Origin of the sequence: Leisingera aquimarina DSM 24565 (genome assembly GCF_000473165.1) — a bacterium.
Classification (GTDB): Bacteria; Pseudomonadota; Alphaproteobacteria; order Rhodobacterales; family Rhodobacteraceae; genus Leisingera; species Leisingera aquimarina.
The window spans coordinates 2,389,728-2,444,967 of sequence record NZ_KI421504.1 but is presented as its reverse complement, the minus strand read 5'-3'; the positions used below and the strand labels follow the sequence as shown (position 1 = coordinate 2,444,967).

General features: G+C 62.0%; 54 protein-coding genes and 1 pseudogene (1 of these 55 running past the window's edge). 14 read left to right on the top strand and 41 right to left on the bottom strand.

Features of this window, described 5'->3' with window-relative positions; genetic code table 11:
- The 28 genes from nuoN to AQUI_RS0116000 form a co-directional block, all read right to left on the bottom strand.
- Positions 1-1,339, bottom strand: partial view of an NADH-quinone oxidoreductase subunit NuoN gene (gene nuoN / locus AQUI_RS0116140; protein ID WP_027258431.1) — the 5' portion only. It extends 101 nt beyond the left edge of the window; the window shows 1,339 of its 1,440 coding nt (coding positions 1-1,339); it begins with the start codon at positions 1,337-1,339; the stop codon falls past the left edge of the window.
- A 15-nt stretch (positions 1,340-1,354) separates the two neighbouring features.
- A complete protein-coding gene (locus AQUI_RS0116135) occupies positions 1,355-2,902 on the bottom strand; it encodes an NADH-quinone oxidoreductase subunit M (RefSeq protein ID WP_027258430.1) in 1,548 nt (515 codons plus the stop codon).
- On the bottom strand, positions 2,902-4,995 hold the full coding sequence (nuoL, locus tag AQUI_RS0116130; protein WP_027258429.1) for an NADH-quinone oxidoreductase subunit L: 2,094 nt from the start codon (positions 4,993-4,995) through the stop codon (positions 2,902-2,904). The genes AQUI_RS0116135 and nuoL overlap by 1 nt, the downstream gene beginning before the upstream one ends.
- Positions 4,996-5,001: 6 nt before the next feature.
- Positions 5,002-5,307 carry an NADH-quinone oxidoreductase subunit NuoK gene (nuoK, locus tag AQUI_RS0116125; protein WP_008553673.1) on the bottom strand — a complete coding sequence of 102 codons (306 nt, stop codon included), beginning with the start codon at positions 5,305-5,307 and terminating at the stop codon, positions 5,002-5,004.
- Between the two features lie 4 nt (positions 5,308-5,311).
- Entirely contained in the window at positions 5,312-5,914 is a 603-nt protein-coding gene (locus AQUI_RS0116120) for an NADH-quinone oxidoreductase subunit J (RefSeq protein ID WP_027258428.1), read from the bottom strand.
- Positions 5,911-6,342 (bottom strand): carboxymuconolactone decarboxylase family protein, encoded by a 432-nt coding sequence (locus AQUI_RS0116115; RefSeq protein ID WP_027258427.1) that lies wholly within the window; start codon positions 6,340-6,342, stop codon positions 5,911-5,913. Before AQUI_RS0116115 ends, AQUI_RS0116120 begins: the two co-directional genes overlap by 4 nt.
- Complete coding sequence (gene nuoI, locus AQUI_RS0116110; protein WP_027258426.1) at positions 6,339-6,833, bottom strand: NADH-quinone oxidoreductase subunit NuoI; 495 nt, start codon at positions 6,831-6,833, stop codon at positions 6,339-6,341. Before nuoI ends, AQUI_RS0116115 begins: the two co-directional genes overlap by 4 nt.
- On the bottom strand, positions 6,830-7,603 hold the full coding sequence (locus AQUI_RS29340) for a methyltransferase domain-containing protein (protein WP_051371917.1): 774 nt from the start codon (positions 7,601-7,603) through the stop codon (positions 6,830-6,832). Before AQUI_RS29340 ends, nuoI begins: the two co-directional genes overlap by 4 nt.
- Before the next feature lie 6 nt (positions 7,604-7,609).
- Positions 7,610-8,647, bottom strand: coding sequence for an NADH-quinone oxidoreductase subunit NuoH (nuoH, locus tag AQUI_RS0116100; protein ID WP_027258425.1), 1,038 nt, complete (start codon positions 8,645-8,647; stop codon positions 7,610-7,612).
- 6 nt (positions 8,648-8,653) lie between these two features.
- Positions 8,654-9,040, bottom strand: a complete 387-nt coding sequence (locus AQUI_RS0116095) for a hypothetical protein (protein ID WP_027258424.1) — start codon at positions 9,038-9,040, stop codon at positions 8,654-8,656.
- On the bottom strand, positions 9,037-11,055 hold the full coding sequence (nuoG, locus tag AQUI_RS0116090; RefSeq protein ID WP_027258423.1) for an NADH-quinone oxidoreductase subunit NuoG: 2,019 nt from the start codon (positions 11,053-11,055) through the stop codon (positions 9,037-9,039). The genes AQUI_RS0116095 and nuoG overlap by 4 nt, the downstream gene beginning before the upstream one ends.
- Before the next feature lie 3 nt (positions 11,056-11,058).
- A complete protein-coding gene (locus AQUI_RS0116085; RefSeq protein WP_027258422.1) occupies positions 11,059-11,463 on the bottom strand; it encodes a DUF5333 domain-containing protein in 405 nt (134 codons plus the stop codon).
- 101 nt (positions 11,464-11,564) lie between these two features.
- Positions 11,565-11,930 (bottom strand): hypothetical protein, encoded by a 366-nt coding sequence (locus AQUI_RS0116080; protein WP_245596929.1) that lies wholly within the window; start codon positions 11,928-11,930, stop codon positions 11,565-11,567.
- Entirely contained in the window at positions 11,927-12,343 is a 417-nt protein-coding gene (locus AQUI_RS0116075) for an MAPEG family protein (RefSeq protein WP_027258420.1), read from the bottom strand. The genes AQUI_RS0116080 and AQUI_RS0116075 overlap by 4 nt, the downstream gene beginning before the upstream one ends.
- Positions 12,344-12,346: 3 nt before the next feature.
- Positions 12,347-13,645 (bottom strand): NADH-quinone oxidoreductase subunit NuoF, encoded by a 1,299-nt coding sequence (nuoF, locus tag AQUI_RS0116070; RefSeq protein WP_027258419.1) that lies wholly within the window; start codon positions 13,643-13,645, stop codon positions 12,347-12,349.
- Positions 13,646-13,651: 6 nt separating this feature from the next.
- Positions 13,652-13,891, bottom strand: coding sequence for a DUF5337 domain-containing protein (locus AQUI_RS0116065; protein WP_027258418.1), 240 nt, complete (start codon positions 13,889-13,891; stop codon positions 13,652-13,654).
- Positions 13,892-13,936: 45 nt separating this feature from the next.
- A complete protein-coding gene (locus tag AQUI_RS0116060) occupies positions 13,937-15,124 on the bottom strand; it encodes an NADH-quinone oxidoreductase subunit E (protein WP_027258417.1) in 1,188 nt (395 codons plus the stop codon).
- 82 nt (positions 15,125-15,206) lie between these two features.
- A complete protein-coding gene (locus AQUI_RS0116050) occupies positions 15,207-16,430 on the bottom strand; it encodes an NADH-quinone oxidoreductase subunit D (RefSeq protein ID WP_211236062.1) in 1,224 nt (407 codons plus the stop codon).
- Positions 16,430-16,600: a hypothetical protein gene (locus AQUI_RS30860; RefSeq protein ID WP_156916851.1), complete on the bottom strand. Its 171-nt coding sequence runs from the start codon at positions 16,598-16,600 to the stop codon at positions 16,430-16,432. Before AQUI_RS30860 ends, AQUI_RS0116050 begins: the two co-directional genes overlap by 1 nt.
- The gene (locus AQUI_RS0116040) at positions 16,600-17,208 is read right to left on the bottom strand and encodes an NADH-quinone oxidoreductase subunit C (RefSeq protein ID WP_027258415.1); all 609 of its coding nucleotides are present in this window, start codon (positions 17,206-17,208) and stop codon (positions 16,600-16,602) included. The genes AQUI_RS30860 and AQUI_RS0116040 overlap by 1 nt, the downstream gene beginning before the upstream one ends.
- 15 nt (positions 17,209-17,223) lie before the next feature.
- Positions 17,224-17,757, bottom strand: coding sequence for a NuoB/complex I 20 kDa subunit family protein (locus AQUI_RS0116035; protein ID WP_027258414.1), 534 nt, complete (start codon positions 17,755-17,757; stop codon positions 17,224-17,226).
- Positions 17,748-18,113 (bottom strand): NADH-quinone oxidoreductase subunit A, encoded by a 366-nt coding sequence (locus AQUI_RS0116030; RefSeq protein WP_024090668.1) that lies wholly within the window; start codon positions 18,111-18,113, stop codon positions 17,748-17,750. The genes AQUI_RS0116035 and AQUI_RS0116030 overlap by 10 nt, the downstream gene beginning before the upstream one ends.
- A gap of 233 nt (positions 18,114-18,346) precedes the next feature.
- A complete protein-coding gene (locus AQUI_RS0116025; RefSeq protein WP_027258413.1) occupies positions 18,347-19,129 on the bottom strand; it encodes a crotonase/enoyl-CoA hydratase family protein in 783 nt (260 codons plus the stop codon).
- A gap of 19 nt (positions 19,130-19,148) precedes the next feature.
- Positions 19,149-20,006: a hydroxymethylglutaryl-CoA lyase gene (locus AQUI_RS0116020; RefSeq protein WP_027258412.1), complete on the bottom strand. Its 858-nt coding sequence runs from the start codon at positions 20,004-20,006 to the stop codon at positions 19,149-19,151.
- 78 nt (positions 20,007-20,084) lie between these two features.
- Positions 20,085-22,019 carry an acetyl/propionyl/methylcrotonyl-CoA carboxylase subunit alpha gene (locus AQUI_RS0116015; protein ID WP_027258411.1) on the bottom strand — a complete coding sequence of 645 codons (1,935 nt, stop codon included), beginning with the start codon at positions 22,017-22,019 and terminating at the stop codon, positions 20,085-20,087.
- A gap of 88 nt (positions 22,020-22,107) precedes the next feature.
- On the bottom strand, positions 22,108-23,712 hold the full coding sequence (locus AQUI_RS0116010; protein WP_027258410.1) for a carboxyl transferase domain-containing protein: 1,605 nt from the start codon (positions 23,710-23,712) through the stop codon (positions 22,108-22,110).
- On the bottom strand, positions 23,709-24,170 hold the full coding sequence (locus tag AQUI_RS0116005; protein ID WP_156916850.1) for a hypothetical protein: 462 nt from the start codon (positions 24,168-24,170) through the stop codon (positions 23,709-23,711). The genes AQUI_RS0116010 and AQUI_RS0116005 overlap by 4 nt, the downstream gene beginning before the upstream one ends.
- A complete protein-coding gene (locus AQUI_RS0116000; RefSeq protein ID WP_027258408.1) occupies positions 24,167-25,702 on the bottom strand; it encodes an AMP-binding protein in 1,536 nt (511 codons plus the stop codon). The genes AQUI_RS0116005 and AQUI_RS0116000 overlap by 4 nt, the downstream gene beginning before the upstream one ends.
- Before the next feature lie 149 nt (positions 25,703-25,851).
- Here AQUI_RS0116000 and AQUI_RS0115995 point away from each other — a divergent pair, with 149 nt between their 5' ends.
- Positions 25,852-26,457 (top strand): OmpW/AlkL family protein, encoded by a 606-nt coding sequence (locus tag AQUI_RS0115995; protein ID WP_027258407.1) that lies wholly within the window; start codon positions 25,852-25,854, stop codon positions 26,455-26,457.
- A gap of 60 nt (positions 26,458-26,517) precedes the next feature.
- Here the strand turns inward: AQUI_RS0115995 and AQUI_RS0115990 are convergent, their stop codons facing one another.
- From AQUI_RS0115990 to AQUI_RS30115, 3 genes are all read right to left on the bottom strand, one after another.
- Positions 26,518-27,018 (bottom strand): lysozyme inhibitor LprI family protein, encoded by a 501-nt coding sequence (locus tag AQUI_RS0115990; protein WP_027258406.1) that lies wholly within the window; start codon positions 27,016-27,018, stop codon positions 26,518-26,520.
- On the bottom strand, positions 27,018-28,178 hold the full coding sequence (locus AQUI_RS0115985) for an isovaleryl-CoA dehydrogenase (RefSeq protein WP_027258405.1): 1,161 nt from the start codon (positions 28,176-28,178) through the stop codon (positions 27,018-27,020). The genes AQUI_RS0115990 and AQUI_RS0115985 overlap by 1 nt, the downstream gene beginning before the upstream one ends.
- Before the next feature lie 153 nt (positions 28,179-28,331).
- A complete protein-coding gene (locus AQUI_RS30115) occupies positions 28,332-28,454 on the bottom strand; it encodes a DUF1236 domain-containing protein (protein WP_084294436.1) in 123 nt (40 codons plus the stop codon).
- A 708-nt stretch (positions 28,455-29,162) separates the two neighbouring features.
- On the opposite strand from AQUI_RS30115, the gene AQUI_RS0115975 reads away from it, so the two are divergent.
- Positions 29,163-29,621 (top strand): CreA family protein, encoded by a 459-nt coding sequence (locus AQUI_RS0115975; RefSeq protein WP_051371916.1) that lies wholly within the window; start codon positions 29,163-29,165, stop codon positions 29,619-29,621.
- Here AQUI_RS0115975 and AQUI_RS0115970 read toward each other — a convergent pair.
- Together AQUI_RS0115970 and AQUI_RS0115965 are read right to left on the bottom strand one after the other, a co-directional pair.
- Positions 29,609-30,802: a DegT/DnrJ/EryC1/StrS family aminotransferase gene (locus tag AQUI_RS0115970; protein ID WP_027258403.1), complete on the bottom strand. Its 1,194-nt coding sequence runs from the start codon at positions 30,800-30,802 to the stop codon at positions 29,609-29,611. The genes AQUI_RS0115975 and AQUI_RS0115970 overlap by 13 nt on opposite strands.
- A 79-nt stretch (positions 30,803-30,881) precedes the next feature.
- Complete coding sequence (locus AQUI_RS0115965) at positions 30,882-31,544, bottom strand: HAD-IA family hydrolase (protein WP_027258402.1); 663 nt, start codon at positions 31,542-31,544, stop codon at positions 30,882-30,884.
- Between the two features lie 131 nt (positions 31,545-31,675).
- Between AQUI_RS0115965 and glmU the strand changes: the two genes are divergently transcribed.
- The 4 genes from glmU to AQUI_RS0115945 are packed head-to-tail and all read left to right on the top strand — an operon-like array spanning position 31,676 to position 36,098.
- The gene (gene glmU, locus AQUI_RS0115960) at positions 31,676-33,031 is read left to right on the top strand and encodes a bifunctional UDP-N-acetylglucosamine diphosphorylase/glucosamine-1-phosphate N-acetyltransferase GlmU (RefSeq protein WP_027258401.1); all 1,356 of its coding nucleotides are present in this window, start codon (positions 31,676-31,678) and stop codon (positions 33,029-33,031) included.
- Positions 33,031-34,851: a glutamine--fructose-6-phosphate transaminase (isomerizing) gene (gene glmS / locus AQUI_RS0115955; RefSeq protein ID WP_027258400.1), complete on the top strand. Its 1,821-nt coding sequence runs from the start codon at positions 33,031-33,033 to the stop codon at positions 34,849-34,851. The genes glmU and glmS overlap by 1 nt, the downstream gene beginning before the upstream one ends.
- 3 nt (positions 34,852-34,854) lie before the next feature.
- Positions 34,855-35,397 carry a pyridoxamine 5'-phosphate oxidase family protein gene (locus tag AQUI_RS0115950; RefSeq protein WP_027258399.1) on the top strand — a complete coding sequence of 181 codons (543 nt, stop codon included), beginning with the start codon at positions 34,855-34,857 and terminating at the stop codon, positions 35,395-35,397.
- A gap of 20 nt (positions 35,398-35,417) precedes the next feature.
- Positions 35,418-36,098 (top strand): DNA alkylation repair protein, encoded by a 681-nt coding sequence (locus AQUI_RS0115945; protein WP_027258398.1) that lies wholly within the window; start codon positions 35,418-35,420, stop codon positions 36,096-36,098.
- A gap of 85 nt (positions 36,099-36,183) precedes the next feature.
- Here AQUI_RS0115945 and AQUI_RS0115940 read toward each other — a convergent pair whose 3' ends face one another.
- Positions 36,184-36,615 carry a hypothetical protein gene (locus AQUI_RS0115940; protein ID WP_027258397.1) on the bottom strand — a complete coding sequence of 144 codons (432 nt, stop codon included), beginning with the start codon at positions 36,613-36,615 and terminating at the stop codon, positions 36,184-36,186.
- Positions 36,616-36,706: 91 nt separating this feature from the next.
- Here AQUI_RS0115940 and moaA point away from each other — a divergent pair, with 91 nt between their 5' ends.
- The 4 genes and pseudogenes from moaA to AQUI_RS30110 all read left to right on the top strand — a co-directional run.
- Positions 36,707-37,717: a GTP 3',8-cyclase MoaA gene (gene moaA, locus AQUI_RS0115935; RefSeq protein WP_027258396.1), complete on the top strand. Its 1,011-nt coding sequence runs from the start codon at positions 36,707-36,709 to the stop codon at positions 37,715-37,717.
- A gap of 2 nt (positions 37,718-37,719) precedes the next feature.
- Positions 37,720-39,042 (top strand): 3-deoxy-D-manno-octulosonic acid transferase, encoded by a 1,323-nt coding sequence (locus AQUI_RS0115930; protein WP_027258395.1) that lies wholly within the window; start codon positions 37,720-37,722, stop codon positions 39,040-39,042.
- Positions 39,029-40,087: a glycosyltransferase family 4 protein gene (locus tag AQUI_RS0115925; RefSeq protein ID WP_027258394.1), complete on the top strand. Its 1,059-nt coding sequence runs from the start codon at positions 39,029-39,031 to the stop codon at positions 40,085-40,087. Before AQUI_RS0115930 ends, AQUI_RS0115925 begins: the two co-directional genes overlap by 14 nt.
- Before the next feature lie 180 nt (positions 40,088-40,267).
- Positions 40,268-40,574 (top strand): annotated as a pseudogene (locus AQUI_RS30110) (transposase); the annotation flags it as partial.
- A gap of 297 nt (positions 40,575-40,871) precedes the next feature.
- On the opposite strand, the gene AQUI_RS0115915 reads toward AQUI_RS30110, so the two are convergent.
- From AQUI_RS0115915 to AQUI_RS0115895, 5 genes are all read right to left on the bottom strand, one after another.
- Positions 40,872-41,114 (bottom strand): hypothetical protein, encoded by a 243-nt coding sequence (locus AQUI_RS0115915; RefSeq protein ID WP_027258393.1) that lies wholly within the window; start codon positions 41,112-41,114, stop codon positions 40,872-40,874.
- Between the two features lie 295 nt (positions 41,115-41,409).
- The gene (locus tag AQUI_RS0115910; protein ID WP_027258392.1) at positions 41,410-42,573 is read right to left on the bottom strand and encodes a M20 aminoacylase family protein; all 1,164 of its coding nucleotides are present in this window, start codon (positions 42,571-42,573) and stop codon (positions 41,410-41,412) included.
- Between the two features lie 33 nt (positions 42,574-42,606).
- A complete protein-coding gene (locus tag AQUI_RS0115905) occupies positions 42,607-43,773 on the bottom strand; it encodes a M20 aminoacylase family protein (protein ID WP_027258391.1) in 1,167 nt (388 codons plus the stop codon).
- A gap of 173 nt (positions 43,774-43,946) precedes the next feature.
- Positions 43,947-45,128, bottom strand: coding sequence for an acetylornithine deacetylase (gene argE, locus AQUI_RS0115900; protein ID WP_027258390.1), 1,182 nt, complete (start codon positions 45,126-45,128; stop codon positions 43,947-43,949).
- Between the two features lie 2 nt (positions 45,129-45,130).
- Positions 45,131-46,951 (bottom strand): ABC transporter ATP-binding protein, encoded by a 1,821-nt coding sequence (locus tag AQUI_RS0115895; RefSeq protein WP_027258389.1) that lies wholly within the window; start codon positions 46,949-46,951, stop codon positions 45,131-45,133.
- A gap of 343 nt (positions 46,952-47,294) precedes the next feature.
- Between AQUI_RS0115895 and AQUI_RS0115890 the strand changes: the two genes are divergently transcribed.
- From AQUI_RS0115890 to AQUI_RS0115875, 4 genes are all read left to right on the top strand, one after another.
- On the top strand, positions 47,295-48,998 hold the full coding sequence (locus AQUI_RS0115890; protein WP_027258388.1) for a peptide ABC transporter substrate-binding protein: 1,704 nt from the start codon (positions 47,295-47,297) through the stop codon (positions 48,996-48,998).
- Between the two features lie 147 nt (positions 48,999-49,145).
- On the top strand, positions 49,146-50,153 hold the full coding sequence (locus AQUI_RS0115885) for an ABC transporter permease (protein WP_027258387.1): 1,008 nt from the start codon (positions 49,146-49,148) through the stop codon (positions 50,151-50,153).
- On the top strand, positions 50,146-51,057 hold the full coding sequence (locus AQUI_RS0115880) for an ABC transporter permease (protein WP_027258386.1): 912 nt from the start codon (positions 50,146-50,148) through the stop codon (positions 51,055-51,057). The genes AQUI_RS0115885 and AQUI_RS0115880 overlap by 8 nt, the downstream gene beginning before the upstream one ends.
- 231 nt (positions 51,058-51,288) lie before the next feature.
- Entirely contained in the window at positions 51,289-52,362 is a 1,074-nt protein-coding gene (locus AQUI_RS0115875) for a YeeE/YedE family protein (protein ID WP_027258385.1), read from the top strand.
- Here the strand turns inward: AQUI_RS0115875 and AQUI_RS0115870 are convergent.
- Entirely contained in the window at positions 52,298-53,578 is a 1,281-nt protein-coding gene (locus AQUI_RS0115870; protein WP_027258384.1) for a DUF3422 family protein, read from the bottom strand. The genes AQUI_RS0115875 and AQUI_RS0115870 overlap by 65 nt on opposite strands.
- 221 nt (positions 53,579-53,799) lie before the next feature.
- Positions 53,800-55,227, bottom strand: coding sequence for an NAD(P)(+) transhydrogenase (Re/Si-specific) subunit beta (locus tag AQUI_RS0115865; RefSeq protein ID WP_027258383.1), 1,428 nt, complete (start codon positions 55,225-55,227; stop codon positions 53,800-53,802).
- Positions 55,228-55,240 lie beyond the last annotated feature (13 nt).

Genomic DNA, 55,240 nt, shown 5'->3' with positions numbered 1-55,240 from the left:
CACCCAGGATCGCCGAACCTTTGGCCTCAACGTCGTCCTCACCAGTGCCGAAGTACATGTAGAAGACAATGCGGATGTAATAGAACGCTCCGATGACTGAGGCCACGGCGGAGGCAATGACCAGCCCCATCAGCCCTGCATCAACACCCGCCTGCCACACACCCAGCTTGGCAAAGAAGCCCAGCATCGGCGGCACGCCGGCCAGCGAGAACATCAGGACCAGCACCGCCAGCGCCTTGCCCGGCTCGCGCGAGGCAAACTGGTTCAGCGCCATAATGTCAGTGACCGGCTTGCCGTCTTTTTCCAGCATCAGGATGAAAGAGAAAGTGCCGATGTTCATGGTGACATAGATCGCCAGATACACCAGCATGGCGGTCACACCCTGTTCGGTGCCCGCTGCCAGGCCGATCATCGCATAGCCCATATGGGCAATCGAGGAGAAGGCCATCAGCCGCTTGATGTCGCGCTGGCCGATTGCAGCAATGGCGCCGAGGAACATCGACAGCACCGACAGTACGACGATGATCTGCTGCCAGTCGGAGACGGCACCGCCGAAGGCGTCATGCAGCACCCGGGCAAACAGGCCCATCGCGGCCACCTTGGGTGCGGTGGCAAAGAAGGCGGTGACCGGCGTCGGCGCACCCTCGTAGACATCCGGGGTCCACATGTGGAAGGGCACGGCAGAGACCTTGAACGCCAGGCCGGAAATCATGAAGACCAGGCCGAACAGCATACCGATGGACATATGGCCCTGCTCTGCAACCTGGATGATGCCCGCGAACTGGGTGGTTCCGGCAAAGCCATAGACCAGCGAGGCACCGTACAGCAGCAGCCCCGAAGACAGCGCGCCCAGCACGAAGTATTTGAGGCCCGCTTCCGTCGACTTCACGCTGTCGCGGCGCATGGCGGCCACGACATAGAGCGACAGCGACTGCAGCTCCAGTCCCATGTAAAGGGACATCAGGTCGCCGGCCGAGACCATCATCATCATGCCCACTGCGGCCAGCGCCACCAGGATCGGGTATTCGAACCGCAGCATACCGCGGCGCGCCATGTAGTCCTGTCCGATCAGCAGCACTGCAGCCGCGCCCAGCAGCAACGCCACCTTGGCAAAACGGGCAAAGCCGTCATTGATGAACATGCCGTTGAAGGCAGTTTGTGTCGTGGCCGGGCTGGCAGCGATCCAGAAGGCCACCACAGTCAGCAGGGCGGCGGTGGCCCAGACCAGCGGGACCGCTAGCTTGTCCTTGCCAGTGTAGACTGCGCCAAGCAGCGCGCCCATCGCGTAAAGCGCCAGAACGATCTCTGGCAGGATTACAGTAAGATCAGCTTGGATCATCTGCCTGATGCTCCCTTAATGCGAAGCAATCTGGGTGGCTGCCGAGGTATCGGCCGCCGCCAGAGACTGGTTGAAGTTTGCAATCAGCGCCTCGGTCGAAGGGGCGATGATGTCGGTGACCAGGGACGGATAGACACCTAGCAGCAGGGTCATGACCACCAGCGGCGCAAAAACGAAACGCTCGCGGGCAGTCATGTCGCGGATGCCGGCCAGGCTGCCCTTGATCAAGTCGCCAAAGACCACCCGGCGGTAGAGCCACAGCGCATAGCCGGCCGAGAAGATCACCCCGGTTGCCGCCACTGCGGTCACCCAGGTGTTTTTCTGGAAAGCGCCCATCAGGGTCAGGAATTCGCCGACAAAGCCCGAGGTGCCCGGCAGGCCGACGTTGCCCATGGTGAAGAACATGAAGACCAGCGCATAGGCGGGCATCCGGATCACCAGCCCGCCATAGGCGTCGATGTCGCGGGTGTGCATGCGGTCATAGATCACCCCGACGCAGAGGAAGAGCGCTGCGGAGATGAAGCCGTGCGACAGCATCTGGAAGATGGCGCCGTCGATGCCCTGCTGGTTGGCGGCAAAGATGCCCATGGTGACAAAGCCCATATGCGCAACCGAGGAATAGGCAATGAGCTTTTTCATGTCCTCCTGCACCATCGCCACCAGCGAGGTGTAGACCACGGCAATCGCCGACATCCACAGGACCACGTCGGTCATCACGTCCGCGCCCACCGGGAACATCGGCAAAGAGAAGCGCAGGAAGCCATAGCCGCCCATCTTCAGCAGGATCGCCGCCAGCACCACGGAGCCCGCGGTCGGCGCCTGCACGTGCGCATCCGGCAGCCAGGTATGCACCGGCCACATCGGCATCTTCACCGCAAAGGAGGCAAAGAACGCCAGGAACATCAGCGTCTGAGCACCGCCAACGACGTGCACGCCCAGCACGTCAAAGGACGCCGCCGAGAAGCTGTGGGTCAAGAGGGTTTCGATATCGGTGGTTCCGGCATCCACATACATGAACACCATTGCCACCAGCATCAGCACCGAGCCGAAGAATGTGTAGAGGAAGAACTTGAAGGAGGCGTAGATCCGCTCCTTGCCGCCCCAGATGCCGATGATCAGGAACATCGGAATGAGGCCCGCCTCGAAGAAAAGGTAGAACAGCACCAGGTCCAGCGCCATGAAGACGCCCAGCATCAGGGTCTCCAAGAGCAGGAAGGCGATCATGTATTCCTTCACCCGGTCGGTGACGCTCCAGCTGGCCAGGATGGTCAGCGGCATGATGAAGGTGGTCAGCATCACAAACAGCACCGAGATGCCGTCAACGCCCATCTTGTACTTCAGCCCGAAGATCCAGGCCCGGTCCTCGACGAACTGGAAGCCGGTGTTGGCGGGGTCGAACTCAAAATAAATGCCGAGGCTCACCAGGAAAGTGATTGTGGTGGCAAAGAGCGCAACAAACTTGGCGTTGCGCTGCGCCGCCTTATCCTCGCCGCGCAGGAACAGGGCCAGGATGGCCGCCGCAAGCGCCGGGATGAAGGTGACAATAGAAAGGAGATTGTCCATCAGTGCGCTCCTCCGCCGATCGACATCCAGGTAACCAGGGCGGCAATGCCCAGCACCATCCAGAAGGCATAAGTGAAGATATAACCGGACTGCGCGCGGCCCGCGAGACGGGTGAAGAAGGGCACAACGCCCATAGCCAGGCCATTGAGGAAGCCATCAATGGTGCCCCCGTCGCCGCGCTTCCAGAAGAAGCGGCCGATGGCCAGGGCGGGTTTCACGAAGATCACATTGTAGACTTCGTCAAAGTACCACTTATTCAGAAGGAACAGGTACAGCGGACGCTGCTGCTGTGCCAGACGGTTGGGCAAAGACGGGTTCCAGATGTAGAACCACAGTGCCAGCACCAGTCCGCCCAGCATCGCCACAAATGGAGACAGCTTCACCCAGACCGGCGCCGCATGGGCATCTTCCAAGATGTGATTGTCCTTGCCGATATAGATGCCGCCCTCGCCCGGCTTGCCGGCAAACACATAGTGATGCTCACCTTCAGCAGCTGCTTCGCCGTGGTCCGCTTCCTCGCCGTGACCCTCGGTCTCGCCATGCGCGTCCGCCGCGGCCTCAGCCATCGGGATGCCATAGAACTTGCCGACCTGATCGGCGTGGCCGAAGAAGCTGCCGTACCAGATCATGCCTGCGGTAATTGACCCCACCGCCAGCACGCCCAGCGGCACCAGCATGGTCCAGGGGCTTTCATGGGCGTGGTCGTGGGTATGCTTGTCGCCGCGCGCCTCGCTGTAAAAGGTCATGAACATCAGGCGCCAGGAGTAGAAGGAGGTCATGAAGGCCGCGATCACCAGCGCCCAGAAGCCGAACATCGAGCCGCCCGCATAGGCGCTTTCGATGATGGCGTCCTTGGAGACGAAACCGGCGAAGCCGATCCAGCCGCTCAGCGGGATGCCGACGCCGGTGATGGCCAGGGTACCGATCATCATCGCCCAGAAGGTATAGGGGATCTTTTTGCGCAGGGCGCCGTAGTTCCGCATATCCTGCTCGTGGTGCATCGCGTGGATCACGGAACCGGCGCCCAGGAACAGCATCGCCTTGAAGAAGGCGTGGGTGAACAGGTGGAACATCGCGGCGGAATACATGCCGACGCCGGCGGCCACGAACATGTAGCCCAGCTGCGAACAGGTCGAATAGGCGATCACGCGCTTGATGTCGTTCTGGACCAGGCCCACGGTGGCGGCAAAGAAGGCAGTGGCCGCACCGATCACGGTGATGAAGGCGGTTGCCTCAGGCGCGAATTCCATCAGCGGCGACATGCGGCAGACCAGGAACACGCCCGCGGTTACCATGGTTGCCGCATGGATCAGCGCCGACACCGGGGTCGGGCCTTCCATCGCGTCCGGCAGCCAGGTGTGCAGGATCAGCTGTGCGGATTTGCCCATCGCGCCGACAAACAGCAGGAAGGCAATCAGATTGGCCGCGTTCCACTCGGCCCACAGGAAGGAGACCTGGGTTTCTGCCAGTGTCGGGGCGGCTGCAAAGATGTCCGCCAGATTGATGCTGTCGGTCAGGAAGAACAGGCCGAAGATCCCCAGCGCAAAGCCGAAGTCACCGACGCGGTTGACGATAAAGGCTTTGATCGCCGCCGCATTGGCCGAAGGCTTGCGGTAGTAGAAGCCGATCAGCAGGTAGGAGGCCACACCGACGCCTTCCCAGCCAAAGAACATCTGCACCAGGTTGTCCGAGGTCACCAGCATCAGCATCGCGAAGGTGAAGAACGACAGGTAGGCAAAGAAGCGCGGCTTGTAGCTTTCGCCCTCTTTCCACTGCGGGTCATGATCCATGTAGCCGAAGGAATAAAGGTGCACGAGCGAGGACACGGTGGTGATCACGACCAGCATGATCGCGGTCAGCCGGTCCAGCCGGATCGCCCAGGAGGTCGACAGCGAGCCGCTTTCGATCCAGCGGAAAATCTCGATGTTCTCGGTCACGCCGTCAAACGACAGGAAGATGATCCAGCTGAGAAGTGCGGCCAGGAACAGCAGCGCCGTGGCGGTCACGGTGGCAGCTTTCTCGCCGATGAACTTCCAGCCGAAGCCGCAGATCACGGCCCCCGCCAGCGGGGCAAAGAGAAGGATGGTTTCCATGTGCGCTTAGCCCTTCATCACGTTGACGTCTTCGACGGCAATGGTGCCGCGGTTGCGGAAGAAACAGACCAGGATCGCCAGGCCGATGGCGGCCTCAGCCGCGGCCACGGTCAGCACGAACAGGGTGAATACCTGCCCCACCAGATCGCCTAGAAAAGAGGAGAAGGCGACCAGGTTGATGTTCACTGCCAGAAGCATCAGTTCGATGCTCATCAACAGGATGATCACGTTCTTGCGGTTCAGGAAGAGCCCGAAGATGCCGATGACGAACAGCGTCGCCGCGACGGTCAGATAATGTTCAAGTCCGATCATGTGCTCACAGCCCCTGCCCCGGTTTCACATCCCTAAGCTCCATCGCCACGGCCGGGTCGCGCATCATCTGGGCGACAACGTCCTGGCGCTTCACGTCCTGGCGGTGGCGCAGGGTCAGCACAATCGCGCCGATCATCGCCACCAGCAGAATCAGGCCCGACAGCTGGAACAGAAGAAAGTATTGATCATAGATGATGAGGCCAAGCGCCTCGGTGTTGTGGCGGTCGGCGGGCACCGGGTTGGCCAGCAGTTCCGGCGCCTTATGCGCGGTTTCCCAAACGCCGAAAGCCATCACGAACTGCATCAGGATCACCAGGCCGATCAGCAGCGCCAGCGGCAGGTAGCGCGCCATTTCGGCCTTCAGCGCGGCAAAATCCACGTCCAGCATCATCACCACAAACAGGAACAGCACCGCAACCGCCCCCACATAGACAATGATCAGCAGCATGGCGACAAATTCCGCCCCCAGCAGCACAAACAGCCCGGCCGAGGAGATAAAGGCCAGGATCAGCCACAACACCGAATGGACCGGCTGGCGGCTGATCACGGTGAACAGCCCGCCGGTAATGGCGCTGACGGCGAAGAGGTAGAAGGCAAAAACGCTCATGTCTCATCGTCCTTGTTGTCGTCCAGGACCGTTTGCGCCAGATCCAGCGCCCGGTTCATGGCCGGAATGCCGGCAAAGACCGACATCTGTCCGATCGTTTCCACGATCTCTTGTTTCCTGGCGCCCGCCGCAAGAGCGTGGCGCACAGTCTGGCGCACGGCACTGTCAGCCTGTGCGCCCTGCATCGTCAGCCCGGCCAGTGTCAGCAGCAGCCGGGTTTTGGCATCCAGCCCGTCCTTGTTGACGGTGTTGCCGAACATCATTTCCATGACCTCTTTGGGCATGGTGGGCCACAGCGCCTCGAACTCCTTGAAGGCCTCCGTTGGCGAGAAGTTTTCCAGCGCCGGGTTGAAGGCCTTGGCCATCTCCTGCGCCTGGGTCTGCATCTGGGCCATCATGGCCTCGAAAGGGTTCTTGGGATCAGTCATCGGTACGGCGCATCAATTTCAAGGTTGCGGGCAATCTCGGCTTCCCAGCGTTCGCCGTTCGCCAGCAGCTTGTCCTTGTCGTAGAACAGCTCCTCGCGGGTCTCAGTCGCGAATTCGAAATTCGGGCCTTCGACGATGGCGTCTACCGGGCAGGCTTCCTGGCAGAAGCCGCAGTAGATGCATTTGGTCATGTCGATGTCATAGCGGGTGGTGCGGCGGCTGCCGTCCTCGCGCGGTTCCGCGTCAATGGTGATCGCCTGCGCCGGGCAGACCGCCTCGCAGAGTTTACAAGCGATACAGCGCTCCTCGCCGTTCGGGTAGCGGCGCAAAGCGTGCTCACCACGGAAACGGGGCGACAGCGGGCCCTTCTCATGCGGGTAGTTCAGGGTTGCCTTGGGCGCGAAGAAATACTTCAGCCCCAGTTTGAAGCCGACCCAGAAATCCTGCAGCAGGAAGTATTTGGCGGCGCGGGTGTAGTCGATTTGGGTCATTGCGGAGCCATTTCGTCATCAAGCCGGGTTGCGCCGGCGTTTCCGTGGCTGTGCCACTTGGTTTCATAGTCGCTTTGCAGCACCAGGTCCTTCATTGCTGAATCGCTGGTCTTTTCGATTTCATAATAGAGGTACATGCGCCCCTCCGGTATTTTGCCCTTGAGCCGCATCCGCTTGCCGGTCTCAGCAGGGTCCTGGAACTCAACATGGTAGTCGCCGCCGCGCGGCCGTTTGTGAATGCCGCGGCAGTCATGCACGGTGCAGCCGCAGTTTCGCCCCCAGAACGTCCAGACCAGTTCCGGATTGAACTGGTAGATGCCATGCGCAGGCCAGCCATTAAATCCGTTGGCGGAAACAAACCGCCCGCCCGGCTTCAGCATCCGGAAAACCGTTTCCAACGCCATCGGCACGTTGAAGACATGTTCAATTGTGCCGCCGTCGAATATCAGATCGAACTGCCCTTCCAGCTCGGCAGCCACCGGGCGGTTCAGGTCATGAAGGATCGTCGCTCCCTCGTAGTTCGAAAAATCCATGGTTTCCATGTCACCGAATCCCAGCTTTTGCATCAGGGTTTCGCAGTAACCGTCTTCTTGAACCAGCTCCTCGTGGCTGAGATCGAGCCCTTTTTTGCGCAGGATCCGGTCAAACTTGTGCTTGATATGATCCTCCACCCGGAAGGAATGACGCCCAAGCATAAGCGTCCGGCCTTCCGGCTGGAAGCGGACCGACAGGTCGGCCAGCCGTTCAAAGAGCTCAATATCGACGCCCATTTCTGATCAGCCTCCCACGGTCCAGCGCGCGAAGATGCCCCAGAACCAGTCAAACTTTGCAGCAAAGGATACAAAGACCACCCAGGCCAGCGAGAACGGCAGGAACACTTTCCAGCCCAGGCGCATCAGTTGGTCGTAGCGGTAGCGCGGGGTGATCGCCTTTACCATTGCGAAGAGGAAGAAGAAGAACGCCATCTTGCCGACCATCCACAGCACGCCATCGGGGAGGCCCGGGATCGGGGACAGCCAGCCGCCGAAGAACAGCAGCGAGGTCAGCGCGCACATCAGGAAGATGGCGATGTATTCACCGGCCATGAACAAGAGGAACGGGGTGGCCGAGTATTCCACCTGGTAGCCCGCGACCAGTTCCGATTCCGCTTCCGGCAGGTCGAACGGCGGGCGGTTGGTTTCTGCCAGTGCCGAGATAAAGAACAGGAAAACCATCGGGAAATGCGGGATCCAGTACCAGTTCAGAAGGCCCAGATCGCCATCCTGCGCGCGCACGATGTCGCCAAAGTTCATCGAACCGGTGGAGATGATGATGCCGATGATGATCAGGCCCAGCGAGACTTCATAGGAGATCATCTGAGCGGCAGAGCGCAAGCTGCCCAGGAACGGGTATTTCGAGTTCGACGCCCAGCCGCCCATGATCACGCCGTAGACCTCAAGCGAGGAAACTGCAAAGACATAAAGAATGGCGACGTTGATGTCTGACAGCACCCAGCCGTCGTTGAACGGGATCACCGCCCAGGCGATCATCGCCAGCACAAAGGAGGTCAGCGGTGCCAGAATGAAGACCGGGCGGTCGGCGCCGGCCGGGATCACCACTTCCTTAACCACATATTTCAGCGCGTCGGCCACCGATTGCAGCAGGCCGAAGACACCCACCACATTCGGCCCCCGGCGCATCTGGACCGCGGCCCATATCTTGCGGTCCCCGTAGACGAGGAACAGGAGCGAGATCATCACAAAAGCAACAACTGCAAGCACTTGCGCCAGGATCAGAACAGCGATGCCGCCTGGAGTGTTAAAGAAATCAGCCATAGGTCCTCACACCGTCGGTATTCCGTTTGCCGCGCAATCCGCAACCACGACTTCGGCGTCGATGGTGCGCAGCCCGCGCGGCAGAGAGGGCGAAATCAGATAGACCGCATCAGCAGTCCGGCTGCCCCCTGCCTGTTTCATTGTTGTGCGCACATGGCGCGCAAACCCGTAATCCCGGATCAGCGCATATTGCGCGGCGGCACATTCCGCATAGTTGTCGAGGTCTTCCTGCACGGTTGCCCCGCGCATGGAGACGTGAAATTGCACCAGATCGCCCTCCAGCAGGCTGGTTTCCACCCCTTCATAGATCGGGGCGGGCCGCTCGCCTTCGCTGCCGGGTGCCATTGCGCAGGCGGCCAGCAGGAAGGGCGTTATGAGGGCAAATCGGATCATTCGGCGGCCAGTTTCCCGGTTTCGCGGGCTTTCACGCCTGCCGACAGTTCCGCCATCAACTGGGAGGCGCGGGCAACCGGGTTGGTCAGGTAGAAGTCGCGGACCGCAGGCAGGAAGCCGGCCTTGCCGAGCTTGTCCAGTTCCAGCGCCGCTCCGTCCTTTTCGGCCACTTCGTCGATCTGCGCCAGATGCGGCACCTCGGCGACCAGGGCCTGGCGCAGCTGTGCCAACGAGTCATAGCCCAGCTTAGCCTCCGCTTCGGCGCTGAGCGCGCGCAGGATCGCCCAGTTTTCCTTGGCTTCGCCCGGTGCAAACGCGGCACGCATGGCCAGCTGCGGGCGGCCTTCAGTGTTCACGAACAGCCCGTTTTCCTCTGTGTAGGCGGCGCCCGGCAGGATCACGTCAGCGCGGTGCGCGCCGCGGTCGCCGTGGGAGCCCTGGTAGATCACAAAGGCTCCTGCGTCGATTTCCACCTCATCGGCACCGAGGTTATAGATCACCTCTGCCCCGTCGATGGCCGCGGCCATGCCGCCTTCGGTCACCGCGCCGATGTCCATCGCACCAACGCGGGAAGCAGCGGTGTGCAGCACCATCAGCTTGGAGCCGGTGTCGACGGCGAACTTCTGAGCGTGCGCCAGGACCGCCAGGCCGTCGGCTTCGCGCAGGGCGCCCTGCCCCACGATTACCAGCGTTTCCTTTTCCAGAGCACCTGCATGGTCCAGGCCATGCAGCGCTTCCAGCGCTGCGCGGTCAGTGCCAAGGTGGTGGTATTCGTAAGTCAGATCCTCGGCTTGACCAACCACACCAATGGTGGCGCCGTTCAGCCAGGCCTTGCGAATGCGGGCGTTCAGAACCGGCGCTTCGTCGCGCGGGTTGGTGCCGATCAGCATGATAGCCTTGGCGCTGTCCACGTCCTCGATAGTGGCGGTGCCGGCGTAACCCGCGCGGTTGCCAATCGGCAGACGGGCGTTGTCGGTGCGGCATTCGACCTTGCCGCCCAGGCCTTCGACCAGCTGCTTCAGGGCAAAGGCTGCCTCAACCGGGGCCAGATCGCCGATCAGACCGGCAATTTTCTTGCCCTTCATCGCATTGGCTGCGGCAGACAGCGCCTCGCCCCAGGTGGCGGGCTTCAGCTTGCCATCGACGCGCACGTAAGGACGGTCAAGGCGCTGGCGGCGCAGGCCGTCCCAGACAAAGCGGGTCTTGTCGGAGATCCATTCCTCGTTCACGCCGTCGTGGTTGCGCGGCAGGATCCGCATCACTTCGCGGCCCTTGGTATCGACGCGGATGTTCGCCCCCAGTGCGTCCATCACGTCGATGGTTTCGGTCTTGGTCAGCTCCCAGGGCCGCGCGGTGAAGGCGTAAGGCTTGGAGGTCAGCGCGCCCACCGGGCAGAGGTCGATGATGTTGCCCTGCAGGTTCGATTGCAGCGTCTGGTTCAGGTAGGAGGTGATCTCCGCATCTTCACCGCGCCCGGTTTGGCCCATTTGAGCGATACCTGCGACCTCGGTGGTGAAGCGCACACAGCGGGTGCAGCTGATGCAGCGGGTCATTGCGGTGCCGACCAACGGGCCAAGGTCCAGATCATCCACCGCGCGTTTGGATTCTTTGAAACGGCTGGCAGAGATGCCATAGGCCATCGCCTGGTCCTGCAGATCGCATTCGCCGCCCTGGTCGCAGATCGGGCAATCCAGCGGGTGGTTGATCAGCATGAATTCCATTACGCCTTCGCGGGCCTTCTTGACCATCGGCGAATTGGTTTTCACCTGCGGCGCCTGGCCTTCAGGTCCCGGGCGCAAATCGCGCACCTGCATCGCGCAGGAGGCCGCCGGTTTCGGCGGGCCGCCGACAACTTCAACAAGGCACATGCGGCAGTTGCCGGCAATCGACAGGCGCTCGTGGTAGCAGAAGCGCGGGATCTCGACACCCGCCTCCTCACAGGCCTGGATCAGGGTCATCGCCCCTTCCACCTCGATCTCGGTTCCGTCAATGTTGATCTTGCGGAGGTCAGACATGGTCTATTTCGCCCTCAGTAACACGCCGATCGCGCTGTTCTTTTCGATTTCCGCGCGGCCATAGGCGCAGAAGGTTTCCGGTTGTTCATACGAGACGCCGTTTTGCGCCAGCAGCCGCTCGCCCTTGGCACGCATACGGGCCTTCTCGGCATCCGAGTCGATATAGGCCCGGATTTCCGTGTCCGAGTATCCCAGCTCATTCGCCCGTGCTTTGAGCCGGCGCAACTCGCCCAGCCCCTTGAAGTAGCGCGGCGCAAGGCGGTCGCAGTGGTCAGAGACTTCCTTGGCCATGGCCACCGCAAACAAGGGGTCTTCGATTTCGGCAACATCGCGCAGCGACGGTTTGGCCAGTGCCGAAACCGGCAGGGCAACAAAGGCAGACAGAGCAACAGCAATCAGGGCACGCATGGCGAAGAACTCCTTCAGTTTGAAGCTCCCACTGCTCAAGCGCGCGGCGCTGCTATTCAATAGCAGCCGCGCCGGCCAGCCCTGATATGCCGGAAATCCGCTCACGGTATGCAGGTTCCCTGGAAAGTGGCCTTGCCGTCGGTCAGTGTCAGCTGCGCATCCTGATCGGCCGGGTCCACCGCCCAATCGATTTTGGACGAGCCGTAGTTCACAACGCAATAGGTGGTGCCGGCATGTGCAGCAGCCTCGCGCGCACCTGTGACGGAGCGGTCCGCACCCTTGATTTCGATTGAGAAATCAGCGCGGTTCACCTTCTTGTCTACCGGCTTGGCCTTGGCTTTGAACGGGACGCCGTCATACAGTTCCCTGTTCTTGTTGGTGGTGCTGGAGCCGCAGGCCGTGACCAGCGCCGCGACTGCCAAACAGGCCATCGGCACGGCCATCCGGTATGTCGTTAGAGTTTTCAAAATACTGCCACCAAAGTCAAAATTGCCAAGCCGCCCATACAGGACCAGCCAATCACATAAAAAACCGACCGCAACCCGCCATGTGGTTTGCCGCTGCCGCGAAGATGGATGAGGATCATGATCACCCGCGACACCAGCACGAGCGAGGCCAGAAAATTCACCCAGAACGGTGCAGCGCCTGCCAGGATCGCCGCCAGTGTCACCGTCAGGAAAGCTGGCAGCGTCTCGCAGCCGTTCAAATAGGCCCGGTTCAGCCGGTACGCCTTATCCGCATAATCCTCCTGCGGCGTGGCGCCGGGGGCAAGACCTGCCTTCTGCTTGGACAGCGCCGAAAACGGCGACAACGCCAGGGTGATCAGGGTAAAGAGCACCAGCGCAGCCAGAGCGTGGGAATATGCGGCGAAGGTTTCCATCAGTTATTCCGCCGCCATTGCGCCCAGGCGGCCGGTCTTCTGGGCCTTGATGCGGTCTTCGATTTCCTCACGGAAGTTCTTGATCAGGCCCTGGATCGGCCAGGCCGCCGCGTCGCCAAGGGCGCAGATGGTGTGGCCTTCGACCTGTTTGGTCACGTCCCACAGCATGTCGATCTCTTCCAGCTCAGCCTCGCCGCGCATCAGGCGGTCCATGACGCGCATCATCCAGCCGGTGCCTTCGCGGCAGGGCGTGCACTGGCCGCAGCTTTCGTGCTTGTAGAATTTGGACAGGCGCCAGATCGCCTTGATGATGTCGGTCTGCTTGTCCATCACGATCACCGCCGCGGTGCCAAGACCCGAGCCCAGCTCGCCGCGCAAGTAGTCAAAATCCATGATCGCATCGCGCATGTTCTCGCCGCGCACGCATGGCACAGAGGAGCCGCCGGGGATCACGGCCAAGAGGTTGTCCCAGCCGCCGCGGATGCCGCCGCAATGCTTTTCGATCAGCTCCTCGAAACCAATCGACATCGCCTCTTCCACCACGCAGGGGTTGTTGACGTGACCGGAGATCGCAAACAGCTTGGTGCCTGCGTTGTTCTGGCGGCCAAAGCCTGCAAACCAGTCGGCACCGCGGCGCAGAATAGTGGGTACAACGGCAATAGATTCCACGTTGTTCACAGTGGTCGGGCAACCGTAAAGGCCCGCGCCTGCCGGGAACGGCGGCTTCATCCGGGGCATGCCCTTCTTTCCTTCCAGGCTCTCGATCAGGGCGGTTTCCTCGCCGCAGATATAGGCCCCTGCCCCGTGGTGCAGGAAGACGTCGAAGTCCCAGTCGGAGCCGGCCGCGTTCTTGCCCAGAAGACCCTTGTCATAAGCCTCGTCAATCGCGGCCTGCAGCGCCTCGCGCTCGCGGATGTATTCGCCGCGGAGATAAATGTAGCAGGTATGCGCATTCATCGCGAAGGAGGCGATCAGCGCGCCCTCTATCAGCGTATGCGGATCATGGCGCATAATCTCGCGGTCCTTGCAGGTGCCCGGCTCGGATTCATCCGCGTTGATCACCAGGTAGGCCGGACGGCCGTCGCTTTCCTTGGGCATGAACGACCACTTGAGGCCGGTCGGGAAGCCCGCGCCGCCGCGGCCCCTCAGGCCGCTGTCCTTCATCGTCTGAATGATCCAGTCGCGGCCCTTTTCGATGATGCCCGCGGTGCCGTCCCAATGGCCGCGCGCCTTGGCGCCCGCCAGCGTGCGCTCGTGCATCCCGTAAAGGTTGGTAAAGATCCGGTCCTGATCCTTCAGCATGTGTGCCTACCTTTGGTTTTCTTGTTCATTGGCCCGGCGCATGCGCCAGAGTTGAAATATGTTGACCAGGGCATAAATCATGCCTGCCAGAGCGGCGAAGTCGAACAGCAGCGCAAAGCGCCCCGGCAGTCCCAGCATGGGGCCGATGAACAGCGATACGGCAATCCACAGCGAAATAGTCCCGGCAATCACAAGCGCGATGTGCCGGCCCTTTGCTGCAATGGCCTGGTCCTGTTCCTTGGTCATCTGTTCCCTATCACCCGGACGCGGCCCCTGCGGGCCGCCTCCCGATCAGTCTTCCTTGTCGTCGTAGATGTGCTCTTCTTTGGCACGTTTGGCGAATTCGGTCTCATCGCCCACCTGCAGGCGCTTCGCCTGTTCAATCCAGCCGTCCCGTTCGATCCGGCCCTTGAACTTGAGCCGCGCATCAACCCAGGCGGCCTCTGCCTCAGTCCAGTCGGCAATCTGGTCGAAATGGAAGAAACCCAGTTCATTCAGGGTCTGCTCCAGCTTCGGCCCGACCCCTTTGAGAAGTTTCAGATCATCCGCCAGGCCGCCGCGGGCTTCTTTCAGGATCTCAGGCTGGCCTTCCTCTGATTGGCCGTCCGCCGCAGGTTTCTCCGCTGCCCCTTCCGGAGAGGCAGGCTCAGCCGCGTCCGATTTTCTGGGCGCCGCCTTGGCAACTTCTTCTGCCTGTTTCGCGGCAGGCTTGGGAGCCTCCGGTGCCTTGGGCGGTGCATCCGCCGCAGCACGCCCTGCGACAACGCCGTCTTTGCCAACCCAGGGGGTTAGCAGCGGCACCTCATCCCCCTGGATGCGCTTGACGCCGTCCTTGATGTCCATCGCCAGCTGCACTGACGCGTTGTACTGGGTTTTGCCGCTGTCAAAGTCTATGAGTGTAGTCAGGCCCGATTTCGGCTCGGCCGCGTAACGGCCATTCTGCGGACCCGGCGCCACCACCCTGCCCGCCGCCAGATCGTCCAGCAATTTGGTGAAGCTCTCGACGGTCAGGTCCTCGTAATAGTCCTTGCCGATCTGCGCCATCGGGGCGTTCGTGCAGGCACCAAGGCACTCGACCTCTTCCCAGGTGAATTTACCGTCGGCCGACAGGGTGTGCGGCTTCCCGGCGATCTTTTCCTTGCAGACTGCGACCAGATCCTCGGCCCCGCAGATCATGCAGGACGTGGTGCCGCAGATCTGGATATTGGCAACGGAACCGGTCGGTTGCATCTGGAACATGAAGTAGAAGGAAGTCACTTCCAGCACCCGGATATAGGCCATGCCAAGCATATCGGCGATGTGCTCGATTGCGGGTTTGGTGACCCAGCCTTCCTGCTCCTGCGCGCGCCACAAGAGCGGGATAACCGCCGAAGCCTGGCGGCCTTCAGGATATTTGGTGATCTGTGCCTCAGCCCAGGCCTGGTTGGCCGGGGTAAAGGCAAAGCTGTCGGGTTGTTCTGAGTGGAGACGGCGCAGCATCAGATCACCTTTTGGTGGGCGTTGCCCGCGCGGATGCCTCCGGCGGGAGTATTTTTGAAAAGATGAAACAGGGCAGGCAGTTTCAACGGTCAATCTCCCCGAACACGACGTCCATTGTGCCAATGATGGCGGCGACGTCGGCCAGCTGGTGGCCGCCGGCCACGTGGTCCATCGCCTGCAGGTGCAGGAACCCGGGCGCGCGGATCTTGGAGCGGTAGGGTTTGTTGGACCCATCTGCCACCAGGTAGACACCAAACTCGCCCTTGGGCGCCTCGACGGCGGCGTAAACTTCGCCTGCCGGGACGTGGAAGCCTTCGGTGTATAGCTTGAAGTGGTGGATCAGGCTTTCCATTGAGGTTTTCATGTCGCCGCGCTTGGGCGGGGACAGCTTGCCGCGGGCCATCACATCGCCGGTGGCTTCGCGCAGCTTGACGATCGCCTGCCGGATGATCGAGGTCGACTGGCGCATCTCCTCCATCCGGCAAAGATAACGGTCGTAGCAGTCGCCGTTCTTGCCGACAGGGATCTGGAACTCGAACTCGTCATAGCATTCATAGGGCTGCGCGCGGCGCAGGTCCCAGGCGAGGCCGGAGCCGCGCACCATGACACCCGAGAATCCATATTGCTGGATTTCCACCTCACTCACCACACCGATATCGCAGTTGCGCTGCTTGAAGATGCGGTTTTCGGTCAAGAGGCCGTCGATGTCGTCCAGAACCTTGGGGAATTCCAGCGCCCAGAGGTCGATATCGTCCAAGAGGTCGTCCGGCAGATCCTGATGCACACCGCCCGGGCGGAAGTAGGCCGCGTGCAGGCGGGCGCCGCAGGCCCTCTCGTAGAACACCATCAGCTTTTCGCGCTCTTCAAAGCCCCACAACGGCGGGGTCAGCGCGCCGACGTCCATCGCCTGCGTGGTGACATTGAGGAGGTGGTTCAGGACGCGGCCGATTTCGGAATAGAGCACCCGGATCAGCTGGCCGCGGCGGGGAACCTCGACGCCGGTCAGTTTCTCAATCGCCAGACACCAGGCATGTTCCTGATTCATCGGCGCCACATAATCGAGGCGGTCGAAATACGGCAGGTTCTGCAGGTAGGTGCGGCTTTCCATCAGCTTTTCGGTACCGCGGTGCAGCAGGCCGATATGCGGGTCGCAGCGCTCAACAATCTCGCCGTCAAGCTCCAGCACAAGACGCAGAACACCGTGTGCTGCAGGGTGCTGCGGACCGAAGTTGATGTTGAAGTTGCGGATCTTCTGCTCACCGCTCAGCGCGTCGACGCTGCCGTCGTCAAATTTGGAGCCGTCCATCATTTGAAGGCCTCCCGATCATAATTCGAGGTGATTTTCTCACCCTGAAGGGTGACTTTCACCTTATAAGGTGACGCGCAGTTCTTTTTAACAACGGGCATTGCCGCGCCCAGCATGGCCGCACAGCCCGCCAGCAAGGTTCCCACTTCGGCCAGAGGTTCAAACCACATCAGTTTGCGCCCTCCTTTTTCTCGTCGCCGGGCAGAATGTATTCGGCACCCTCCCACGGGGACATGAAATCAAACTGGCGGTATTCCTGCACCAGCTTCACCGGCTCGTAGACCACGCGCTTTTGCGCCTCGTCATAGCGGACCTCGGTATAGCCGGTGGTCGGAAAATCCTTGCGCAGCGGATAGCCGCGGAATCCATAGTCGGTCAGGATGCGGCGCAAATCCGGGTGGCCGGAGAACAGGATTCCAAACATGTCGTAGACTTCCCGCTCAAACCAGTTGGCCGAGGGGTGCACGTCCACGATCGAGGGTACCATTTCATCCTCGCGCACGGCGGCGCGCAGGCGGATGCGCTGGTTCCGGTACATCGACAGGAAATGATAGATCACGTCAAACCGCTTGCCGCGTTCCGGGTAGTCCACCGCGGTGATGTCCACCAGGGATGAGAACTTGCAGTTCTGGTCCGATTTCAGGAATTCCACCAGGCCGGCGATGTTTGAGGGTGTGACGTCGATGTTCAGCTCGCCAAAAGAGACATCCCAGGCGACAACGCAATCGGGGCGTTTCGCTTCGATCTGCGCGCCGAGTTCATTCAGGGCTTCAGTCATCTGCTCTCTCCCGCCTTAGCGAACAAGGGTGCCGGTCCGGCGGATCTTGCGCTGCAGCTGCATCAGGCCATACAGCAGCGCTTCAGCCGTCGGCGGACAGCCGGGCACATAGACATCGACCGGCACAACCCGGTCACAGCCGCGCACCACGGAATAGCTGTAGTGGTAATAGCCGCCGCCATTGGCGCAGGATCCCATCGAGATCACATACCGCGGCTCGGGCATCTGATCGTAGACCTTGCGCAGCGCCGGCGCCATCTTGTTGGTGAGGGTGCCCGCAACAATCATCACATCCGACTGGCGCGGGGAGGCCCGCGGCGCGATGCCGAACCGTTCCGCATCATAGCGCGGCATTGAGGTGTGCATCATCTCAACCGCGCAGCAAGCCAGACCGAAGGTCATCCAGTGCAGCGAGCCGGTACGGGCCCAGTTAATGATGTCCTCGGCCGATGTCAGCAGGAAACCTTTGTCCTGCAGTTCGGCATTGAGGGCCTGAGTGACAACTTCCTTGTCCACACCGGCGGTGTTGGCTCCGGTCATCACTGCCATTCCAGCGCCCCTTTCTTCCATTCATAGGCAAAGCCTATGGTCAGCACGCCCAGGAACACCATCATCGACCAGAACCCGGTGTCGCTGATATCCTTGAAACCGACGGCCCAGGGAAACAGGAATGCGATTTCCAAGTCAAAAATGATGAAGAGAATCGACACCAGGTAAAACCGGACATCGAATTTCATACGGGCGTCATCGAAGGCGTTGAAACCGCACTCATAGGCACTGACCTTTTCCGGGTCCGGGTTGCGTACTGCCAGCACAACGGCTGCCAGGATAAGGACAATGCCCAAACCTGCCGCAACGGCCAGGAAAACCAGGATCGGCAGGTATTCCCTCAACATCTCTTCCAAGAGCAGCTCCTTTTCCCGGCGGTTTCCCGCGCGACGTCAATTGGCGTGTTGATTTGCCACGTGCATACCCCCCCGCCCCCACAGCGTCAACTAAAGCAAGGTTAATCTACAAGGGTTTGTGACAGGAAAAAGCACAGCCGCAACATGCACGCAATTCCTTAGTTATTTCATAAGGAAAGCGGCCACAGTAAAACCGCGGCCGCCATCAAAACGTGACTCATTTCTACCGGTTTTCAGCTTTGCCAGACAGGTTTGCGCTTTTCAAAGAATGCACTGATGCCCTCCTGCGCCTCGTCGCCTTCCCAGCGCGCCACAAGCGCCTTGATTGTATGGTCAATCACCGCGTCATCAAGTTGCGGCCCCAGATCGCGGGCGAGCTTTTTGGCGGCAGCAACGGCACCCGGCGCACAGTTCAGATAAGGTGCGACCTCCGCCTCGACCGCCTCTGCAAGCTGGTCAGCGGGCACGGCCTTGGCCAGCAGTCCAAGCTCCACCGCTTCCGCCGCGCCGAACAGACGCGCCGACATGAATACCCGCCGGGCTTTGGCTTCACCCATGCGGGCGATCACATAAGGGCCGATGGTGGCGGGAATCAGTCCCAGCTTGGTCTCCGTCAGGCCCATCTTCAGATGGTCCGCACCAATGGCCACGTCGCAAACCGACGCCATGCCGACACCGCCGCCAAAGGCATTGCCCTGCACAGCGCCGATCAGCGGCTTGGGCAAGGTGTTAAGCGCCATCAGCATCTCCGCCAGAACCCGCGCCTCGCGCGCCCGGGTTCCGGCATCGGCATCCATCTGCGCCCGCATCCAGCCCAGGTCCCCGCCGGCGCAAAAGCTCTTACCGGCACCGGTCAGCACCACCACGCGCACGGTCTCGTCTTCGGCTAGGCGTTTCGCCGCCAGGGTCAGCTCCTGCAGCATCTGGCCGGACATGGCGTTGTGCTTCTCCGCCCGGTTCAGGGTCAGGGTGCAGACTCCACGGCTGTCGGTGTCCAGGGTAATTGTCTCGAACATCTTGCTTCTCCGATGAATTCTATTGCAGGCCGCGCATGGAACGAGCCAGTGTCGCGGCCTCTGCCAGTACATCGGCGTCCAGCCCCGTATCATAGCCCAATTCGGTCAGACGCTTGTGCACCGCTTCCGTCGCCACGTTGCCTGCGGCCCCTGGCGCATAGGGGCAGCCGCCCAAACCGCCCACGGCAGCATCGAACACCCGCACGCCCTGCGCCAGCGAGGCCTCTATATTGTCGAGCGCCCGGCCCGCGGTGTCATGGTAATGTCCCGCGAGCTTGGCCGCAGGCACCCGTACGGTGACGGCGCTCAGCATCGCGGTGATCGCCTCAGGAGTACCCTGCCCGATGGTGTCGCCCAGCGAGATCTCATAGCAGCCAAGAGCGTACAGCCGATCGGCCACCACCGCCACTTTTTCCGGCGCGGTGGCGCCGTCGTAAGGACAGTCGGTCACACAGGACACATAGCCCCGCACCGGCACCCCGCCCCCTTTGGCAGCGTCCAGAATGGGCAGAAAGCGGGCAATGCTTTCCTCGATCGTGGCGTTGATATTGGCCTTGGAAAACCCTTCAGAAGCCGAAGCGAAGACTGCAATCTCATCTGCATTGGCGGCCACCGCATCCTCATAGCCGCGCATGTTGGGGGTCAGCGCCGCATAGCGGACGCCGGGCGCGCGGGTGATGCCCGCCAGAACTTTTGCGCTGCCCGCCATCTGCGGCACCCATTTGGGCGAAACAAAACTCGCCACCTCGATCCGCTTGAACCCAGCGCGGCTGAGGCAATCCGTCAGCGCAACTTTCTCCGCCACCGGGATCTCACGTTTTTCATTCTGCAGCCCGTCGCGCGGGCCAACCTCGAAGATTTCGGCAAATTCGCCCATGGAATGCTCCTCCGGCTTCATCTTTCCTAATATACTCAACCCGCGGCGGGGGCGGCAGACGCCCCGCCCGGAACGGGATCAGGAATCCTCTTCCAGCCGTACCAGTGCTGCGCCGGCCTCAACCTGGTCGCCGGAGGCGGCCAGAACCTCAGCCACCACGCCGTCGCGGGCCGCCAGCAACGAATGCTCCATCTTCATCGCTTCCAGAATGGCGAGCCGGTCACCCTCTTTCACAGCTTGGCCTGCCTCGGCAAAGACCGCCTTCACGAGGCCCGGCATCGGTGCTTCGATCACATTGCTGTCGCCGCCCGCTGCCGCATCGCGGTCCAGCGGGTCAATCGCGGTGAACTCCAGCCCGTAGGCATCATGCACGGTGATTAGGGACCCGGCCTGCGAGACGGCGGGCATCCGGCGCTCGCCGATGCGCCACTGGCCCTGGCTGCGCTCGGCCACGACTGTTTCGCCATCAATGGTCCAAAGCTGCCGGTCCGGCCCGTCCACCTGCACATCGGCGGTGAAGTCCCCGCCCGCATGGGCCAGGGTGACGGCACGGTGCAAGGGCGCCCAGAGGGTGAAGCCGGTGTTAGGCGCAGCCTCCACCAGATCCAGCGCCACCATGCCGGCCGCCGCCTTATGGCGCAGCTCCACCTCCGGTGCCGCGGTCAGCGCGTCCAGATCGCGCGCAATCAGGCCGGTGTCCACCTCGCCCTCCGCAAAGCCTTCATGCGCCGCCAGTGCGCCAAGGAAGGCAAGGTTGGTGACGGTGCCGCCAACTTGCGTTTCCTCCAGCGCGCGCGCCAGCCGCGACAGCGCCACTTTGCGGGTGGAGCCATGCACGATCACCTTGGAGATCATCGGGTCGTACCAGGGGCTGATGGTGTCCCCTGCCCGCACACCGCTATCGGCGCGGGCCTCTGCCGGGAAGGACAGATGCGTCAGCGTGCCGGTTGCGGGCAGGAAGCCCTTTGGCACGTCCTCCGCATAAAGCCGCGCCTCAAAGGCGTGACCGGTGATGGTGAGGTCTTCCTGTTTCGCCGGCAGGCTCTCGCCCGAGGCGACGCGCAGCTGCCATTCCACCAGGTCGACGCCGGTGATCAGTTCCGTGACCGGATGCTCCACCTGCAGGCGGGTGTTCATTTCCATGAACCAGAACCCATCGGTACGCAGCCCGTCAGAGCCGTCGACGATGAATTCAACTGTGCCTGCGCCCTTATAGCCGATAGCTTCGGCCGCGCGCACACCGGCCTGGCCCATTGCCTCGCGCATTTCCGCGGTCATGCCTGGCGCAGGCGCTTCCTCGATCACCTTTTGGTGGCGGCGCTGCAGGGAACAGTCACGCTCGAACAGGTGCACCGCGGTTTTACCGTCTCCAAAGACCTGCACTTCGATATGGCGGGGCTGCTGAATGTATTTCTCGATCAATACATCCGGGTTGCCAAAAGAGGTGGTCGCCTCGCCCTGGGCGCTTTTCAGGGCATCGGCGAATTCGGACGGCTGTTCAACCAGGCGCATGCCCTTGCCGCCGCCACCTGCCACGGCCTTGATCAATACTGGATAACCAATTTTCTCCGCTTCACCGGCCAGGAACTTCGCATCCTGGTTGGCCCCGTGATAACCCGGCACCACCGGAACACCGGCCTCTTCCATCAGCACCTTTGCGGCGTCCTTGAGGCCCATCTTGCGGATTGCATCCGCCGACGGACCGATAAAGACAAGCTCCGCGGCCTCCACCGCTTCCACGAAGCCGGGGTTTTCCGACAGGAAGCCATAGCCCGGATGGATCGCCTGGGCGCCGGTTTCCTGCGCGACGCGGATGATCTCATCACCCTTCAGGTAGCTGTCCGCCGGGGCCGGGCCGCCGATGTGAACGGCCTCATCCGCCAGCGCCACATGTTTGGAAGCGGCATCGGCGTCAGAATAAGTGGCCACGGTCCGCACCCCCATGGCGCGGGCGGTTTCCATCACGCGGCAGGCGATTTCGCCGCGGTTGGCAATCAGGATTTTGTCAAACATGGGGTTGGTCCTTTGTCTGGATCTCTGGACCGGGGGCTGCCTGCCCCCGGACCCCCGGGGATATTTCTGGCCAGAAGAAGAGCGGGTCTTACATCCGGAATACGCCGAAGTGCGTATCTTCGATTGGTGCGTTCAGCGCCGCGCCGAGTGACAGCGCCAGCACATCGCGGGATTTACGCGGGTCGATGATGCCGTCATCCCAAAGGCGCGCTGAGGCATAAAGCGGGTGGCTCTGCTCTTCGAACATCTCGATGGTGGGGCGTTTGAACTCAGCCTCTTCGTCTGCACCCCAGTTGCCGCCCTGGCGTTCGATGGCGTCCCGTTTTACCGTCGCCAGCACGCCCGCCGCCTGCTCTCCGCCCATCACTGAAATCCGGGAGTTGGGCCAGGTCCACAGGAAGCGCGGGGAATAGGCACGGCCCGACATGCCGTAGTTGCCCGCGCCAAACGAACCGCCGACCAGCATGGTTACTTTCGGCACATTGGTGGTCGCCACCGCCGTCACCATCTTGGCGCCGTGGCGGGCAATGCCCTCGTTTTCATATTTCCGGCCAACCATGAAGCCAGTGATGTTTTGCAGGAACACCAGCGGGATCTTGCGCTGGCTGCACAACTCCACAAAATGCGCGCCTTTTTGGGCGGCCTCGGAGAACAGCACGCCATTGTTGGCGATGATGCCAATCGGGCAGCCCTTCAGATGGGCAAAGCCGGTCACCAGCGTTTCGCCGAAGCGCGGCTTGAACTCGTCAAAGCGGGAGCCGTCCACCAGCCGCGCGATCACTTCGCGGATATCATACGGCGTGCGAAGATCGCCGGGCACCACGCCAAGGATCTCCTCGGGGTCATAGGCCGGTTCCTCGGGGCTGGCCCAGTTCACCGTCAGCGGCTTGGTTATGTTGAGAGACCGCACCGCGCGCCGTGCCAGCGCCAGCGCGTGGGCGTCATCCTCGGCCAGGTAGTCGGCCACGCCGGAAAGACGTGTGTGCACGTCGCCGCCGCCCAGGTCTTCAGAGCTGACAACCTCGCCCGTTGCGGCCTTCACCAGCGGCGGGCCGGCCAGGAAAATGGTGCCCTGCTCCTTCACGATGATGGTGACATCGGACATCGCCGGCACATAGGCGCCGCCCGCGGTGCAGGAGCCCATGACCACGGCGATCTGCGGAATGCCCTTGGCCGACATCCGCGCCTGATTGTAGAAGATGCGCCCGAAATGGTCGCGGTCCGGGAAGACCTCATCCTGGTTCGGCAGGTTGGCACCGCCGGAGTCGACCAGGTAGATGCAGGGGAGACGGTTCTCCTCGGCAATCTCCTGCGCCCGCAAGTGTTTCTTCACCGTCATCGGATAATAGGTGCCGCCCTTCACGGTGGCATCGTTGCAGACCACCATGACCTCCTGGCCGTGCACCCGGCCGATGCCCGCGATCACGCCCGCAGCCGGGGCCGCGCCGTCATACATCGCGTGCGCCGCGGTGGCGCCGATCTCCAGAAACGGGGAGCCCGGATCCAAGAGGTTCGCCACCCGGCGGCGCGGCAGCATCTTGCCGCGGCTTTCATGGCGGGCACGGGATTTCTCGCCGCCGCCCAGGCGTGCGGCCTCGGCAACCTCGCTGATTTGAGCGAGCGCTTCGAGATGCGCCGCGCGGTTCTGTTTGAAGCCTTCCGAGGAGGGCATCGCTTTGGATGTGAGTTTCATTTCGTTTCCTCTTGCTTTGCCAACCACTCAGTCAATAAGGCAGCCGAAAGGTATTTTCCGATAACAACAGTCGCGGCACAAAGTTCGACCCGTTCCTTGCCCCGGCATTGCGAAACAGAAAAAGACTTGCCCAAGGTATCCAACCGCATTTCGTAAAACCCCTTCTGCGGAGCTTCAGCATTGATTGAAGCGGGCAAGCTGGCGACTAACTGGTCGCCTCGTGCGTCAAAATTTCCGATCAGATTTTGGAAGCAGGCCTGATCATTTTCGGCGAATTCGCAGTAGATAAGGATAGCCCGAAGACAGTCCTCCCGCTTGCTCACCCAATCCAATTGATTTTCTGAACTTTTCAGACAGCGTTCTGTCCACCCGAACGGATCTGGGTCATCAGCGGACGCTGGCGGTGCCAAAGTCAGTAGCGTTGCCACCATCACCGCAATACAAAATAGATGTTTCACTTCGAAACTTCCCTTTCCCCCGCCGCCCGCACTTTCAGCTCCTTGCGGATCACCTTGCCGGTCACGGTCATCGGCAGCGCCTCCAGGAATTCCACCTCACGCGGATAGGAATACTGCGCAAGGCGCTCCTTGACGTGGTCCTGCAGCTCGCGCTCAGAGGCATCAGTCCCGGCCTTTAGCACCACATAGGCCTTGACGATCTCGGTCCTGAGAGGATCGGGCTTGCCGACCACGCCCACAGTCGCCACCGCAGGGTGGGTCAGCAGGCAATCCTCGATCTCCGCCGGGCCGATACGGTAGCCTGCCGAGGTGATCACGTCATCCTCGCGCCCCACAAAGCGCAGATAATCACCCTCCCAGACGCCGCGGTCGCCGGTCACCAGCCAGTCGCCGCGGAACTTTGCCGCGGTCTCCGAAGGCCGGTTCCAGTATTCCAGCAGCATTGAGGCAGAGCCGCGACGGATGGCAACGTCGCCCTCGCCGTCCGTGGGATTGCCCGCCCCATCAATCACAGCCAGCTCATGCCCCGGCACCGCTTTGCCAATGCAGCCCGGGCGCGGTTCGAAATCCGCAGCACAGGAGGAGGCCACCATATTGCATTCGGTCTGGCCGTAAAACTCGTTGATGGTCACCCCCAGCCGCCGCCGGCCCCAGGCGAGCATTTCGGCGCCCAGGGGCTCTCCACCGCTGGCAACAGAGCGCAGGCCGTGGAGCCCCTGCCCGGCTGCCTTGAGCATCCGGAGCGCGGTCGGCGGAAAGAAGATGTTGCGCACACTGGCCTTTGCGATCAGATCGGCGCAGGCCTCAGGTGTGAACTTGTCCAGTCGTGCGGCGACCACTGGAACGCCCAGCGCCAGGCCCGGCATCAGCACATCGAACAACCCGCCGATCCAGGCCCAGTCCGCCGGGGTCCAAAGGCAATCGCCCTCCTGCCCCAAATGGTCATGGCTGATGGCAACACCCGGCAGGTGCCCGGTCAGCACCCGGTGGCCATGCAGCGCGCCCTTGGGGTTGCCGGTGGTGCCCGAAGTGTAAATCAGCACCGCTGGGGTTTCAGGCGCGGTGTCGGCAAAAGGCACCCGCGGGCCATCCATTCCGGCGGTCTCTGTCATCACCGCTTCGGCCAGATCGCCGAGCAGATCCGCTCCCTCGGTGTCCGTAAAAACAAACTGCACTCCGGCATCGCCTGCGCGGGAGGCCAGCGCGTCGCGTTTGAACAGCTTGAACAGCGGCACCGAGATGCCGCCTGCCTTCCAGATGGCCAGATGCGCCGCTGCGCACCAGGGCGACTGGCTCAGCAGCACCCCGACCCGGTCACCCGGATGAATGCGAGTCAGCAGGTAGCGCGCCAGCCGGTCCGTCATCATTGCCAGCATGCCATAAGAAATGCCGCGGCGCGCAGGGCCGGTCATATCGATCAGCGCCAAGGCTTCAGCAGGATGCGACAGGCATTGCGCGGCCATGTTCAGCCGCTCCGGCAGGTCCCAGCTGCCATCAGCGCGCAGCCCGGAAATGTTACCTGTATTATGCATATTTAGACATTCCCGAAACGCATAGCAGGCATGCAGTTTCTCCTTGTCTTTTCAAAGGCAAAGCAAGCACTCCTTTGATCCAGATCAGGGTTTTCATCCGCTTCCAGGTGCACCACGGCGGGGTAATCATAAGAAAAGGGACGCACCCCATGAAACGCATGGTTTCCGCTCTGGCATTGACCTCTGCTCTCGCCGCGCTGGCCGGACCCGCGCTGGCCCAGCAGCAAGGCGACTGGACTGTTGGCGTCGGCATCGCCAACGTGAACCCGAAATCCGGCAACGGCACCCTTGCCGGTATGGCCGCCGATATCGACGACGGCACCGCGCTGTCGCTGACAGTTGAATACTTCTTCCGCGACAACTGGGGCATTGAACTGCTGGCCGCTTCGCCGTTCGAGCATGACGTCACATTGGCCGGCGCCGGCTATGCCGCCTCGGCCAAACAGCTGCCGCCGACCATCTCGGTCAACTACCATTTTCCAGCCCAGGGCAAGATCAAACCGTTTGTCGGCCTTGGTCTCAACTACACCACTTTCTTTGAAGAAAGTTCGCCGCTTGGTGCGATCGAAATGGACGACAGCTTTGGCGTGGCGCTCAATGCTGGCGCGGACTGGCAGATCTCCGACCGCGGTGCTGTCCGCTTCAATGTCCGCTACATGGACATCGACAGCGACGTAACTCTGAACGGCGCCGCAATCGGCACCGCCGAGATCGACCCGGTTGTCCTGAACATTGCTTACGTGCACCGCTTCTGATCCTTTGCATCCCACTGCTGGCGGGCCAATGCGTGTCCGCCAGCGTCACTTTGTGAACGGCTATTCGCCAAACCAGGCATCTTCCAGATAGAGCGCCTGCTCTCCGGTCAGCCGCATCAGGCAGCTTAGCACTGCCGGTCCGCCGCCCGTTCCGCCACCCCACTGCGATCTTTCGAAATCACATGTGGCATCGCGATAGATGATCCAAGCCCGCTGCATGCCGCGGAGCGCCGGCGCTGTCTTTGGCACCGCAGAACCGAGTTCCTCCATTTCAGCATCCAAGGCTTCGGCCTTGGTCCGCATTGACTTGTAGGCGCGGTTCAGCCGCTGATCCCAATAGCTGCGCTCGCCATCCAGACACCCCATCATACCAACGGTAGTGGAGCCATCCGGCGTCTCCCCCATGCAGTGCTGCGCCGAAGTTCCTAAGCAGCCGCGCCTTGCGTCCTGATTGGCCGCACCCGCGACGCAAGCCGCCGTCGCACCGGAGGAGAAATGCACCTCCTGCGCCATGACGGAAGTGCCCGCCATCAGCAAAGCTAACAACAGGCCCGTTTTCATTACATGGTTCCCATCAGTTCGCGGCCGATCAGCATGCGGCGGATCTCAGAGGTACCGGCCCCGATTTCCATCAGCTTGGCATCGCGGAAGATGCGGCCAACCGGGTTGTCCGACAGGTAGCCCGCGCCGCCAAAGGCCTGCACCGCCTGATGCGCCTGGGTCATCGCAACTTCCGATGCGTAAAGGCAGCAGGCCGCCGCGTCCTGGCGGGTCACCGTGCCCTTGTCGCAGGACTTGGCGACCTCGTAAACATAGGCACGGGCGGAGTTCATCGCAGTGTACATGTCGGCGATCTTGGCCTGCATCAGCTGGAAGTTCCCGATCGGCTGGCCAAACTGCTTGCGCTCCGCCATGTAGGGCATCATTTCGTCCATGCAGGAGGCCATGATGCCGGTGCCGATACCTGCCAGCACCACGCGTTCATAGTCCAGGCCGGACATCAGCACGCGCACGCCCTTGCCCTCTTCGCCCAGGATGTTTTCGAACGGCACTTCCACGTCTTCAAACACCAGCTCAGCCGTGTTGGAGCCGCGCATGCCAAGCTTGTCAAAGTGTTTGGAAGTGGAGAAGCCCTTCATCTCTTTTTCAATCAGAAAGGCCGTCATGCCTTTTGAACCGGCGTCAGGATCGGTTTTGGCATAGACCACAAGGGTGTCGGCATCCGGCCCATTGGTGATCCAGTACTTGTTGCCATTCAGGCGGAAGTGATCGTTGCGCTTTTCCGCCCGCAGCGACATCGAGACCACGTCGGATCCCGCACCTGCTTCGGACATCGCCAGCGCGCCGACATGCTCGCCCGAGATCAGCCGCGGCAGATACTTGGCTTTCTGCTCGGAATTCCCGTTCAGCTTGATCTGGTTGACGCAGAGGTTGGAGTGCGCGCCATAGGACAGCGAAACAGAGGCGCTGGCACGGGCGATTTCCTCGATCGCGACCGTGTGGGCCAGATAGGACATGCCGGCACCGCCGAATTCCTCCGGCACGGTAACCCCCAAAAGGCCAAGCTCGCCCATCTCTTTCCAAAGCTCTGCAGGGAACTGGTTGTTCTGGTCGATCTCTTGCGCCATCGGCTTGACGCGGTCCTGCGCCCAACGGTGAACCGCGTCGCGCAGTGCGTTCACATCCTCACCAAGATCAAAAGTCATGCTAGCGTTGAACATCCCGCGGAGCCTCCAGATACAGCCGATTATATGAACACTTGTTCAATTCAATAGACGAGGCCACGATTCGGGTCAATCGTGTTCCTGCAAGGCAGCTCAAACGGCAAGGGGCGGCCCCTGAAAAGCCGCCCGCATCAGACTGCACCAACCGGATCAGCGGATGACATCGGTTACAGTGCGGCTGTCCGCCTCAACCAGTACCGGCAGGGATTTGAGATAGACGTAACGGTAATTGGCTCCCGGAACCTCGGTCAGCTGGACCTCTTCTGGGATCATGATCACCTGTCACCAACTCACCCTGCACGTAAACCGGTTCGGTGGCGTTGCTGCGCACATAGGTCACCACCTTCCCGACCGGCACCGCAGCCTCACCCGCGAGTGAGCCCGCAATGGCCCCGGCGACAATGCCTGCCGGGCCTGCAATCAGGCCGCCGGTGATGGCACCGCCAACAGCACCCAGCGCAGCATCGTCTTCGCCAGTTTCCGTGCTGGTATACGTGACGTATGTTGAATTTGACCGGGTTGTCCTTGGCAACAACCGGCACATAAGTGCCGGAAAGAGTGCCGGTCGGGTATTCACCATAGGCCCAGCCGTCCGCACCTTCATATCGACCCTGCACCAGTTGCCTTCCTCAAAGCAGCCCTCAAGGTCAACCGAACCATCGGCAGAGATTACGCCAATGATCTCGTGCTGCGGCCCCGGGCCTGCACGCAGGTTCAGGTCGGTCACTGCCTGCACTTGGACGCCGGCCCACACGGGGGCGGCCAGCAAGGCCAAAAGCGGAAGCAGCCAGGGCGCATTTGGGCGTAAGCATTGTGCTCTCCTCGATATCATTTCTGTCTGAGGGCGCGCTTTCACGCTGTTGCGAAGAGACCGCGTCCGCTTCCAGGAAAAGGTTCCCCGGATCGTTTTGCTGATTGTGCGCGTTGGGTTAGCAGTAACCGGACGGACTGGTACAAAGCAGATAGCGAGGAAACAAACTGATGAAACGATTGAACCGCACCGCGGCAGTCCTGACCTGCCTGCTGAGCCTGCCCGCCGCAGCTGAGGAGGTCGGGCAGATCGGCGTCGATTGGGTCGGCAATGATATCATCATCGAGGCTATCGCCGACCCAAAGGTCAGCGGCGTGACCTGCCACATCGCCTATTTCGAGCGCGGGCTGCTGGACCGTCTCTCCAAGGGAAACTGGTTCGAAGATCCATCCAACGCTTCAATCGCTTGCCGTCAGACCGGACCGATCACAGTCGGTGACATCGACCGCGGCCGCGATGGCGAGGACGTGTTCCGGGCGTCCCGCTCCATCATCCTGAAGTCACTGCGGGTGAAGCGCATCTTCGACGAAGCCAACCAGACCCTGATCTATGCTGCCCACGCGGCTGAGCTGACTGACGGATCCGCCAAGGTATCGATCTCAACGGTGCCGCTTTATCAGGCGGACTGATAGACGGCGGAAACCTCGGCGCGGATAATTCGGGCGATCTGAGCGCAATCCTCCACACTGAAGGTCAGCGGCACCCGCATGTCGATGATACCGGCCAGGATGCGGTCGCTTTGCGGCAGGCGCGGCGTCTCTGCATAGCGCCAGCTGTCATAGCGGGATGTAAAGGCCACCGGTTCCGCTGTGCCGAACCATTTCAGCTCAACCCCGCGGGCGGCGCAGCGGCGCACCGCCTCCCGCACGGCCTCCTCGGACCAGTCCATCAGCAGGAATTGGATCGAGGATCCGACATAGACTTCCTGCGCAGGACGCTCCACCACGGTCAAGCCCGGCGTGCCGCGCAGGCCGTTCTCAACTTCGCGGTAGCGGTCATTCCAGCGCTGCACCTGGGTTTCCAGGTCACTCAGCTGCGGCCGCAGGATGGCGGCACGCAGGTTGTCCATCCGGCCCGAGATGTTGGGGGTCTCATATTTCACCCGCTCAAACACCTCTGGCCCCGGCGCCGCCAGATGGCGGCCATAAAGCATGTAGGAGCCGGACATCATGATGGCACGGGCGGCGATCTCTTCATCGTCGGTGATGAGCAGCCCGCCCTCGCCCGAGTTCACATGCTTGTAGGTTTGGCAGGAATAGCAGCCCACCGCACCGTGACGGCCTGACTGAACACCGTTCCAGGACGCTCCCATAGTGTGGGCGCAGTCTTCGATCACGATGATGCCGGCGGCGTCGCAGACCTCCATCAAACGGTCCATGTCGCACAGATGCCCGCGCATGTGCGACAGCATCAGCACTTTGGCCTGATCCGCCTTGGCGGCAAGGTCGTCAAGGTCGATGGTCAGATCCTCGGTCACCTCGACGAACACCGGCTCCGCACCCACCGAGGCGATGGAGCCCGGCACCGGCGCCAGTGTGAAGGCGTTGGTCAGCACCTTGTCGCCCGTTTTTACCCCGACTGCGCGCAAAGACGTGGCCAGCGCATACCCCCCCGAGGCCACCGCCAGGCAGTATTTCGCCCCTATCTGCACCGCGAACTCCTGCTCCAGCAGTGCAGTTTCCCCTGCCTCGCACTCCGCTACGTTGTAACGGTGCAGCCGTCCGCTGCGCAGCACCGCCAGTGCAGCCTCGATGGCGTCTTCGGGGATGGATTCTTGCTGGGTGAAAGACCCGGAAAATGTCTCGCTCATGCGGCGTTTGTGAGCCGCCGCCCGGCAAGGGTCAAGAGGGAAGCCGTTTGGCCGAGTTTCCCGAAACTAAGTTGCGGGATCACACAATCAGCCGCTCCGCAACCGCCGGCAGGTCTTCATAGCGGTCCAGCAGCGCCTCTGGCTGCAGCGCCTCCATGTCATCACCTGCCGGACCAAAGGTCACCAGCACCGACGGCACGCCCGCATTGGCAGATGTATTGCGGTCCGTGTCACTGTCTCCGACCAGCAGCGTGCGCGCCGGATCGCCGCCTGCCCGCCGGGCCGCCTCAAACAACGGCTCAGGGTCGGGTTTGCGCACCGGCAGCGTGTCTGCCCCCACCAACGAGGCAAAGACATCGCGAACACCAAGGCTGCGCAGCAGCTGTTCCGCCAGCGCCTCGGGCTTATTGGTACAGATACCGACACCAAAACCTGCAGACTTCAGCGCTTCCACTGCCGCCATCGCGCCAGGGTAAAGCACGGTGTGGTGGTCGATGGCATCGCGGTAGGCTTCCAGCAGCACCGGGTAGAATTCGTCCACAGTAGCGTGATCAAACCGGCCGGCCCGCTTCAGGCCAGTAGCCAGCATGTTGCGGCCGCCGCGCAGGGCAACACCGGCGTCTTCGGGATGGCTCAGCACATCGCCCAGCCCCATCTGCCGGAAACAAGCATTGGCCGCCGCCAGCAGATCACCGGAAGTATCGGCCAGCGTGCCGTCCAGATCGAAGATAACTGTTCGCATGTCCTGCCCCTTCGGCGCATTTCCGCTGCCGCATGTTGCAGCCCGCAATCTTGTTTGATGGCGCTATCTCTTGCGCCCCGCCCCTCAGCGGATAAAACGGGAGCGAAAAAAAGACAAAGAGAAAAGCGATTATGAGCATTGCCCTTGTCATCCTGGCGGCCGGAAAAGGCACCCGGATGAACTCTGACCTTCCCAAAGTCCTGCACCCGATCGCCCAGGCGCCGATGCTGGAGCATGCGATGGCCGCGGGCCGCGCGCTGGAGCCGGAGCGCACCATTATCGTTGCAGGCCACGGGGCAGAGGCAGTGCGAAAAGCCGTTGCTGCAATTGACGAAACGGCAGAGGTCGTATTGCAGGAAGAGCAGCTGGGCACCGCCCACGCCGTGGACCAGGCGCGTGCGGCACTGGACGGATTCGAGGGCGATGTGGTGGTGCTGTATGGCGACACGCCATTTGTCAGCGCAGAGACACTGGAACGCATGGTCGAGGCCCGCCAGCGCGCTGATCTGGTGGTTCTGGGGTTCGAGGCCGCTGATCCCGGCCGGTATGGGCGCTTGGTGATGGACGGCGACAGCCTGGAACGGATTGTCGAGTTCAAGGACACCAGCGACGCGGAGCGCGCTCTCACCTTCTGCAACTCCGGCCTGATGGCCGGCAAGGCACGCGCGGTGTTTGATCTGATTGCCAAGGTCGGCAATGAAAACGCCTCGGGCGAATATTACCTGACCGATCTGGTGGAGCTGGCCCGGCGGGAAAAGCTGAAAGTGACAGCGGTCTCCTGCGATGAAGCCGAGACACTGGGTGTCAACTCCCGTGCCGAACTGGCGCAGGCGGATGCGCTGTTTCAGGCCCGCGCACGGGCCGAGCTGCTGGATCTGGGCGTCACTCTGATGGCACCGGACACCGTATACCTGGCCTTTGACACCATCATCGGGCGGGACACGGTGATCGAGCCCAATGTGGTCTTCGGCCCTGGCGTCACGGTGGAAAGCGGTGCGCTGATCCGGGCGTTCTCGCATCTGGAAGGCTGCCATGCCAGCCGCGGAGCCAAGGTTGGTCCCTATGCCCGCTTGCGCCCCGGCGCGGAACTGGCCGAGGACACGCACATTGGAAACTTTGTCGAGATCAAGAACGCCGAAATCGCCGCAGGCGCCAAGGTCAACCATCTCAGCTATATTGGCGATGCGTCGGTTGGAGAAGCCAGCAACATTGGCGCGGGCACGATTACCTGTAACTATGACGGGGTGATGAAGCACCGTACCGAGATCGGCGCCCGCGCCTTTATCGGATCGAACACCATGCTGGTGGCGCCGGTCCGGGTCGGCAACGAGGCAATGACCGCCACTGGCGCGGTGATCACAAAGAATGTCGAAGACGGCGATCTGGCCCTGGCCCGCGCCGAACAGACCAACAAACCGGGCCGCGCGCGCAAGCTGATGGATATCTTGCGCGCCAAGAAGGCCCACCTGCAGAAGGGAGCCAAGTGATGTGCGGAATTGTTGGCGTACTGGGTAATCACGAGGCCGCCCCGATCCTGGTCGAGGCACTGAAACGGCTGGAATACCGCGGCTATGACAGCGCAGGCATCGCCACCGTGAACAACGGCGCACTGCGCCGCCGCCGTGCCGTGGGTAAGCTGGTGAACCTCAGCGATCTGCTGGTGCATGAGCCGCTGGCCGGCAAAGCCGGCATCGGCCACACCCGCTGGGCCACCCATGGCGCGCCCTCGGTCAGCAACGCGCATCCGCACCGCGCGGGCGCCGTGGCCGTCGTGCACAACGGCATCATCGAAAACTACAAGGACCTGCGCGCCGAACTGTTGAATTGCGGCATGGAATTCCGCACCGAGACCGATACTGAAACCGTCGCCTTGATGACCGAGCGTTACCTGCAGGAGGGCCTCTCTCCTGCAGAGGCCGCCTTTAAAACACTGGATCAGCTGGAAGGCGCCTTTGCGCTGGCCTTTCTGCTTGAAGGCGAGGAAGACCTGATCATCGCTGCCCGCAAAGGCTCGCCGCTGGCGATCGGCCATGGCAACGGTGAGATGTTTGTGGGCTCCGATGCAATTGCCCTGGCACCGTTTACCGACCAGATCACTTATTTGGAGGAAGGCGACCGCGCCATTGTCACCCGCGCGGGCGCCGAAATCCGCGGTGCGAACGGTGAACTGGTGAACCGCGCAACCAAAACCATCCAGATCGACGCCACCCAGGTCGACAAAGCCGGGCACAAGCATTTCATGGCCAAGGAAATCGCCGAGCAGCCGCATGTAATTGCCGAGGCGATCCGCCACTACCTGCCGGTTGAAGAAGATGCCGTCCGCCTGCCCGGAGACGTAGACTTTTCTCAGGTCGAACGGCTGACCATGGTCGCCTGCGGCACCGCTTATTACGCCTGCGTCACTGCCAAATACTGGTTCGAGCAGATCGCCCGGCTGCCGGTCGAGGTCGATATCGCCTCGGAATTCCGCTACCGCGAGCCGCCGATCCCCGGCAAGACGCTGGCGCTGTTTGTCTCCCAATCGGGCGAAACCGCCGACACCCTCGCCGCCCTGCGCTATTGCCAGGAAAAGGCGGACAAGATCCTGTCGGTGGTCAACGTCCCCGAAAGCTCCATCGCGCGGGAAAGCGATCTGGCGCTGCCGATTTATGCCGGGCCGGAAATCGGTGTGGCTTCGACCAAGGCCTTCACCTGCCAACTGACAGTACTGCTGGCGCTGGCGCTGAAAGCCGCCTGCGACCGCGGCCATCTCAGCGCTGAGGAAATGGCAGACTACGCCACCGCGATCCGCGGGTTGCCCAATGTGCTGTCTTCCGCGCTGGAACAGAACGAAGCGATCCGCCAGGCGGCACAAAAGGTCAGCGAAGCCCGCGACGTCTTGTTCCTGGGCCGCGGCCTGATGTTCCCTCTGGCACTGGAAGGCGCGCTGAAGCTGAAGGAAATCAGCTACATCCACGCCGAGGCTTATGCGAGCGGCGAGCTGAAGCACGGACCTATTGCGCTGATCGACAAGCATATGCCAGTGGTGGTTCTCTCGCCCAAAGACACGCTGTTCGACAAATCCGTCTCCAACATGCAGGAAGTGCTCGCGCGCAAGGGCAAGGTGCTGATGATCTCGGATCAGGACGGCATCGACGAGGCCGGTGAGGATGTCTGGTGCGCCATCCGGATGCCCCGCATCAAGGAAGCGCTGACGCCGATCCTTTATGCGATCCCGGCACAACTCTTGGCGTATCACACCGCAGTTGCCAAGGGCACCGATGTGGATCAGCCCCGCAATCTGGCGAAATCCGTAACGGTGGAGTAACTCATGGCCAAGCAGTTCCCGCAGATCGAAGACACGCACCGCAAATTTATAGAAGAGCAGCACATGTTCTTCATCGGCTCTGCTGGGCCTGAGGGCCGCGTGAACATCTCGCCCAAGGGGATGGATTCGCTGCGGGTGCTGGGGCCGGACCGGATTGTCTGGATGAACCTGACCGGCAGCGGCAATGAAACAGCGGGCCACTTGCTGGATGTGAATCGGATCACCCTGATGTGGTGTTCCTTCACCACCCGCCCGATGATCCTGCGGACCTACGGCACCGCCAAGATCCTGCACGCTGGTGATGACGGCTGGGATGAACTGGCCGCCCTGTTCCCGGCCCACCGCAGTGCGCGGCAGATCTTTGATGTCTCAGTGGACATGGTGCAGACCTCCTGTGGCTATGCGGTGCCCTTCATGGAGTATCAGTCCGAGCGCGACACCATGCAAAAATGGGTCGATAACAAATCTGACGACGAAATCCGCGCCTATTGGGCGGACAGGAACCAATCTACCATTGATGGCCAGCCCACAGGGGTGCCGGTGTGACTTCCGTGGCAGGCCATGACATGCTGGACACGCATCTGGACCAACTCAAAGTTTTGGCCGAACCAGGCAGGGCCGATCAGATGGCCGCCTATCACAAGCAAAGCCGCGAAGTACTGGGAGTGCCAAATCCGGCCACCAATGAGCTGACCAAATCCTGGCGGAAGTCGCTGAACCTGGAACAACACGTGGAGCTGGCAAGTGCCCTGTGGGGCACCAATATCTTTGAAGCCCGCATCGCCGCCGCCAAGCTGCTGACCCAAGCGCGGATCAAGGAAGACGCAGCCGCATGGGACTTGCTGCGATCCTGGGTGCCGGATTTTGACAGCTGGGCCATCGCAGATCACGCCTGTTCCGCCATTTCAAAACGGCTGCAGGCCATGCCGGACCGCTTGGCCACGGTCGAGGTTTGGACGCAGTCAGATCACATGTGGTCCCGGCGCGCCGCCCTTGTGGCCACCCTGCCCTGGGCCAAGATGAACAATCTGAAGCCCGCAGACCAGCAGCACCGCGAACGCGTCCTGGGCTGGGCGGCCTCTTATGTGCCGGACCGGAACTGGTTCATCCAAAAGGCCATCGGCTGGTGGCTCCGCGACCTCAGCAAACATGACGCGGACCGCACGTCCGCCTTCCTGGCGGAACACGGACCAGCGATGAAAGCCTTCGCCCGCAAGGAAGCGGCCAAGTACCTGAAGGACGCCTAACCCCGCCGCGGATCCGCCCGGCGTCAGCCGGGCAGTGCCCGCCCCCGCCCCAAGAGGGCGGGCGCTTCGCCGCTCTCAAGAAAGATCAGCCCGAGGGCAGCACCTGCACTTCGGCCAGTTCTGTCAGCGGCAGCTGCAGTGCACGCATGGCGCCGATCGACAGACGGCTGCCGCCTGACTCCGCGCCAGGTGCCGGTTTCAGCGTCAGCACCACCTGGGTATTGCGGCTGGTGCGCACCAACGCCTGCTGTTCAGCAGCCACCAGCGGTGTTTCCATCCACAGTCCAGGCAGTGACGGATCGCCCAGCGAGGCAACCGTGGTTGCAGAGCCGCGGAACGACGGCGCGGCAGGGTCCGCCTCAACCACATCGACGCCGGGGCCCGGCTGCAGCACCGGATCCTGCGGCTCTGCCGCCGCCGGTGCCCCCTGGCCGCCGAGGATGGAAGAATTCAGCTGGATCCCGTTACAAGCAGCCAGCAAGGAAATCGAAGCAAGGGAAATGACTGTCATACGCATGAGGCGACCCTAGCTTTGCGCGAAACTCTTTGCCAGCGGTAAAAGCCGTCCCCCTCTTGCCGCGGGCGGTGCCCCGCTTTACCTAGGAGGCATGACAGCTCCGCTTATTGATCCCTTCGCCCGCGCAATCACTTATCTGCGTGTCTCGGTCACCGACCGCTGCGACTTCCGCTGCGTCTATTGCATGTCCGAGAATATGACATTTTTGCCCAAGAAGGATCTGCTGACGCTGGAGGAGCTGGACCGGCTGTGTTCCACCTTCATCCGGCTCGGCGTTGAGAAGCTCAGGATCACCGGCGGTGAGCCGCTGGTCCGGCGCGGCATCATGACTTTCTTCCAGTCGATGAGCCGCCATCTGGACACCGGCGCCCTGAAGGAGCTGACGCTGACCACCAACGGCTCGCAGCTAGCGAAATACGCCGATGACCTTTATGCCGCCGGGGTGCGCCGGGTGAATATCTCGCTCGACACGCTGGACGAACAGAAATTCGCCAATGTCACCCGCTGGGGCCGCCTGCCGCAGGTGCTGAAAGGGATTGATGCCGCCCAGAAGGCCGGCCTCAAGGTCAAGCTCAACGCCGTGGCGCTGAAAGGCTTCAACGAAGAAGAACTGCCCGCGATCACCGCATGGTGCGCCGAACGCGGCCTCGACCTAACATGGATCGAAGTCATGCCGATGGGCGAAGATATCGGCGCCATGGAGCGCATCGGCCAGTACTGGTCGCTGAAAGACGTGCGTGCGGAATACGAAAACCACTATACCGTCACCGATCTGGCTGAGCGCACCGGCGGTCCGGCGCGATATGTGCGGCTGGAGGAAACCGGCCAGAAGATCGGCTTCATCACCCCGCTTTCCCATAACTTCTGCGAAAGCTGCAACCGGGTGCGGGTGACCTGCACCGGTGAAATTTACACCTGCCTGGGTCAGGAGGGCAAGGCTGACCTGCGCGCGCCCCTGCGCGCAAACGAGGAAGGCACCGGCGTCTTGGAGGCCGCGATCCGCGCCGCCATCGGCGACAAGCCCCGCGGCCATGACTTTGACTATTCCCGGCAGGAGGCCGGCGGCCAGATGTCCCGCCACATGAGCCACACCGGCGGCTGATCATGTCCAGTGACTCGCCCGCGCGGCCGACGCTGCTTTACTCCCTTTATTGCGGCGCCAGCGCGCTGATTGCTCCCTTTGCCTGGCGCAAGGTGGCGGGCAAGCTGCGTGGTTACGGCCTGCCGGAGGCGCGCGTGCGCGAACGCCTTGGCCACGCCTCCCTGCCCCGTCCCGCCGGGCAGCTGATCTGGTTCCACGCCGCCTCGGTCGGCGAGAGCCTGTCGGTGCTCACGCTCATCAAGCGGATGGGAGAACAGGCGCCGGACGCGGAATTTCTGATCACTTCCGGCACGCCAACGTCTGCCGAGCTGATTGCCAAACGGATGCCGCCGCGCTGCCGTCATCAGTTCCCGCCGCTGGACACAACCTCGGCGGTGGACCGGTTTCTGGCGCACTGGCGCCCCGATCTGGGGGTGTTTGTCGAAAGCGAACTGTGGCCGCAAATGCTGGTGCGGGCGCGCAAGGGCGGCTGCCCGCTGGTGCTGCTGAATGCGCGGCTGTCGGACCGGTCTGTGGAAGGCTGGAAGAAACGCCCGGAAACGGCGCGCTACATCCTGGGGCAATTCGACCTGCTGGTGACACAAAATGCAAAAACCGCATCAAACCTGCAGGCGATGGGCGCCAACCCCAAGCGCGTCCGCCCGGGCAGCAACCTCAAGGCCGTCTCAGCGCCGCTGCCGGTCGACCAGGACAGCCTTGAAAAGCTGCGTAGAAACATCGGTGAACGCCCGGTCTGGATCGCGTCCTCGACCCACGAGGGCGAGGAAGAGACCGTGCTGGAGGCACATAAGGCGCTGCTGAGGAAGCACCCGGACCTCTGCCTGCTGCTTGCTCCCCGCCACCCCGAGCGCGGCGATGAGGCAGAAGCTCTGGTGAAGGGCGCAGGCCTGTCCTGCGCACGGCGCAGCAAGGGCGTCATGCCCGGGACTGCCACCCAGGTCTATCTGGCGGACACTCTGGGCGAGGTTGGCACCTGGTATGCCCTCAGCCCGCTGGTTTTCCTGGGCGGCTCCCTGCGTGAAATCGGCGGCCACAACCCGTTTGAACCGATGCAGGCGGGCGCCACTGTGATCACCGGCACCGGACATTACAATTTCGCCGAAACCTATGCCGAACTGACCGCGCTTGGCGCCGCGGCTGAGGTGCGGTCCGCGGCAGAGTTGACCGATCAGGTTGCCACCTGGCTGGAACATCCGCAGGCCTTCCAGGCTGCCTGTGATGCTGCCCGGCAATTCATCTCCCGCCAGTCGGATCAATTGGACAAGACGGTGGACGCCCTGCTGGCGGTTCTGCCCCGCGATGGAGGCCATGATGGCAAAAACTGACGCCAATACGGTCGAAGTCATCGCGCCGAATTTCAAGCGCCGCCTGTCCGGCGTCACCTCTACCATCGTGCGGCTGGTGCCGCTGCAGCGCCAGCAAATCGCCATTGCCACCGCAGGCAGCGGCCTGCCGGGGGAGATGCCGCATCTGTCGGTTTCGCAGCTCGTGTTCATGAACAGCAACGGCCCGGCCGGCGCCCGCGTCTGGCACGCCCGGCGGAATGTGGAAATGCTGGGCGGGCTGGCTCTGAAGTACCTGCTGGGCAAACGGCTGAAACTGCTGTTCACCTCCGCCTCGCAACGGCACCACTCCGGCTATACCAAATGGCTGATCTCGCAGATGGACCGGGTGATCGCTACCTCGGCCAAGGGGGCTGCCTATTTGGAAAACCCGGTTCAGGTGGTTCATCACGGGATTAATACCGAAGAGTTCTCCCCGCCCGCGGACAAACGCGCACTGCGCCGCGAGCTGGGCCTGCCGGAGGATGCCATCCTGATCGGCTGCTATGGTCGGATCCGGGCACAGAAGGGCACGGATGTTTTTGTCGACGCCATGCTGGAGGTGCTGAAAGCCCACCCCCAGACGGTGGGCCTGGTGATGGGCCGCGCCACCGAAAAACACGTGGCTTTCGAAAAGGAGCTGCGCGCCAAGGTGAAGGCCGCAGGCCTGTCAGAACGCCTGCTGTTCCCGCCCGAAGTTCCGGTCTGGGAGGTCTCCCGCTGGTACCAGGCGCTGGATCTCTATGTGGCGCCGCAGCGCTGGGAAGGCTTTGGCCTCACCCCGCTGGAGGCGATGTCCTGCGGAGTGCCGGCGGTGGCCACCCGGGTCGGTGCCTTTGAAGAGCTGATTGCGCCGAGCGAAACCGGCCTGCTGATTGACCCGGGTGACGTGGGCCAGATGGTCGAGGCCATCAACAAGGTGCTCTCGACGGAAGGGCAGCTGTCAGATTGGTCAGAGGCGGCACGCAAGCACACGATGACCAATTTCGCGCTGGAAAAGGAGGCCAATACGCTGGTCGCCATCTACCGCGAAATGCTGGAGCATTAACCTCTTAGTCTTGCTCGGATCATCTTCCGTGGGAACTGCGCCGATCTCCATACCCGGGGCCGACCTTTCTCCGGCAAGGATGGACTACGTGAACAACCTGCCGTCTCAGTGGGTAATCCCCCCGATCTTAGGGGGATGCGGAAGTGGAATTTTCTCTGCAGGATGACTGAGGAGTTTCCGATGAAGAAGACACGTTTCACTGAGGCCCAGATCATGGGCATCCTGCGGCAGATGGAGCATGGGGTGCCGGTGTCCGGGCTGTGCCGGGAGCACGGCATGAGCAGCGCCACCGTCTATAAATGGCGCGCCAAGTATGGTGGCATGGATGCCATGCCTTATCAGCGAGATGAAGGCAATGGCCGAGGAGAACCGCCGGCTGAAGCGCATGTCCGCCGACGTCAGCATGCAGAACGACTTGCTGAAGGAGGCTCTTGGAAAAGTGATACGGCCAGCTCAGCGCCGAGAGTTAGCTGTGAAAGCGGTGGCGATGATGCGCGCATCCAATTCTTCGACTTCATTCGTCATGGTTCGGACATACCGTTTCAATGAACGTTGAACTTCCTTCGTTTGTGCATGTTTCAGTCACTTTTGTTCGGTACGGATCATCTGGGCCAGATTATCACGCCGGCGCCGCAATGCCCGCAACTCAACCAATTCCGCTCCTGGCAATTGCCAGGGCCGTAATCCCGCAGGCTTTGCGGCATATTGTTCCAGCGTCCGTTCGTCTAAAGCATCGACCTTGGCAGCGAGGCTGAGATGCCGTGCGAAGTTCCGGGTCCGCGTATCATGCGCGATGAACAGACAGGCCGAGCGCAACGCAGCCGTTCAGAGTAAGGCGCTCATCACCGCCGGAAGCTTCGCAGACGACAAGCCGCGAACAGAGCTTGGCTCTTGCCTTGAGCAGCTTCGTTACCGCTACGTCAGTGTTAGGGATGATGACCTGTTGACCATCAGGCAAGCTGTGAACTGTCAGGCCGGAATTGGAAACTTCGAATGCAACGATGCAGGTGCACATCTGCATCATCATAAATACGTCCAATTTCTTTGTCGTGATCCTTGACTATGTTCAGCTACGAAGGCCCCTTTTACCAAGCCGATAGCCTGATAGATGTAGCGGGGCGCTAAATACGTCGCGACCGGGTCCTGAGACATACCTCGGGGAGGCCTGTCCGCCACCAACTCCCTGAATGGCCATCCGAGGAGCCGACCCCCCTCATCCTCTCAGAGATGAGAAAAGAAGCAATACTTCAACTAACCCTCAGGGGTGAATTGAGCTGCAAGCTCAAGAGGGGACAGACAGCCCCCTCCCGCTCTCGTCTAAATCAAGCCGCAGGCATCCGCTGCTCGGCAATTTCCGCCCACCAGCTGCAGCCTGCCGGAATGGCGTCGTCGTTGAAGTTGTATTCTGGATGGTGCACCATCGCGGTATCTCCGTTGCCCATCAGAATATAAGCGCCCGGACGCTCTTCCAGCATGAAGGCAAAATCCTCGCCGCCCATCACCAGCGGCGCATCTTCGCAGGAGCCGGACACGCTGGCCGCCACCTTTGCTGCAAATTCGGTCTGCTCATCATGGTTTGCCATCACCGGATAACCGCGGTGATAGGTGACATCGGCAGTGCCGCCAAAGGTCGCGGCGATGCCGTTGCAGACCTCGTTGATGCGGGTCTCGGCGAGGTCGCGCATCTCCTTGGACATAGTGCGCACGGTACCCTTGATCTGCACCTTCTGCGGGATCACGTTGAACGCCTTGGACGACGTCTCAAACGAGGTCACCGAGACCACGATCTGATGCACCGGATCGGCATTGCGCGAGGCAATGGTCTGCAGCGCCAGCACGGCCTGCGCCGCCAGAACGGTGGTGTCCACGGTCTCATGCGGCTTGGCAGCATGGCCGCCGCGGCCCTCGAATGTGATGTCAAACTGGTCGGTGGCCGCAAAGAAAGCCCCGGGACGGATGGCAAAGGTGCCCAGCGGCTGGCCCGGCCAGTTGTGCAAGCCATAGACCTCCTGCACGCCCCAGCGGTCCATCAGCCCGTCATCACACATGACTTTGGCACCGCCGCCGCCTTCTTCGGCGGGCTGGAAGATCACCACCACGGTGCCATCGAAATTGCGGGTTTCCGACAGGTACTTGGCGGCGCCCAGCAGCATTGCGGTGTGGCCATCGTGGCCGCAGGCATGCATCGCGCCGGGGGTCTTGGAGGCGTAGTCCAGCCCGGTCTGCTCATGGATCGGCAGCGCGTCCATGTCGGCGCGCAACCCGATCACCTTGCCCGATGTGTCTGCCTTGCCCTTGATCACGCCCACCACGCCGGTGCGGCCGATGCCGGTCGCCACCTCGTCGCAGCCGAATTCCTGAAGTTTCTCTGCCACCAGGGCGCTGGTGCGGTGGGTTTCGAACAGGATTTCGGGGTTTTCGTGGATGTCACGGCGCCAGGCGGTGATTTCATCCTGCAGTTCGGCAAAGCGGTTCTTGACCGGCATTTCTCACTCCTTTGGTTGTCTTTTCCCGCAGCCTCAGGCCGCGGGCATTCTTCGTTCCACCAGCTCGGCAAACCAGCTGCATCCCAGGGGAATCGCTTCGTCGTCAAAGACATAGGCCGGGTGGTGGCACATCTGGGTGTCGCCGTTGCCGAGGAAGATATAGGCGCCGGGGCGCTGCTCCAGCATGTAGGAGAAATCCTCGGACGGCATGATCGGCGGGGTCTCGGCAGTGACCTTGGCGGAGACCGCCTGCGCCGCCTCCACTGCATGGGCGGTGCCGTTTTCGTCATTGATTGTAACGGGGTAGCCGGGAACCCATTCGACCTCGGCCGTGGCGCCAAAGGCCGCCGCCGTGCTTTCGGCGACCCGGCGCACCCAAGTTTCGGCCTGGGTGCGGTATTCGGGGTCCAGCGAGCGGACGGTGCCCTGCAGCTTGGCAGTATGGGCGATTACGTTCGAAGCCGTGCTGTCGGTTTCAAAAGTGCCGACGGTGAGCACCACCCGTTTCACCGGGTCCACGTTGCGCGACACGATGGAATGCAGCGAGACCACGATCTGAGAGGCCACCAGCGTGGTGTCGATGGCATCATGCGGCGCGGCGGCATGGCCTCCCTTGCCCGTTACGGTGATGTTGAATTCGTCCGATGACGCCATCAGCGCGCCAGGGCGGATGGCGAATTCGCCCACTGGAAGGCCCGGCATGTTGTGCAGGCCATAGACCTCCTGAATGCCCCAGCGATCCATCATACCGTCGTCGCACATCGCCTTGCCGCCTGCGCCGCCTTCTTCTGCGGGCTGGAAGATCAGCACCGCCTTGCCATCGAAATTCCGCGTTTCTGCAAGATACTTAGCCGCCCCCAGCAGGATCGAGGTGTGGCCGTCATGGCCACATGCATGCATCACGCCAGGTGTCTTCGAGGCGTAGCCCACTCCCGAGGACTCAGGGATTGGCAGCGCGTCCATGTCGGCGCGCAAGCCGATGGCGCGGCCAGAGGAGTTGGTCTTGCCCTCGATCACCGCAACCACGCCGGTCTGGCCGACGCCTGTGGTGATATCGGTGATGCCAAATTCCTTGAGCCGCTGCACCACAAAGGCGGCGGTTTCGTGCACCTCGTACATCAGTTCGGGGTTCTCGTGCAGGTGATGGCGCCAGGCGGTGATCTCCTGGTGCATCTCGGCAAAGCGGTTCTTGGCCGGCATTTTCCCCTCCCCTTTTTTGTTTCAGGTTCTGTTACGGCAGACTGTCCGCGATAGAACTTAGCTTCGCAAGTATGCGGTCCCGCAGGGACGTGGCGGAACACGCCAGTGCCGAGGTGGCATGTGTGCACGCCCTGTACACCTTCCGCACGAATCTGAGCACGAAGCGCCCGGTTTCAAGGCAGAGGAAAGTATCCGCTCAGCTTCTCCACCAGCTTGCGCATGAAGTCATGGCCCGCGTTGAACTGGGCCACCGTGATATACTCGTTGGGCTGATGCGCCTGCGCAATGTCGCCGGGACCGCAGATCACCGCGGAATAACCCGCCTGCTGAAACTGGCCCGCTTCAGTGCCGTAGCTGACCACATGGGAGCCGTTGTCGCCGGTCACCCGTCGCACCAGCGCCTCGGCCTCGCCATTCTTTTCCGGCACCAGCCCGGGCACGTCGAAGTGCTTGGACACGTCAATGCGGGCCTCCGTGTGGATGGCCTGCATCTCCGCCTCGACCTCGCTCACCTTGGCGAGGTAGGCGGCCTCCCAATCACCGGGGTTCTCCCCCGGCACCACCCGGAAGTCCATCATGAAGCGGCAGTCTTTGGCGGTGATGTTATGGGCGGTGCCGCCCTCGATCATGCCGACGTGGCAGGTGGTCCAGGGCGGGGTGAACATGGCCTGTACCTCGCCGGGCTCCTTCGCCATATTCTCCGCATTCCGCTGGTTCGCCCAGTCGATCAGCCGGGCGCTCTGCATAATGGCGCTGACACCGGTGTGCATGAGAGAGGAATGCACCTCGAACCCCACCAGATGAGTGGCATAGCCGGTGCCGCCCTTGTGGCCGGTCACCGCCTTCATCTTCGAAGGCTCCCCCACGATCACCGCCGATCCTTTGGGCAGCAGGGGTTGCATCGCTCTAATCATCGGCGGCGCACCTGTGCAGCCGATTTCCTCGTCGAAACTCAGCGCCAGTTGCAGCGGGCGTTTGACGCCCTGGCTGTGCGCCTCGACCAGCGCCCAGATCGCCAGCGCGTCATAGCCCTTCATATCGCAGGTGCCGCGGCCGAAGTATCTGCCGTCCTTCTCCACCACGGTGAAGGGATCCGTATCCCAGGGCTGGCCGTCCACCGGCACCACATCGGTATGGCCCGAGAGCACCACGGCGCCCTCTTCCATCGGTCCAACATGGGCAAAGACGGCGGCCTTGTGGGTCTGCTCAGGATCCACCCAGCGGTGGCTTTCGATGCCGTGGGAGCCAAGATACTCCTGCACCCAATCTACCAGCGGCAGGTTGGTGTCCCGGCTTACTGTCGGGAAGGAGACCAGCGTTTGCATGATCTCCAGCGGGGTCAGTTTGGCGGCCATGGTCAGTATCCGCTATCTGTGGTCAGGACGAAGTGGCCGGGCTCAAGCTCCAGATACTCCGACGGCTCCGGCTGGTAGCCGACCTCGTGAATCGGCGAGGGGATCGGTTTGAAGTTCAGCTCTTTCTCTGACTTGCGCTGGCGCGGGTCGGCGATCGGCACCGCCTTCATCAGGGCCTGAGTATAGGCGTGCAGCGGGTTCTCAAACACCCGTTCGCGCGGGCCGATTTCAACAATGCGGCCCAGATACATGACGCCCACCTGATGCGAGACGCGCTCTACCACTGCCATGTCGTGGCTGATGAACAAGAAGGACAGGCCCAGTTCCGCCTGCAGCTCCATCATCAGGTTCAGGACCTGCGCCTGCACTGACACGTCGAGCGCCGATACCGCTTCGTCCGCGACGATCAGCTTGGGGTTCAGGGCCAGCGCGCGGGCGATGGCAATCCGCTGGCGCTGGCCGCCGGACATCTCATGCGGGTAGCGGCGCATGAAGCTGCGCGGCAGGTGGACCCGGTCAAACAGGCCAGCCACCCGGTCATGCAGTTCGGAGCCTGAGGCCAGACCGTAGTTGCGCAAAGGCTCGGCCACCTGATCCACCAGCTGCATTTGCGGGTTCAGCGAGGCAAAGGGATCCTGAAAGATCATCTGCATGTCCTGGCGGGCTTTGTGCATTTGCGATGCATTGAAGCCCAGCACATCGCGGCCCTCGAACTCCACCTTGCCCGAATCCGGCTCCACCAGCCGCAGGATCGAGCGGCCAGCCGAAGATTTGCCGCAACCGGATTCGCCCACCAGCGACAGGGTCTGGCCCTTGAACACCTTGAACGACACATCCTCCACCGCGTGGACATTTGAAATGGTGCGGCGCAAGAGACCGCCCTTGACCGGGAAACGGGTGGTCAGGTTCTTCACCTCCAGCAGCACTTCGTCGGTGCCCTTGATCGGTTCGATCTTCTGGCCTTCGACGCCCAGCAGTTTCATCGGCTCGGGGAACTGCTTGCCGCGCATCTCGCCCAGTTTCGGAACCGCCGCCAGCAATGCCTTGGTGTAATCGTGCTTGGGGGTCTCGAAGATCTCCTCGACGGAGCCTTCCTCAACCTTGTTGCCGCGGAACATGACAACGACGCGGTCAGCCATCTGCGCCACAACGGCCATGTCGTGGGTGATGAACATCACCGCCGTTCCCGTCTCGCGCTTCAGCCGGTCCATCAGCGCCAGGATTTCCGCCTGGATGGTCACGTCCAGCGCGGTTGTGGGTTCGTCCGCGATCAGCAGGCGCGGCTCGCAGGCCATTGCCATGGCGATCACCACCCGCTGGCGCATACCGCCAGACAATTCATGCGGGTATTGTTGCAATCGCCGTTCCGGCTCGGGGATGCGGACCTGGCTCAGCAGTTCCAGTGCGCGTTCTTCGGCCTGGGCCTTGGACATGTTCTTGTGGATGCGCAGGCCTTCGGTCAACTGGCGGCCGACGGTGAACACCGGGTTCAGCGCGGTCATCGGCTCCTGGAAGATCATGCCGATCTCGTTGCCGCGGATCTGCTTCATCATCTCCTGTTCGGAGGTGGCCAGATTGGTTTCGCCGCCTTCACGCCGGTTGAACAACAATTCTCCGCCGGCAATCTCGCCGCCCCCGAACTCCACCAGCCGCATCAGCGACAGCGAGGACACAGACTTGCCGGAGCCGGATTCGCCCACGATGCAAACGGTTTCGCCCGGGCACACATCAAAGGAGACGTCCTCGACACCGGTGACAGGGCCGTCCTTGGTCTGAAACTCCACCCGCAGATTTCTTATGGACGCAATGGTGTTGTCCAGCATGACGGCTCCCCTGCCTTATTGTTGCCAAGCCTGCCGGGAACGGAGGCCTCAGCTTTCAGAGTAAACTCTACTTTGCACAAAAATGCTCATGCAAATAATGCATAGGGTGATCGAAATTGGAATTTGCAATTTCCAGTGAACTGGTCTTCGATACCATCAGTGGCTGCCTGCAATGTGCCCGGCGCCGGTCTGCCCGGCAAAGTGTTAAGACTGCTTAGTTTCTTCGTTTTTTTGGCTGCTTGCAGGCGCGAATGCTACATTTCCGCAGTGATGCGGCAATCCTCCGGGCCAAAGAGTCCGGCCAACAAATAAGACACGAAACGTGTCCGACAAGGAGAGTGTGATGAAACTCAAATCCCTATTGATGGGGGCTGTAGCCACGGCCTCCCTCGCACCCGCCGCCTTTGCCGAGCGTGGGTCAGACGGCCAGGTCAACATCATTTATTGGCAGGCGCCGTCGATCTTGAACCCGTATCTGTCAAGCGGCACCAAGGACATCCAGTCTTCGTCGCTGGTGATTGAACCGCTGGCGCGCTACGACCCGCAGGGCAACATGATCCCCTATCTGGCCGCGGAAATTCCAACTGTGGACAATGGCGGTGTCAGCGAGGATCTGACCTCTGTCACCTGGAAAATCGCGCCCGGTATGAAGTGGTCCGATGGCAGCGGTGTCACCGCGCATGACGTCAAGTTCACCGCAGACTACTGTATGCATCCTGAGGGCGGCTGCGCCCAGCTGACCAAATACGAAGGTGTCACCAATGTCGAAGCGCTGGATGATCTGACCGTCAAGGTCACCTTCGACAAGCCGACCCCCTTCCCCTACGGCCCGTTTGTGGGCGGCGAAGGCCCGATCCTGCAAAAGGCGCAGTTTGAAAACTGCACCGGTGCCAGGGCGCCGGAATGCACCGATGCCAACTTTGGCCCGATCGGCACCGGCCCGTTTGTGGTGGATGAGTTCAAGCCGAACGACGTGATCACCATGTCGGCTAACCAAAACTACCGCGACCCGGCCAAGCCGGCGTTCGCCAAGGTACTGTTCAAAGGCGGCGGCGATGCAACTGCTGCGGGGCGTGCCGTAATGGAAACCGGCGAATTCGACTATGCCTGGAACCTGCAGCTGGCGCCGGAAGTGATCGCCCAGATGGAAGCGGGCGGTAAAGGCACACCGGTTGCGGGCTTCGGTTCGCTGGTGGAACGCGTCATGCTGAACCAGACCGACCCGTCATCGAGCCTGCCCGAGGGCGAGCGCGCGACCGCCAAGCATCCGCATCCGTTCCTGAAGGACCCGGCTGTCTATAAGGCGATGTCAATGGCCATCGACCGTCCGCTGCTGGTGGAAATCGGCTATGGCAAGGCAGGCGCAGTCAGCTGCAACTGGGTGCCCGCACCTGCGGCCTTTGCCTCCGACACCTTTGACTGCTCCACCCAGGACATCGAAGGCGCCAAGGCGATGCTGGAGGAAGCCGGCTACAAGGACACCAATGGCGACGGCGTGCGGGAAACCCCTGACGGCAAGCCGATGAAAATCCTGTATCAGACCTCGACCAACGCGGTGCGTCAGGACTTCCAGGCGCTGATCAAGGAGTGGTGGAGCCAGATCGGCATTGAATCCGAGCTGCGCAACATCAACGCTTCGGTGTTCTTCGGCGGCGACCCGGGTTCGCCCGACACTTTCCAGAAGTTCTATGCCGACGTCGAAATGTATGCCAACAACTTTGACGGCACCGACCCGCAGGCCTACCTGGGCAACGGCCTGTGCGATCAGGCTCCGCGTCCGGACACGCAGTGGCAGGGGCAGAACATCTCGCGCTTCTGCAACGAGGAGTTCGACCAGCTGCACGCCGAGCTGAGCAAGACAGCCGGTCTGGAAGCGCGCGCCGAGATCGGCCGCCGCCTGAACGACATCATGGTTGAAAACGGCGGCATGATCCCGCTGGTGCACCGCGGCCGCCTGTCGGCGCATTCCAATACCCTGGGCGGTGTGAACCTGAACGTCTGGGACAGCGAGCTGTGGAACGCAGCTGACTGGTACCGCATCAAGTAAGCCCGGCTTGCTTTTCCGGGGCCCCGGCACATGCCGGGGCCTCTTGCCATCCGGAAGGGCAGCGCCGCGGCCCCCCGGCATGGCCTGGACGCGGGGCCTCTCCCCGCCTGTTCCGAATTCAATATAAGTTGCAAAGGCGCTTAGCAGATGCTGACCTTTACAATCCGGCGGCTGATCCTGGCAGTTCCGACACTGCTGTTCATCAGCCTCGTGATCTTCCTGCTCCTAGAACTCGCCCCCGGCGATCCGATGGCGCAGGTTCCCCTGACCGTCCCCGCCGAAGTCAAAGAAAAGATGCGCCTGGCCCTGGGCCTGGGCGAGCCGATGCATATCCGGTTCTGGAAATGGCTGGTGCAGTTCTTTTGGATCGAACCGCAGGTGCTGATCGACAACATCTTCGGCACTGGCCTGGCTGACGGCAAGCTCAGGGTAATTTCCTGGCAGACCCGTTCGCCGGTGATGGACATCGTGGTGCAGAGAATGCCGCAGACCCTGTGGGTGGTCGGCACCGCCTATGCCGTCGCCATCCTGATCGCGCTGCCGATCGGCATCTATTCCGCCTACCGTCAGTACAGCTGGTTCGACCAGCTGGGTACTTTTGTGTCGATGGTGGGTTTCTCGGTGCCGCCGTTCTTCTCAGGTGTGCTGGTAATCGTGATCTTTTCAGTGCAGCTGGGCTGGTTCCCGTCGATCTATGACACCACCCATGTGGTCGACAGCTGGGACAGCTTTGTCTACCAGCTGAAGCAGATGATCATGCCGGTGATGGTGCTGGCGCTGCAGATCACAGCACAGCTGAGCCGCTTTATGCGCGCGTCGATGCTGGACAACCTGAACCAGGATTATGTGCGCACCGCGCGGGCCAAGGGCCTGAGCGAATATGTCGTGGTCATGGTGCACGTCCTGCGCAATTCGATGATCCCGGTGGTCACCGTGATCGCGCTGGGGATCCCGGCGATCTTTGGCGGCGCCATCATTACCGAGCAGGTGTTCAAGGTGAACGGCATTGGCCAGCTGCTGATCGGCGCCATTCAGGCCAACGACCTGCCGATGGTGCAGACGCTGACCTTTATCTTTGCGGTGCTGATCGTGCTGTTCAATCTGATCGCCGACGTGCTGTACGGCATTCTTGACCCGAGGATCCGCTATGACTGAGCTGAGCAATCCTGTTCCTTCGAAACCGCCGCGCAGCCAGTGGCTGGACGTGTGGGACCAGTTCAAATCCCACCGCGGCGCCTTGATGGGCGGGGCCTTGTTCCTGTTCATCGTCCTGGCGGTCTACCTCGGCCCCTACCTGTGGGACCTTGAGGCCACCAAGATCGACATCCGCGCCCGCAACCAGGGCCCGACCTGGGCGCATCCCTTTGGCACCGATCAGCTGGGCCGCGACATGCTGGCCCGAATGATGGCGGGTGGTGCGACGTCGGTCTCGGTGGGTCTGACGGCAATGCTCCTGGCGCTGTTCCTCGGGTCGTTCATCGGGGTGCTGGCCGGGTTCTTCAAGCGTCTCGACGGCCCGTTGATGCGTCTCACCGACCTGTTCCTGGCGCTGCCGCTGTTGCCGCTGCTGCTGGTGATGATGCTGCTGTTCCGCGAGCCGCTGAACGCCACGTTCGGGCCAGAACAGGGGATTTTCATCCTGATCGTGGCCTCCATCGGCGTCACCAGCTGGATGCCCACGGCGCGGATTGTGCGCGGCGACGTGCTGGCGCTGAAGGAGCGCGAGTTCGTGATGGCGGCTCGCTCCATCGGCACCACCAACAGCGGCCTGATCACCCGGCATATCCTGCCCAACGTGCTGTCGCCGATCATGGTGTCGGCCACCCTGGGGATTGCCACGGCGATCATCACTGAATCGTCCCTCTCCTTCCTCGGCCTCGGCTTCCCGCCGGACTTCCCGACCTGGGGGCGGCTGCTGTTTGATGCGACCGATTACCTGCAGCAATACCCCGAACGGGTGTTCTGGCCCGGCATGGCGATCTCCTTGACGGTGCTGAGTGTCAACTACCTGGGTGACGGGTTGCGCGACGCGCTGGACCCGCGGATCCGCGGACGCTGAAGCGCAACACACGCACACATTCAAATAAAAACATACCTTCTGGCCGCTTTCCTGAAAGCGGCCAATTTGTTTTGCCGGCGCAGGTTTCCTGAAAGCCGGGTTTTACCGGGACCGTCGAAACCGGGAAATCATCCTGCCGCGCCCCCTCCCACCAAGCCATTCGCGGCTTGCCCGCGCGTGGAAATTCCTCCATTTCGGGAAACCGTTCCGATTTCGCACATGGAGGGCGCAATGTTCGAGACATTCGGCTTTGAAGAGATAACTGCACGGGAAGTGTCCGTCCTGTTCGCCCTGGGCATCGGCGTCCTGTTCGGCGCGTTGGCGCAGCTGACCCGCTTCTGCTTCCGCCGTGCCTTGGTTGGCAACGACCGGCGGCAGGCCGCGGGGGTCTGGGCAATGGCCCTGGCGGTTGCTGTCCTTGGCACGCAAGCCGCGGTGGCGCAGGGCTGGATCAGCTTTGACGGTCACCGGCTGATGACCAGCGATCTGCCACTGCTGGCAATTGCGGCCGGCGGGCTGATGTTCGGGGCGGGCATGATCCTGACCCGCGGCTGCGCGTCGCGCCTTCTGGTGCTGGCAGGCAGCGGCAATCTGAGGGCGCTGCTGGTGGTCGCAGTTTTTGCGGTTGCGGCCCATGCCACGCTCAAGGGGGTTCTGGCGCCGTTCAGAACAGCGCTTGGGTCCTTCACACTGCCGATGGGTGAGCAAATCTCTCTGGCAGCCCTGCCCGGCGGTGCACTGCCGTGGAGCGCCGCGATTACTGCGGCTGCGTTGCTCCTTGCGCTGCGGTCGGGCAACCGCGCGCCCGCATTGGCTGGCGCCGCCTTGATTGGCCTGCTGGTTCCCCTGGCCTGGGCCGGCACAGGTTTTGTGCTGTTTGATGAATTCGACCCCATCGCGATGGAGAGCCTGTCGTTCACCTCTCCGGCTGCCGATACGCTGTTTTTCGTGATCGCCTCCAGCTCCATTCCTGCCGGTTTTGGTCCAGGGCTGATCGGCGGCGTGCTGCTGGGCGCCCTGATGGCGTCGCTGTTCAGCGGCAGCTTCCGATGGCAGAGCTTTGAGACCCCGCGCCAGACCGGCCGTTATCTGGCGGGCGCCGTGCTGATGGGGGCCGGCGGCGTGCTGGCAGGCGGTTGCACAGTCGGTGCGGGCCTGGCCGGCATTCCCACGCTGAGCCTGGCCGCCCTGCTGGCGCTGGCCTTCATTGCGCTTGGCGGCATCGGCATGAATGCCCTGCTTAATGCAGCTTCTTCCGGATCCGCTGAATCCCCAGCCACACCAAGCCAACAACCGGCAGAGTGACCGCCATGATCAGCACCTTCTTGTTCAGCCCGTAGCGTTCGGCCAGCGGCAGGAAGAAGTCGGACACCAGCGATACCGCGTAGTAACTGACGGCCACCACAGACAGTCCTTCAACCGTGTGCTGCAGGCGCAGCGCGAGATCGGCGCGGCGGTCCATGCTGGCGAGCAGCGCCTGGTTCTGCGCTGAGCGTTCCACATCAACCCGGGTCCGCAGCAGCTCCCCCGCCCGGCGCGCCCGGTTGGCCAGCGCCTCCAGCCGTTTTTCTGTCGATTTCACCGTGCGCATGGCCGGTTCAAACCGCCGCAACATGAATTCCGCCAGTGTCTGAAAGCCTTCGTGGCGGCCTTCGCGCAGCAGGCTGACACGCTGATTGACCAAGGCCTCATAAGCGCCCGTTGCACCAAAGCGGAAGGCCGACCGGGCGGCCATGGCCTCCAGCTCCGCCGACACTGTCAGCAGCTGTGAGAGCGTCTGTTCGGCAGGCACGGTGCCGCTGGTCATTTCCACCATCATCTCGCTCAGATGGGTGTCCAGCGCGCTGATGGTCGGGGTCAGGCCGCGGGCGCGGGAAAACCCCAACATGGCCATCGCCCGGTAGGTCTCAATCTCGCACAGCCGCTGCACAATCCGGCCGATGCGCTGGCTGCCTGTTCCCGCACCGGGCAGCACGGCAAACCGCATGTGCCCGGCCGGATCGATACGGAAGTCCCCGGCCACCACGGCGCTGTCATCCAGCACCGGCGACACTGCCAGGCTTTCCGGCACAAACCAGTCGTGCAGAGTTGCCTTCAGCTTGGCCGGAGCGGTGCGCGGCACCACCCGGATCAGTGCTGAAGTAATCCGCTGCCCCGGCGCCTGTGCCAGCCAGTCCTCGGGGAAGACGTCGAAATCCGCCGGGTCAAAGGCGCGCGGGCTGACGCCATCCCGGTAGACGGTGTAGCTGACAAATTCCGTGTGCTGCTCCCATTTGACCATGTGCCGCCCGATCTGCGCCGTGTGATGCGTCGCCCCCGGCTGAGGATGCGCTGCACCGTGGCGGTCCAGAAGGTCCGTCAGATGCTGGACGTCCTGCTGCCGGTCGCGGTGTTCGGCCTCCTGCGGTTGCTTGACGGCCAGATAAACCACCGTGCAGGGGCTGGACATGGCTGGGAAGGGCCGCGCGTGCAGCTCGTTCGTGAGCTGGTAGCGCAAGGGGTGATCCTGGATCAGGGGCATTGGGGTCTCCGGAGCAATGCTGGGGACCATAATGCTTGTGCAAAAACATGTAAAGAACACTGTTATTTCAATGCGTTATGTGAATGCCGCGGTATACAGAAGTCATCCAGGAGGACTCTGCCCCCGGCCTGCGGCCTCCCCCGGAGTATTTTTGACCAGATAGAAGCACCAAAGAAAAAAGGCGCCCCGGTGGGAGCGCCTTTTGCAGGTTATCTGTTCTCTTAGCTGATCATGGTCAGCAGGTTGTCGAGGCTTGCCTTTGCGTCGCCATAGAACATGCGGGTGTTGTCCTTGAAGAACAGCGGGTTCTCGATGCCGGAGTAGCCGGTGCCCTGGCCGCGTTTGGAGACGAAGACCTGTTTCGCTTTCCAGCACTCCAGCACCGGCATGCCGGCGATCGGCGAGTTGGGGTCTTCCTGCGCCGCTGGGTTGACGATGTCGTTGGAGCCGATGACGATGGCCACATCGGTCTCCGGGAAGTCCTCGTTGATCTCGTCCATTTCCAGCACGATGTCGTAAGGCACCTTGGCTTCCGCCAAGAGCACGTTCATGTGGCCCGGCAGGCGGCCTGCGACCGGGTGGATGGCAAAGCGGACGTTCTTGCCCTTGGCCCGCAGGCGGCGGGTCAGTTCGGCGACGTTCTGCTGCGCCTGCGCCACCGCCATGCCGTAGCCGGGGATGATCACCACAGAGTCAGCCTCGTCGAGCGCCGCCGCCACGCCGTCGGCATCGATGGCGATCTGCTCGCCGTCGATTTCCATCGCAGGACCGGTGGTGCCGCCGAAGCCGCCCAGGATCACGCTGACAAAGGAGCGGTTCATCGCCTTGCACATGATGTAGCTGAGGATCGCACCGGAGGAGCCCACAAGCGCTCCGACCACGATCAGGAGGTCATTGCCCAGCGAGAAGCCGATCGCCGCCGCGGCCCAGCCCGAGTAGCTGTTCAGCATCGAGACCACCACCGGCATGTCGGCTCCCCCAATGCCCATGATCAGGTGATATCCGATGAACAGCGCCGCCAGGGTCATCAGGAACAGCGGGAAGAAGCCGCCCGAGTTGAAGTACCAGATCAGGCTGAGGAAGGAGAGGCCCGCGGCGCCAGCGTTCAGCATATGACCGCCCGGCAGTTTGGTGGCCGCCGAGGTGACTTTGCCCGCCAGCTTGCCAAAGGCGACAACCGAGCCGGTGAAGGTGATGGCGCCGATGAAGATGCCCAGGAACAGCTCAACCCGCAGGAAGGCGATCTCGGCCGGGGTCTTTTTGGCAATCAGCTTGGCAAAGGTGCCCAAGTCATCGGTGCTGGCGGCCGCCGCCACATTGCCGATCTCGAAATGGGCGATGAAGCCGACAAACACTGCCGCGAGGCCGACCAGCGAATGCATCGCCGCCACCAGCTGCGGCATCTCGGTCATCTGCACCCGCTTGGCGACATAGGTGCCGATCAGGCCGCCGCCCGCGATCAGCAGGACCGACAGCAGCCACAGGCCGGAGCCGGGGCCAATGAGGGTGGCAAAGACCGCCAGCCCCATGCCGGCGATGCCATACCAGACCGCGCGCTTGGCGCTTTCCTGGTTCGACAGGCCGCCCAGCGACAGGATGAAAAGAACAGCCGCAACGACATAGGCGGCGGTGGTGAAACCGTAATCCATGTGCCCGGCCTCC

What these genes read in the sequence shown, in the direction of transcription:
- AQUI_RS0115995 (WP_027258407.1), top strand. Translation starts at nt 25,852, where the DNA reads ATGAAACGCATGGTTTCCGCTCTGGCATTGACCTCTGCTCTCGCCGCG.
- nuoG (WP_027258423.1), bottom strand. Translation starts at nt 11,055, where the DNA reads ATGTCTGACCTCCGCAAGATCAACATTGACGGAACCGAGATCGAGGTG.
- AQUI_RS0115945 (WP_027258398.1), top strand. Translation starts at nt 35,418, where the DNA reads ATGCTGGACACGCATCTGGACCAACTCAAAGTTTTGGCCGAACCAGGC.
- moaA (WP_027258396.1), top strand. Translation starts at nt 36,707, where the DNA reads ATGACAGCTCCGCTTATTGATCCCTTCGCCCGCGCAATCACTTATCTG.
- nuoF (WP_027258419.1), bottom strand. Translation starts at nt 13,645, where the DNA reads ATGCTGAAGGATCAGGACCGGATCTTTACCAACCTTTACGGGATGCAC.
- AQUI_RS0115915 (WP_027258393.1), bottom strand. Translation starts at nt 41,114, where the DNA reads ATGATGATGCAGATGTGCACCTGCATCGTTGCATTCGAAGTTTCCAAT.
- AQUI_RS0116020 (WP_027258412.1), bottom strand. Translation starts at nt 20,006, where the DNA reads ATGGGCGAATTTGCCGAAATCTTCGAGGTTGGCCCGCGCGACGGGCTG.
- AQUI_RS0116115 (WP_027258427.1), bottom strand. Translation starts at nt 6,342, where the DNA reads ATGACTGATCCCAAGAACCCTTTCGAGGCCATGATGGCCCAGATGCAG.
- AQUI_RS0115930 (WP_027258395.1), top strand. Translation starts at nt 37,720, where the DNA reads ATGTCCAGTGACTCGCCCGCGCGGCCGACGCTGCTTTACTCCCTTTAT.
- AQUI_RS0115985 (WP_027258405.1), bottom strand. Translation starts at nt 28,178, where the DNA reads ATGTTCAACGCTAGCATGACTTTTGATCTTGGTGAGGATGTGAACGCA.
- AQUI_RS0115880 (WP_027258386.1), top strand. Translation starts at nt 50,146, where the DNA reads ATGACTGAGCTGAGCAATCCTGTTCCTTCGAAACCGCCGCGCAGCCAG.
- AQUI_RS30115 (WP_084294436.1), bottom strand. Translation starts at nt 28,454, where the DNA reads ATGATCCCAGAAGAGGTCCAGCTGACCGAGGTTCCGGGAGCCAATTAC.
- AQUI_RS0115965 (WP_027258402.1), bottom strand. Translation starts at nt 31,544, where the DNA reads ATGCGAACAGTTATCTTCGATCTGGACGGCACGCTGGCCGATACTTCC.
- AQUI_RS0116000 (WP_027258408.1), bottom strand. Translation starts at nt 25,702, where the DNA reads ATGCATAATACAGGTAACATTTCCGGGCTGCGCGCTGATGGCAGCTGG.
- AQUI_RS0116050 (WP_211236062.1), bottom strand. Translation starts at nt 16,430, where the DNA reads ATGGACGGCTCCAAATTTGACGACGGCAGCGTCGACGCGCTGAGCGGT.
- AQUI_RS0116025 (WP_027258413.1), bottom strand. Translation starts at nt 19,129, where the DNA reads ATGTTCGAGACAATTACCCTGGACACCGACAGCCGTGGAGTCTGCACC.
- AQUI_RS0115990 (WP_027258406.1), bottom strand. Translation starts at nt 27,018, where the DNA reads ATGAAAACGGGCCTGTTGTTAGCTTTGCTGATGGCGGGCACTTCCGTC.
- AQUI_RS30860 (WP_156916851.1), bottom strand. Translation starts at nt 16,600, where the DNA reads ATGTGGTTTGAACCTCTGGCCGAAGTGGGAACCTTGCTGGCGGGCTGT.
- AQUI_RS0116120 (WP_027258428.1), bottom strand. Translation starts at nt 5,914, where the DNA reads ATGAGCGTTTTTGCCTTCTACCTCTTCGCCGTCAGCGCCATTACCGGC.
- nuoK (WP_008553673.1), bottom strand. Translation starts at nt 5,307, where the DNA reads ATGATCGGACTTGAACATTATCTGACCGTCGCGGCGACGCTGTTCGTC.
- AQUI_RS0115885 (WP_027258387.1), top strand. Translation starts at nt 49,146, where the DNA reads ATGCTGACCTTTACAATCCGGCGGCTGATCCTGGCAGTTCCGACACTG.
- AQUI_RS0116085 (WP_027258422.1), bottom strand. Translation starts at nt 11,463, where the DNA reads ATGCGTGCCCTGATTGCTGTTGCTCTGTCTGCCTTTGTTGCCCTGCCG.
- argE (WP_027258390.1), bottom strand. Translation starts at nt 45,128, where the DNA reads ATGGCCGCCAAACTGACCCCGCTGGAGATCATGCAAACGCTGGTCTCC.
- AQUI_RS0115975 (WP_051371916.1), top strand. Translation starts at nt 29,163, where the DNA reads ATGAAACGATTGAACCGCACCGCGGCAGTCCTGACCTGCCTGCTGAGC.
- AQUI_RS0115875 (WP_027258385.1), top strand. Translation starts at nt 51,289, where the DNA reads ATGTTCGAGACATTCGGCTTTGAAGAGATAACTGCACGGGAAGTGTCC.
- AQUI_RS0115895 (WP_027258389.1), bottom strand. Translation starts at nt 46,951, where the DNA reads ATGCTGGACAACACCATTGCGTCCATAAGAAATCTGCGGGTGGAGTTT.
- AQUI_RS0115925 (WP_027258394.1), top strand. Translation starts at nt 39,029, where the DNA reads ATGGCAAAAACTGACGCCAATACGGTCGAAGTCATCGCGCCGAATTTC.
- AQUI_RS0116135 (WP_027258430.1), bottom strand. Translation starts at nt 2,902, where the DNA reads ATGGACAATCTCCTTTCTATTGTCACCTTCATCCCGGCGCTTGCGGCG.
- AQUI_RS0116040 (WP_027258415.1), bottom strand. Translation starts at nt 17,208, where the DNA reads ATGACTGAAGCCCTGAATGAACTCGGCGCGCAGATCGAAGCGAAACGC.
- AQUI_RS0116075 (WP_027258420.1), bottom strand. Translation starts at nt 12,343, where the DNA reads ATGGAAACCTTCGCCGCATATTCCCACGCTCTGGCTGCGCTGGTGCTC.
- AQUI_RS0116060 (WP_027258417.1), bottom strand. Translation starts at nt 15,124, where the DNA reads ATGCTGCGCCGTCTCCACTCAGAACAACCCGACAGCTTTGCCTTTACC.
- AQUI_RS0115970 (WP_027258403.1), bottom strand. Translation starts at nt 30,802, where the DNA reads ATGAGCGAGACATTTTCCGGGTCTTTCACCCAGCAAGAATCCATCCCC.
- AQUI_RS0115870 (WP_027258384.1), bottom strand. Translation starts at nt 53,578, where the DNA reads ATGCCCCTGATCCAGGATCACCCCTTGCGCTACCAGCTCACGAACGAG.
- glmU (WP_027258401.1), top strand. Translation starts at nt 31,676, where the DNA reads ATGAGCATTGCCCTTGTCATCCTGGCGGCCGGAAAAGGCACCCGGATG.
- AQUI_RS0115865 (WP_027258383.1), bottom strand. Translation starts at nt 55,227, where the DNA reads ATGGATTACGGTTTCACCACCGCCGCCTATGTCGTTGCGGCTGTTCTT.
- AQUI_RS0116015 (WP_027258411.1), bottom strand. Translation starts at nt 22,019, where the DNA reads ATGTTTGACAAAATCCTGATTGCCAACCGCGGCGAAATCGCCTGCCGC.
- AQUI_RS0115950 (WP_027258399.1), top strand. Translation starts at nt 34,855, where the DNA reads ATGGCCAAGCAGTTCCCGCAGATCGAAGACACGCACCGCAAATTTATA.
- AQUI_RS0116095 (WP_027258424.1), bottom strand. Translation starts at nt 9,040, where the DNA reads ATGATCCGATTTGCCCTCATAACGCCCTTCCTGCTGGCCGCCTGCGCA.
- glmS (WP_027258400.1), top strand. Translation starts at nt 33,031, where the DNA reads ATGTGCGGAATTGTTGGCGTACTGGGTAATCACGAGGCCGCCCCGATC.
- AQUI_RS0116010 (WP_027258410.1), bottom strand. Translation starts at nt 23,712, where the DNA reads ATGAAACTCACATCCAAAGCGATGCCCTCCTCGGAAGGCTTCAAACAG.
- nuoH (WP_027258425.1), bottom strand. Translation starts at nt 8,647, where the DNA reads ATGGCTGATTTCTTTAACACTCCAGGCGGCATCGCTGTTCTGATCCTG.
- AQUI_RS0115940 (WP_027258397.1), bottom strand. Translation starts at nt 36,615, where the DNA reads ATGCGTATGACAGTCATTTCCCTTGCTTCGATTTCCTTGCTGGCTGCT.
- AQUI_RS0115910 (WP_027258392.1), bottom strand. Translation starts at nt 42,573, where the DNA reads ATGCCGGTCAAGAACCGCTTTGCCGAACTGCAGGATGAAATCACCGCC.
- nuoL (WP_027258429.1), bottom strand. Translation starts at nt 4,995, where the DNA reads ATGGAAACCATCCTTCTCTTTGCCCCGCTGGCGGGGGCCGTGATCTGC.
- AQUI_RS0116065 (WP_027258418.1), bottom strand. Translation starts at nt 13,891, where the DNA reads ATGACCAAGGAACAGGACCAGGCCATTGCAGCAAAGGGCCGGCACATC.
- AQUI_RS0116035 (WP_027258414.1), bottom strand. Translation starts at nt 17,757, where the DNA reads ATGGCAGTGATGACCGGAGCCAACACCGCCGGTGTGGACAAGGAAGTT.
- AQUI_RS0115890 (WP_027258388.1), top strand. Translation starts at nt 47,295, where the DNA reads ATGAAACTCAAATCCCTATTGATGGGGGCTGTAGCCACGGCCTCCCTC.
- AQUI_RS0115905 (WP_027258391.1), bottom strand. Translation starts at nt 43,773, where the DNA reads ATGCCGGCCAAGAACCGCTTTGCCGAGATGCACCAGGAGATCACCGCC.
- nuoI (WP_027258426.1), bottom strand. Translation starts at nt 6,833, where the DNA reads ATGACCCAAATCGACTACACCCGCGCCGCCAAATACTTCCTGCTGCAG.
- AQUI_RS29340 (WP_051371917.1), bottom strand. Translation starts at nt 7,603, where the DNA reads ATGGGCGTCGATATTGAGCTCTTTGAACGGCTGGCCGACCTGTCGGTC.